Annotated in this window: 64 protein-coding genes and 3 pseudogenes (2 of these 67 only partly in view); 10 read left to right on the forward strand and 57 right to left on the reverse strand. The window is 49.4% G+C overall.

What is annotated here, in order from left to right:
* The 4 genes from mnmA to AC4IBF_RS13015 form a co-directional block, all read left to right on the forward strand.
* Window positions 1-886, forward strand: the 3' portion of a protein-coding gene (mnmA, locus tag AC4IBF_RS13000) for a tRNA 2-thiouridine(34) synthase MnmA (protein WP_021241033.1). Its footprint begins 227 nt before the window's first position; the window shows 886 of its 1113 coding nt (coding positions 228-1113); its start codon lies beyond the left edge, outside the window; it ends in the stop codon at window positions 884-886.
* 27 nt (window positions 887-913) lie between these two features.
* On the forward strand, window positions 914-1543 hold the full coding sequence (gene hflD, locus AC4IBF_RS13005) for a high frequency lysogenization protein HflD (protein WP_013097081.1): 630 nt from the start codon (window positions 914-916) through the stop codon (window positions 1541-1543).
* 19 nt (window positions 1544-1562) lie between these two features.
* On the forward strand, window positions 1563-2933 hold the full coding sequence (purB, locus tag AC4IBF_RS13010) for an adenylosuccinate lyase (protein ID WP_008500757.1): 1371 nt from the start codon (window positions 1563-1565) through the stop codon (window positions 2931-2933).
* A gap of 411 nt (window positions 2934-3344) precedes the next feature.
* Window positions 3345-4016: an SOS response-associated peptidase gene (locus tag AC4IBF_RS13015; RefSeq protein ID WP_213373971.1), complete on the forward strand. Its 672-nt coding sequence runs from the start codon at window positions 3345-3347 to the stop codon at window positions 4014-4016.
* Window positions 4017-4085: 69 nt separating this feature from the next.
* Here the strand turns inward: AC4IBF_RS13015 and AC4IBF_RS13020 are convergent, their stop codons facing one another.
* From AC4IBF_RS13020 to AC4IBF_RS13040, 5 genes are all read right to left on the reverse strand, one after another.
* The gene (locus AC4IBF_RS13020; protein WP_213373969.1) at window positions 4086-5216 is read right to left on the reverse strand and encodes a macro domain-containing protein; all 1131 of its coding nucleotides are present in this window, start codon (window positions 5214-5216) and stop codon (window positions 4086-4088) included.
* Complete coding sequence (locus AC4IBF_RS13025; protein ID WP_213373967.1) at window positions 5210-6553, reverse strand: DarT ssDNA thymidine ADP-ribosyltransferase family protein; 1344 nt, start codon at window positions 6551-6553, stop codon at window positions 5210-5212. The genes AC4IBF_RS13020 and AC4IBF_RS13025 overlap by 7 nt, the downstream gene beginning before the upstream one ends.
* Window positions 6554-6768: 215 nt before the next feature.
* On the reverse strand, window positions 6769-8037 hold the full coding sequence (locus tag AC4IBF_RS13030) for a Y-family DNA polymerase (RefSeq protein WP_213373965.1): 1269 nt from the start codon (window positions 8035-8037) through the stop codon (window positions 6769-6771).
* A gap of 2 nt (window positions 8038-8039) precedes the next feature.
* Window positions 8040-8459, reverse strand: coding sequence for a translesion error-prone DNA polymerase V autoproteolytic subunit (locus tag AC4IBF_RS13035; protein ID WP_041162658.1), 420 nt, complete (start codon window positions 8457-8459; stop codon window positions 8040-8042).
* A 151-nt stretch (window positions 8460-8610) separates the two neighbouring features.
* Entirely contained in the window at window positions 8611-10008 is a 1398-nt protein-coding gene (locus AC4IBF_RS13040; RefSeq protein ID WP_491462874.1) for a phage tail fiber protein, read from the reverse strand.
* A 131-nt stretch (window positions 10009-10139) separates the two neighbouring features.
* Here AC4IBF_RS13040 and AC4IBF_RS13045 point away from each other — a divergent pair, with 131 nt between their 5' ends.
* Entirely contained in the window at window positions 10140-10508 is a 369-nt protein-coding gene (locus AC4IBF_RS13045) for a hypothetical protein (protein ID WP_213373963.1), read from the forward strand.
* Here AC4IBF_RS13045 and AC4IBF_RS13050 read toward each other — a convergent pair.
* From AC4IBF_RS13050 to AC4IBF_RS13150, 21 genes and pseudogenes are all read right to left on the reverse strand, one after another.
* Complete coding sequence (locus AC4IBF_RS13050; protein ID WP_156731040.1) at window positions 10473-11114, reverse strand: hypothetical protein; 642 nt, start codon at window positions 11112-11114, stop codon at window positions 10473-10475. The genes AC4IBF_RS13045 and AC4IBF_RS13050 overlap by 36 nt on opposite strands.
* A 292-nt stretch (window positions 11115-11406) precedes the next feature.
* Window positions 11407-14580, reverse strand: coding sequence for a TipJ family phage tail tip protein (locus tag AC4IBF_RS13055; protein WP_491462875.1), 3174 nt, complete (start codon window positions 14578-14580; stop codon window positions 11407-11409).
* Window positions 14581-14632: 52 nt separating this feature from the next.
* A complete protein-coding gene (locus AC4IBF_RS13060) occupies window positions 14633-15223 on the reverse strand; it encodes a tail assembly protein (RefSeq protein ID WP_325849076.1) in 591 nt (196 codons plus the stop codon).
* A gap of 57 nt (window positions 15224-15280) precedes the next feature.
* The gene (locus AC4IBF_RS13065) at window positions 15281-15691 is read right to left on the reverse strand and encodes a hypothetical protein (protein WP_325849077.1); all 411 of its coding nucleotides are present in this window, start codon (window positions 15689-15691) and stop codon (window positions 15281-15283) included.
* A gap of 29 nt (window positions 15692-15720) precedes the next feature.
* Window positions 15721-16431 (reverse strand): C40 family peptidase, encoded by a 711-nt coding sequence (locus AC4IBF_RS13070; protein ID WP_491462876.1) that lies wholly within the window; start codon window positions 16429-16431, stop codon window positions 15721-15723.
* 1 nt (window position 16432) lies between these two features.
* Entirely contained in the window at window positions 16433-17188 is a 756-nt protein-coding gene (locus AC4IBF_RS13075; protein ID WP_325849079.1) for a phage minor tail protein L, read from the reverse strand.
* Window positions 17185-17532: a phage tail protein gene (locus tag AC4IBF_RS13080; protein ID WP_023343873.1), complete on the reverse strand. Its 348-nt coding sequence runs from the start codon at window positions 17530-17532 to the stop codon at window positions 17185-17187. Before AC4IBF_RS13080 ends, AC4IBF_RS13075 begins: the two co-directional genes overlap by 4 nt.
* A gap of 3 nt (window positions 17533-17535) precedes the next feature.
* Window positions 17536-20676 (reverse strand): phage tail tape measure protein, encoded by a 3141-nt coding sequence (locus AC4IBF_RS13085; RefSeq protein ID WP_491462877.1) that lies wholly within the window; start codon window positions 20674-20676, stop codon window positions 17536-17538.
* The gene (locus AC4IBF_RS13090; protein WP_023292728.1) at window positions 20660-20932 is read right to left on the reverse strand and encodes a phage tail assembly protein T; all 273 of its coding nucleotides are present in this window, start codon (window positions 20930-20932) and stop codon (window positions 20660-20662) included. The genes AC4IBF_RS13085 and AC4IBF_RS13090 overlap by 17 nt, the downstream gene beginning before the upstream one ends.
* A gap of 50 nt (window positions 20933-20982) precedes the next feature.
* Entirely contained in the window at window positions 20983-21414 is a 432-nt protein-coding gene (gene gpG, locus AC4IBF_RS13095; protein WP_032623281.1) for a phage tail assembly chaperone G, read from the reverse strand.
* A 10-nt stretch (window positions 21415-21424) separates the two neighbouring features.
* Window positions 21425-22168: a phage tail protein gene (locus tag AC4IBF_RS13100; protein WP_023292730.1), complete on the reverse strand. Its 744-nt coding sequence runs from the start codon at window positions 22166-22168 to the stop codon at window positions 21425-21427.
* Between the two features lie 9 nt (window positions 22169-22177).
* Window positions 22178-22579: a phage minor tail U family protein gene (locus AC4IBF_RS13105; RefSeq protein ID WP_001704117.1), complete on the reverse strand. Its 402-nt coding sequence runs from the start codon at window positions 22577-22579 to the stop codon at window positions 22178-22180.
* The gene (locus tag AC4IBF_RS13110; RefSeq protein ID WP_032623278.1) at window positions 22576-23154 is read right to left on the reverse strand and encodes a phage tail protein; all 579 of its coding nucleotides are present in this window, start codon (window positions 23152-23154) and stop codon (window positions 22576-22578) included. Before AC4IBF_RS13110 ends, AC4IBF_RS13105 begins: the two co-directional genes overlap by 4 nt.
* A gap of 9 nt (window positions 23155-23163) precedes the next feature.
* Complete coding sequence (locus AC4IBF_RS13115; RefSeq protein ID WP_491463322.1) at window positions 23164-23406, reverse strand: DNA breaking-rejoining protein; 243 nt, start codon at window positions 23404-23406, stop codon at window positions 23164-23166.
* A gap of 25 nt (window positions 23407-23431) precedes the next feature.
* Window positions 23432-23758: a DUF2190 family protein gene (locus tag AC4IBF_RS13120; protein WP_491462878.1), complete on the reverse strand. Its 327-nt coding sequence runs from the start codon at window positions 23756-23758 to the stop codon at window positions 23432-23434.
* A gap of 82 nt (window positions 23759-23840) precedes the next feature.
* A pseudogene (locus AC4IBF_RS13125) lies at window positions 23841-25496 on the reverse strand (ClpP-like prohead protease/major capsid protein fusion protein); the annotation flags it as partial.
* A 155-nt stretch (window positions 25497-25651) separates the two neighbouring features.
* Window positions 25652-26251 (reverse strand): HEPN domain-containing protein, encoded by a 600-nt coding sequence (locus AC4IBF_RS13130; protein ID WP_163329216.1) that lies wholly within the window; start codon window positions 26249-26251, stop codon window positions 25652-25654.
* A 100-nt stretch (window positions 26252-26351) separates the two neighbouring features.
* Window positions 26352-26945 carry a tail assembly protein gene (locus AC4IBF_RS13135; RefSeq protein WP_491462879.1) on the reverse strand — a complete coding sequence of 198 codons (594 nt, stop codon included), beginning with the start codon at window positions 26943-26945 and terminating at the stop codon, window positions 26352-26354.
* Window positions 26932-27183, reverse strand: a complete 252-nt coding sequence (locus tag AC4IBF_RS13140) for a DUF1441 family protein (RefSeq protein ID WP_491462880.1) — start codon at window positions 27181-27183, stop codon at window positions 26932-26934. Before AC4IBF_RS13140 ends, AC4IBF_RS13135 begins: the two co-directional genes overlap by 14 nt.
* A gap of 152 nt (window positions 27184-27335) precedes the next feature.
* Window positions 27336-29252, reverse strand: a complete 1917-nt coding sequence (locus tag AC4IBF_RS13145; protein WP_491462881.1) for a ClpP-like prohead protease/major capsid protein fusion protein — start codon at window positions 29250-29252, stop codon at window positions 27336-27338.
* Window positions 29249-29443, reverse strand: a complete 195-nt coding sequence (locus tag AC4IBF_RS13150; RefSeq protein ID WP_491462882.1) for a hypothetical protein — start codon at window positions 29441-29443, stop codon at window positions 29249-29251. The genes AC4IBF_RS13145 and AC4IBF_RS13150 overlap by 4 nt, the downstream gene beginning before the upstream one ends.
* 177 nt (window positions 29444-29620) lie before the next feature.
* Here AC4IBF_RS13150 and AC4IBF_RS13155 point away from each other — a divergent pair, with 177 nt between their 5' ends.
* Window positions 29621-30151, forward strand: coding sequence for a hypothetical protein (locus AC4IBF_RS13155; protein WP_491462883.1), 531 nt, complete (start codon window positions 29621-29623; stop codon window positions 30149-30151).
* Window positions 30152-30393: 242 nt separating this feature from the next.
* Here the strand turns inward: AC4IBF_RS13155 and AC4IBF_RS13160 are convergent, their stop codons facing one another.
* Genes AC4IBF_RS13160 through AC4IBF_RS13175 form a run of 4 tightly spaced genes read right to left on the reverse strand, consistent with a single transcriptional unit; the run spans window position 30394 to window position 32677 of the window.
* Complete coding sequence (locus tag AC4IBF_RS13160) at window positions 30394-31815, reverse strand: helicase RepA family protein (RefSeq protein WP_491462884.1); 1422 nt, start codon at window positions 31813-31815, stop codon at window positions 30394-30396.
* Entirely contained in the window at window positions 31812-32135 is a 324-nt protein-coding gene (locus AC4IBF_RS13165; RefSeq protein ID WP_491462885.1) for a DUF4222 domain-containing protein, read from the reverse strand. Before AC4IBF_RS13165 ends, AC4IBF_RS13160 begins: the two co-directional genes overlap by 4 nt.
* Window positions 32136-32139: 4 nt before the next feature.
* Complete coding sequence (locus AC4IBF_RS13170; protein ID WP_032638524.1) at window positions 32140-32319, reverse strand: hypothetical protein; 180 nt, start codon at window positions 32317-32319, stop codon at window positions 32140-32142.
* On the reverse strand, window positions 32312-32677 hold the full coding sequence (locus AC4IBF_RS13175; protein ID WP_491462886.1) for a host cell division inhibitor Icd-like protein: 366 nt from the start codon (window positions 32675-32677) through the stop codon (window positions 32312-32314). The genes AC4IBF_RS13170 and AC4IBF_RS13175 overlap by 8 nt, the downstream gene beginning before the upstream one ends.
* A gap of 99 nt (window positions 32678-32776) precedes the next feature.
* Between AC4IBF_RS13175 and AC4IBF_RS13180 the strand changes: the two genes are divergently transcribed.
* The 3 genes from AC4IBF_RS13180 to AC4IBF_RS13190 are packed head-to-tail and all read left to right on the forward strand — an operon-like array spanning window position 32777 to window position 34395.
* Window positions 32777-32968: a YlcI/YnfO family protein gene (locus tag AC4IBF_RS13180; RefSeq protein WP_096928059.1), complete on the forward strand. Its 192-nt coding sequence runs from the start codon at window positions 32777-32779 to the stop codon at window positions 32966-32968.
* Complete coding sequence (locus AC4IBF_RS13185) at window positions 32958-33497, forward strand: hypothetical protein (protein WP_141396824.1); 540 nt, start codon at window positions 32958-32960, stop codon at window positions 33495-33497. The genes AC4IBF_RS13180 and AC4IBF_RS13185 overlap by 11 nt, the downstream gene beginning before the upstream one ends.
* A 10-nt stretch (window positions 33498-33507) precedes the next feature.
* Window positions 33508-34395 (forward strand): restriction endonuclease, encoded by an 888-nt coding sequence (locus AC4IBF_RS13190; protein WP_096928061.1) that lies wholly within the window; start codon window positions 33508-33510, stop codon window positions 34393-34395.
* A 31-nt stretch (window positions 34396-34426) separates the two neighbouring features.
* On the opposite strand, the gene AC4IBF_RS13195 is transcribed toward AC4IBF_RS13190, so the two are convergent.
* From AC4IBF_RS13195 to AC4IBF_RS13285, 19 genes and pseudogenes are all read right to left on the reverse strand, one after another.
* The gene (locus AC4IBF_RS13195; RefSeq protein WP_096928062.1) at window positions 34427-34657 is read right to left on the reverse strand and encodes a helix-turn-helix transcriptional regulator; all 231 of its coding nucleotides are present in this window, start codon (window positions 34655-34657) and stop codon (window positions 34427-34429) included.
* Window position 34658: 1 nt separating this feature from the next.
* Window positions 34659-35894, reverse strand: coding sequence for a tyrosine-type recombinase/integrase (locus tag AC4IBF_RS13200; protein ID WP_491462887.1), 1236 nt, complete (start codon window positions 35892-35894; stop codon window positions 34659-34661).
* A 127-nt stretch (window positions 35895-36021) separates the two neighbouring features.
* Window positions 36022-36447 (reverse strand): annotated as a pseudogene (locus AC4IBF_RS13205) (head maturation protease, ClpP-related); the annotation flags it as partial.
* The gene (locus AC4IBF_RS13210) at window positions 36374-37873 is read right to left on the reverse strand and encodes a phage portal protein (RefSeq protein WP_010429887.1); all 1500 of its coding nucleotides are present in this window, start codon (window positions 37871-37873) and stop codon (window positions 36374-36376) included. The pseudogene AC4IBF_RS13205 and the gene AC4IBF_RS13210, both read right to left, overlap by 74 nt.
* On the reverse strand, window positions 37870-38085 hold the full coding sequence (locus tag AC4IBF_RS13215; protein WP_001704123.1) for a DUF6148 family protein: 216 nt from the start codon (window positions 38083-38085) through the stop codon (window positions 37870-37872). The genes AC4IBF_RS13210 and AC4IBF_RS13215 overlap by 4 nt, the downstream gene beginning before the upstream one ends.
* Window positions 38082-40184, reverse strand: a complete 2103-nt coding sequence (locus AC4IBF_RS13220) for a phage terminase large subunit family protein (RefSeq protein ID WP_193939972.1) — start codon at window positions 40182-40184, stop codon at window positions 38082-38084. The genes AC4IBF_RS13215 and AC4IBF_RS13220 overlap by 4 nt, the downstream gene beginning before the upstream one ends.
* Window positions 40184-40672, reverse strand: coding sequence for a DUF1441 family protein (locus tag AC4IBF_RS13225; protein ID WP_020884621.1), 489 nt, complete (start codon window positions 40670-40672; stop codon window positions 40184-40186). The genes AC4IBF_RS13220 and AC4IBF_RS13225 overlap by 1 nt, the downstream gene beginning before the upstream one ends.
* A gap of 328 nt (window positions 40673-41000) precedes the next feature.
* Window positions 41001-41777, reverse strand: a complete 777-nt coding sequence (locus AC4IBF_RS13230; RefSeq protein WP_491462888.1) for a hypothetical protein — start codon at window positions 41775-41777, stop codon at window positions 41001-41003.
* Window positions 41778-41908: 131 nt separating this feature from the next.
* Window positions 41909-42430, reverse strand: a complete 522-nt coding sequence (locus AC4IBF_RS13235) for a hypothetical protein (protein ID WP_491462889.1) — start codon at window positions 42428-42430, stop codon at window positions 41909-41911.
* Window positions 42427-42963 carry a lysozyme gene (locus tag AC4IBF_RS13240; protein ID WP_491463323.1) on the reverse strand — a complete coding sequence of 179 codons (537 nt, stop codon included), beginning with the start codon at window positions 42961-42963 and terminating at the stop codon, window positions 42427-42429. Before AC4IBF_RS13240 ends, AC4IBF_RS13235 begins: the two co-directional genes overlap by 4 nt.
* Complete coding sequence (locus AC4IBF_RS13245; RefSeq protein ID WP_491462890.1) at window positions 42963-43265, reverse strand: hypothetical protein; 303 nt, start codon at window positions 43263-43265, stop codon at window positions 42963-42965. Before AC4IBF_RS13245 ends, AC4IBF_RS13240 begins: the two co-directional genes overlap by 1 nt.
* A gap of 217 nt (window positions 43266-43482) precedes the next feature.
* Window positions 43483-44127: a hypothetical protein gene (locus AC4IBF_RS13250; RefSeq protein ID WP_491462891.1), complete on the reverse strand. Its 645-nt coding sequence runs from the start codon at window positions 44125-44127 to the stop codon at window positions 43483-43485.
* A 2-nt stretch (window positions 44128-44129) separates the two neighbouring features.
* Window positions 44130-45116 (reverse strand): DUF4747 family protein, encoded by a 987-nt coding sequence (locus AC4IBF_RS13255; RefSeq protein ID WP_491462892.1) that lies wholly within the window; start codon window positions 45114-45116, stop codon window positions 44130-44132.
* A gap of 206 nt (window positions 45117-45322) precedes the next feature.
* A complete protein-coding gene (locus AC4IBF_RS13260; protein ID WP_491462893.1) occupies window positions 45323-46126 on the reverse strand; it encodes an antitermination protein in 804 nt (267 codons plus the stop codon).
* Window positions 46123-46479, reverse strand: coding sequence for a RusA family crossover junction endodeoxyribonuclease (locus AC4IBF_RS13265; protein ID WP_491462894.1), 357 nt, complete (start codon window positions 46477-46479; stop codon window positions 46123-46125). Before AC4IBF_RS13265 ends, AC4IBF_RS13260 begins: the two co-directional genes overlap by 4 nt.
* A 1-nt stretch (window position 46480) precedes the next feature.
* A pseudogene (locus AC4IBF_RS13270) lies at window positions 46481-48004 on the reverse strand (DNA cytosine methyltransferase); the annotation flags it as partial.
* Complete coding sequence (locus AC4IBF_RS13275; RefSeq protein WP_491462895.1) at window positions 47997-48293, reverse strand: Ref family recombination enhancement nuclease; 297 nt, start codon at window positions 48291-48293, stop codon at window positions 47997-47999. The gene AC4IBF_RS13275 and the pseudogene AC4IBF_RS13270, both read right to left, overlap by 8 nt.
* Before the next feature lie 144 nt (window positions 48294-48437).
* Window positions 48438-48656, reverse strand: a complete 219-nt coding sequence (locus tag AC4IBF_RS13280) for a hypothetical protein (protein ID WP_149366350.1) — start codon at window positions 48654-48656, stop codon at window positions 48438-48440.
* Window positions 48657-48830: 174 nt separating this feature from the next.
* Entirely contained in the window at window positions 48831-49154 is a 324-nt protein-coding gene (locus tag AC4IBF_RS13285) for a hypothetical protein (protein ID WP_491462896.1), read from the reverse strand.
* 568 nt (window positions 49155-49722) lie between these two features.
* Between AC4IBF_RS13285 and AC4IBF_RS13290 the strand changes: the two genes are divergently transcribed.
* On the forward strand, window positions 49723-51048 hold the full coding sequence (locus AC4IBF_RS13290; RefSeq protein WP_491462897.1) for a colicin-like pore-forming protein: 1326 nt from the start codon (window positions 49723-49725) through the stop codon (window positions 51046-51048).
* Window positions 51049-51112: 64 nt separating this feature from the next.
* On the opposite strand, the gene cui is transcribed toward AC4IBF_RS13290, so the two are convergent.
* The 8 genes from cui to AC4IBF_RS13330 all read right to left on the reverse strand — a co-directional run.
* Entirely contained in the window at window positions 51113-51682 is a 570-nt protein-coding gene (gene cui, locus AC4IBF_RS13295; protein WP_491462898.1) for a colicin immunity protein Cui, read from the reverse strand.
* 367 nt (window positions 51683-52049) lie between these two features.
* Window positions 52050-52310 (reverse strand): DUF977 family protein, encoded by a 261-nt coding sequence (locus AC4IBF_RS13300; RefSeq protein ID WP_257246975.1) that lies wholly within the window; start codon window positions 52308-52310, stop codon window positions 52050-52052.
* Window positions 52288-52518, reverse strand: a complete 231-nt coding sequence (locus tag AC4IBF_RS13305; RefSeq protein ID WP_491462899.1) for a hypothetical protein — start codon at window positions 52516-52518, stop codon at window positions 52288-52290. Before AC4IBF_RS13305 ends, AC4IBF_RS13300 begins: the two co-directional genes overlap by 23 nt.
* Window positions 52511-53185 carry a DUF1627 domain-containing protein gene (locus AC4IBF_RS13310; RefSeq protein ID WP_491462900.1) on the reverse strand — a complete coding sequence of 225 codons (675 nt, stop codon included), beginning with the start codon at window positions 53183-53185 and terminating at the stop codon, window positions 52511-52513. Before AC4IBF_RS13310 ends, AC4IBF_RS13305 begins: the two co-directional genes overlap by 8 nt.
* 29 nt (window positions 53186-53214) lie before the next feature.
* Window positions 53215-54168, reverse strand: coding sequence for a helix-turn-helix domain-containing protein (locus AC4IBF_RS13315; RefSeq protein ID WP_491462901.1), 954 nt, complete (start codon window positions 54166-54168; stop codon window positions 53215-53217).
* The gene (locus AC4IBF_RS13320) at window positions 54165-54422 is read right to left on the reverse strand and encodes a DUF4222 domain-containing protein (protein ID WP_059310208.1); all 258 of its coding nucleotides are present in this window, start codon (window positions 54420-54422) and stop codon (window positions 54165-54167) included. Before AC4IBF_RS13320 ends, AC4IBF_RS13315 begins: the two co-directional genes overlap by 4 nt.
* A gap of 16 nt (window positions 54423-54438) precedes the next feature.
* Window positions 54439-54888: a toxin YdaT family protein gene (locus AC4IBF_RS13325; protein ID WP_491462902.1), complete on the reverse strand. Its 450-nt coding sequence runs from the start codon at window positions 54886-54888 to the stop codon at window positions 54439-54441.
* A gap of 14 nt (window positions 54889-54902) precedes the next feature.
* On the reverse strand, window positions 54903-55127 hold the 3' portion of the coding sequence (locus AC4IBF_RS13330) for a transcriptional regulator (RefSeq protein ID WP_491462903.1). It continues 18 nt past the right edge of the window; the window shows 225 of its 243 coding nt (coding positions 19-243); the start codon falls outside the window, past its right edge; its stop codon occupies window positions 54903-54905.

Raw genomic sequence — 55127 nt, forward strand, 5'->3', positions numbered from 1 at the left:
TGCAGAATATTGGGACAACGTTTTTGAACTGTTCCTGGAAGAGTACAAAGCGGGCCGCACGCCGAACCCGGATATTCTGTGCAACAAAGAGATCAAATTTAAGGCCTTCCTGGAATTCGCCGCGGAAGATTTGGGCGCTGACTACATCGCGACCGGCCACTATGTGCGTCGTGCAGACGTGAATGGTAAAAGCCAGCTGCTGCGCGGTCTGGACGGCAACAAAGATCAAAGCTATTTCCTCTATACGCTGAGCCACGAGCAGATCGCCCAGAGCCTGTTCCCGGTCGGCGAGCTGGAAAAGCCGCAGGTGCGTAAAATCGCCGAAGAGCTGGACCTGATCACCGCGAAGAAAAAAGACTCTACCGGCATCTGCTTCATTGGCGAGCGTAAATTCCGCGATTTCCTGGGGCGCTACCTGCCCGCACAGCCGGGTAAGATCGTCACCGTCGACGGTGAAGAGATTGGCCAGCATCAGGGGCTGATGTACCACACGCTCGGCCAGCGTAAAGGCCTGGGTATCGGCGGAACGAAAGAAGGTAGCGAAGATCCGTGGTACGTAGTCGACAAAGATGTCGAAAACAATATTCTGGTTGTTGCTCAGGGTCACGACCATCCGCGTCTGATGTCCGTTGGCCTGATCGCGCAACAGCTGCACTGGGTCGATCGTGAGCCGCTGAAAGGCACGCTGCGCTGCACGGTGAAAACACGCTACCGTCAGACCGATATTCCTTGCACCGTTACCGCGCTCGATGACGATCGCATTGACGTGCGCTTCGACGAGCCGGTTGCCGCCGTCACCCCAGGTCAGTCTGCTGTCTTCTACAGCGGTGAGATCTGCCTGGGCGGCGGGATCATTGAACAGCGCCTGCCGCTGCCTGCTGTTTAATACGATTTCACACATAAAGGAGACCGTGTGGCGAAGAACTATTATGACATCACCCTGGCGCTGGCGGGAATTTGCCAGTCAGCCCGTCTGGTGCAACAGCTCGCGCATCAGGGTCATTGCGACGCTGATGCCCTGCACGTTTCACTGAACAGCGTTATCGATCTTAACCCCGGCTCGACCCTGGGTGTGTTCGGCGGCAGTGAAACCAATCTTCGTCTCGGTCTTGAAACCCTGCTTGGCGTGCTTAACGCCAGCAGCCGTCAGGGATTAAACGCAGAGCTGACCCGCTACACGTTGAGCCTGATGGTGCTGGAGCGTAAGCTGAGCGCAGCAAAAGGCGCGCTTAATACCCTGGGCGATCGCATTGCCGGGTTACAGCGTCAGCTCGACCATTTTGATCTGCAGTCCGAAACGCTGCTCAGCGCGATGGCCGGCATTTATGTTGACGTCATCAGCCCGCTGGGCCCGCGTATTCAGGTCACCGGGTCTCCTGCCGTGCTGCAAAGCCCGCAGGTACAGGCAAAAGTGCGCGCGTCCCTGCTGGCAGGTATCCGCGCTGCAGTGCTGTGGCACCAGGTCGGTGGTGGCCGCCTGCAGTTAATGTTTTCTCGTAATCGCCTGACCACTCAGGCAAAACAAATTCTTGCTCATTGTTAACCTCCCGGAGTTGCGAATTATGGAATTATCCTCACTGACCGCCGTATCCCCTGTCGATGGACGCTACGGCGATAAAGTCAGCGCGCTGCGCGGGATCTTCAGCGAATATGGTTTGCTGAAGTTCCGTGTTCAGGTTGAAGTACGCTGGCTGCAAAAGCTGGCCGCCCAGGCAGCAATCAAGGAAGTTCCTGCTTTTGACGAAAAGGCAAACGATTACCTTGATAAAATCGTTGCTGAGTTTAGCGAACAAGACGCCGCGCGCATTAAAACCATTGAACGCACTACCAACCACGACGTGAAGGCGGTTGAGTACTTCCTGAAAGAGAAAGTGGAAAGCGTTCCTGCGCTGCACGCCGTGTCTGAGTTCATCCACTTCGCCTGTACCTCTGAAGACATCAACAACCTGTCCCATGCGCTTATGCTCTCCACCGCGCGCAAAGAGGTGGTGCTGCCTTACTGGCGTAAAATCATCGACGCGGTGAAAGCGCTGTCCGTGGAATACCGCGACATTCCGCTGCTCTCCCGTACCCACGGCCAGCCAGCCACCCCGTCCACGATGGGTAAAGAGATGGCCAACGTAGCGTATCGTATGGAACGCCAGTATCGTCAGTTGGAACAGGTTGAAATCCTCGGCAAAATCAACGGCGCGGTCGGTAACTATAACGCCCACATCGCCGCTTATCCGGAAGTGGACTGGCACCAGTTCAGCGAAGAGTTCGTGACCTCTCTGGGCATTCAGTGGAACCCGTACACCACCCAGATTGAGCCGCACGACTATATCGCCGAACTGTTTGACTGCATCGCGCGCTTCAACACCATCCTGATCGACTTCGATCGTGACGTGTGGGGCTACATCGCCCTGAACCACTTCAAGCAGAAAACCATCGCCGGTGAAATCGGCTCTTCCACCATGCCGCACAAAGTAAACCCTATCGACTTCGAAAACTCAGAAGGCAACCTGGGCCTGGCGAACGCCGTGCTGCAGCATATGGCGAGCAAACTGCCGGTATCCCGCTGGCAGCGCGACCTGACCGACTCCACCGTACTGCGTAACCTGGGCGTGGGTATTGGCTATGCGCTGATCGCGTATCAGTCCACCCTGAAAGGCGTGAGCAAGCTGGAAGTGAACCGTGACCGTCTGCTGGACGAGCTGGATCACAACTGGGAAGTTCTGGCGGAGCCAATCCAGACCGTGATGCGCCGTTACGGTATCGAAAAACCGTATGAGAAGCTGAAAGAGCTGACCCGCGGCAAACGCGTTGACGCCGAAGGCATGAAGCAGTTTATCGACGGTCTGGCGCTGCCGGAAGAAGAGAAAACGCGCCTGAAGGCGATGACCCCTGCGAACTACATTGGCCGCGCCATCACCATGGTTGACGAGCTAAAGTAACGCCCCTCTCCCCCTTTTCGCCCGAAAAGGGGGATGCTTTTCCCCGGTTTACTCAATGTTTATCCCCAAAACAACATAATCAGCGTTAGACTGTTTAGCGAAAAATACAACCAACATTAAAACAACATCTTATATAGTTTTCAGTAGCTTATAACAATTACAGTGCAGACATTATCGGACAATAATGGTCATTTTATCGCCCCAAATCATGCCCCCAGCACGATTTTGCCCCCAAATTTGCCCCAAAATTCACACTTTTGCGTAGCTCCTTCCAGTTTCGTAACACACCGCTTTACGGCTCTCTACCTGATCAGCATAATCGCCACGAATCCGTTTGTAAGACTTAAACTGCGCACGCTACTTTTTCTTCCTGCCCTATACTTTCAGTCTGAAATCAGACTGGAGGTTTCTATGTGTGGACGTTTTGCACAAGCCCAAACCCGTGAAGAATATCTTGCTTACCTGGCCGATGAAGCCGATCGTGATATCGCATATGACCCAGAGCCTATTGGACGGTACAACGTCGCGCCAGGTACCAAAGTTCTGCTGCTGAGCGAACGCGACGAGCAGCTGCATCTCGATCCAGTGTTCTGGGGCTATGCGCCCGGGTGGTGGGATAAGCCGCCACTGATTAACGCGCGCGTCGAAACTGCGGCTACCAGTCGAATGTTTAAACCTTTGTGGCAGCATGGCCGCGCGATCTGCTTTGCAGATGGATGGTTCGAATGGAAGAAGGAAGGCGAAAAGAAACAGCCCTACTTCATTCACCGTGCCGACGGCCAGCCGATATTCATGGCGGCGATTGGTAGCACACCATTTGATCGCGGCGATGAAGCAGAAGGTTTTCTCATCGTGACGTCTGCAGCTGACAAAGGGCTGGTGGACATTCACGACCGTAGGCCGCTTGTTCTGTCTCCTGAATCGGCCCGCAAGTGGATGCGACAAGAGGTAGGAGGAAATGAGGCTGAAGATATAGCTGCCGACGGTACAGTGCCCGCCGATAAGTTTATCTGGTATGCTGTGTCGCGCGCTGTAGGGAACGTGAAAAACCAAGGGCCAGAGTTAATCGAGGTGGCCCGTTAAATAAACAAAAGAAACGCACCTATAATGCGCGAACAATGAACATCATCGTATCGTTTCCTGTAACCCATATCAAAAGGAGATTTCCAGCATTTGTTCACAATCGAACGGTTTTAAGGGTTTTGCGTTTATATTAATAGCAGCTAAATAATCCTCATTTTGAAGATTGTCGTATTTCATAAAATATGAATTCAACCTACCATTTATTATGGTATCCGCCTGTTTTTCAAGCCATTTCAGCCTTTCTGTAGTAAAAATAATCCTCTTGCAAATAAACATACGACCCATAACAGAAGGTATATATTCTTTTTTATCAAATGATTTAAAAGGATCACCTATTGAAAGAATAGATATATTACCCGTAACGCCTTTGCCTCGCACTTTCTCTGCTGAATACGAAATTCCGCTTGGCAAAAAAATCCCTGATTTCACACCTTGTTTAATAGAATGCAAAGCCATTTTTTTATCAAACGCAGAACCACCAAACAAAATACTCAGGCTATTAGCCTTACAATACTCAATTAATTTAAGGATAACAACTTTTTCCTGATCATTAGGTTTAGTACTGGCGATTAAAGAAATATCAAACTCTTTAATTTCGTTGCCTAGCGCCCAAAGATCTTTTTCCGTATAGCGCATCAATCCAAAAGGATAGAAATCATCTTTAACCGATATTAAATTCACTCCTAAATTTTTAAGTTCTGCAATTTTACTAGGTGTAATAATCGTCGATTTACCTGCGTTTTTTGAAGATTCCGGCTCAAAAACTAAAATATTGTTTTTATCTTCAGAAAGATATTTAAGTATTAGTTTTTTAACGTTACTCCAATCCAATCCACCATGTCCACAACCGAGAGCTGGTAGTGTTATCGTTAAACCTTCCTTATCACTTAAATATTCGGAAAGCCAGGCAAGACCGTTTTCAATATATTCGTATTCAGAAGGGTTACGCCAATGGTCCTTAGTAGGGAAATTTATAATTTCAATCCCTTTAGAGAACATATCTTCCTTTTTCCACACGCTAGGTTTTCCTGGTGCTATTTCTCTAGCCTTACATTGACGGACATACTCCTTGAACATCTCAGGATATTTATTTTTAAATGCTAAAGCGACACCAGTCCCCATGACACCTACACAGTTAACTGTGTTAATTCTTATATCAGCATCATAATCAAAGAAGTTGCCTTTAACAAAATTTAACATTGACTATTACTCCTAATCCCGCGCCTAAATCTTTCTTCTAAGCCCTCTATTGATTTACTGTGGATAGTAACCCATTCTGGATTGATTGCATACATATCTGCTTTTGATAGAGCAATTAACATTTGCAAATCATTTTGATTATTAATTATGTCAAACAATTGCTCCTCATTACGATCTTTTGCAACAATGTCACCGATCAAGTCATCATAAGTAACCAAGGTTACTATCTTTCTCACGGATTGTTCACTAAGCCCGCCTATATCTTCAGTAAGAATTCGTTTCAGCATAGGCAAGGACTTTGCGGCATGGTCATTATCAGCTTTAGTCATTCCATCCTCTCCCCAGCGAGACTTCGGCCCTTTTCCTATGTCATGCAAATATGCGGATAAAAGAACAATATATTTATCTTCATCAGACAAACTAGTATATTCAACGAACTGATTTAGAGCACTAGCTACCTTTCTGCTATGTGTGCCTACATCATCAGTATGCGGCCAATAACTTGCCTTTAAACCGTCTATATCGCCAAGCTCTTTTATAGATGAAAAGTTGTTTTCTATTGCCTTTAATGCATCACGAATACTACTAAACTTTTTAAAACCTTTACAATCTTCACATATTTTTGTAATCGTCGACTCCATGGCGCGCTTTAGATGAAAGGGTCCTGTTACAATTGATGCTCTTCCACCAGCATAAAAGTTAATATAATAGTGATCTTCATCATACCGGATTGGAGGCGCTTGTATTCCTTTGGATTTGAATACTTCTAAAACTTTGTTCTTGACCCATTCATTCCAAACAACTATATAAGCCACATCTGAAATATTGATACTATCTGGGACAAGTAACTCAGCCATCTTCTGGTGACGAGCTTCCTCTGACGGGCAAGCCCATTTTTTGCTATCAATAATATCCCAGTTTAAAGAATGAAGCATGTTTAATGATGAAGCGTTATAAAAATTTGGTGGTATATCAGTGTTTGCCGAAGCGTCAGAAAAAACAACTCCAACTTTTTCTTCAATGATTTTTATGGGAATAGCGAAGTAAATAAGAAACATTTGATCAATATTTTTTTTGTTAATCACACCCAGTTGCATTGAGTTTCTTTTAGAGAAATAAAAAGGGACATAGTCATGGACAAACTTGCCGTCAGAACACGGTACCGACATCGTACTTCTTCTTCCTTGTATCCCAAGTTCGGCAATATTCTGATGAGAAATATTTTGTTCATTTTTTAAGTTGGTACATAACAGCCCGTTTTCGATTATAGAATTAAGATTGTCAATCGAAGTAAAATGATATGCGTATCTTCCTTTGAGGCTATCTGGGAGTGCCATAAGTTAATCCTTAGTTTAATCGTTATCCAACATCATTAATCATCCATAGTTCAGAAAATTATTGCATTAGCCTTTAACGCAGGAAAGCGAAAAAAAGTGATATGATGCACAATTCCCCAAAATTAGTAGTGTGGCTGTTCTGGATCTAGGTGGTTCTTCTGCCAAATGCACAAGTCCGCTTCTAGCACATAGCGGATTAGAACTACCAGTATATTTTATTTTACTCTCAATAGATCAGAATATCTTGTTGTATAACGGGGAGAAAGCATTTCACGCTTCATCTTCCACTGCGGCTGAATGCCCTGGCCGGCAAAGTAGAGCGTTCCTTTTCCGTCTTTTGCGTTCAGGTGATCGAGCACTTCCATCAACCTTTCGCTACCTGCCCGTGGCGCGTTCTCGTCGAACAGGTTGAGCTGAGCCACACCCTGGCTGAAAAAATCCCCGAGCATGATTCCTGCCTTCTGGTACCGGTGACCATCCTTCCAGATTTTGTCCAGGCACTTTATCGCGGCGTTGATGATGTCTCGGGAATCCTGTGTAGGGGTAAGAAGCTTCATTGACGCGCTATTACCATAATATGGCTCGTTAAGTGCAAAGGGAGAGGTTTTCACGAACGCAGAGATAAAGCGGCAGTATTGATGCTCACCCCGAAGTTTTTCAGCACCTCGGGCGGCATAGCTGCAGATAGCCTGGCGCATCTGTTCATACTCAGTAACGCGTTCGCCGAATGACCGACTGCAGACGATTTCCTGCTTAGCTGGTGCAAACTCCTCCAGATCCAGACATGGTTCGCCGCGCAGCTCCCGGACAGTTCGTTCCAGGACGACATTGAAGTGCTTTCGGATAATCCACGTACTCTGCTCAGAGAGGTCCAGAGCTGTTTTGATGCCCATGGCATTAAGCTTCTTACTGATTCTGCGACCAACGCCCCAAACATCCTCTACAGGCACGATAGCCAATAGCCGACGCTGGCGATCGATATTGGACAAATCAACAACTCCGCCCGTCTGACGCTGCCATTTCTTGGCGGCGTGATTTGCCAGCTTGGCGAGGGTTTTCGTCTGCGCGATGCCAACCCCGACAGTCAGGTGCGTACGCTTCAGAACCGTAGCGCGGATCTCTTTGCCGAACTCCGTCAGGTCCCGGCAGTTCCTAACGCCCGTCAGGTCACAAAAAGCTTCATCGATACTGTAAATTTCAACGCGGGGGCTCATTTCTTCAAGCGTTGTCATTACCCGGTTTGACATATCAGCATAAAGCTCATAGTTGCTGCTGAAGCAAACAACGCCAGCCCGCCGGAAAAGCTCTTTTTGCTTGAAGAACGGCTCTCCCATAGTAATTCCAGCGGCTTTGGCCTCGACGCTGCGTGCTATTACACAGCCGTCATTGTTCGAGAGAACAACCACTGGCCGCCCTTTCAAATCGGGCCGAAACACTGTTTCGCATGATGCGTAGAACGAATTCACATCACAGAGCGCAAACATATTCAGCTCGCAGATTTAACGATGAAAGTCACGACGCCGAAAACGTCCAGAGTGTCTTCGCTGCCAACAACAATCGGACTGTAGGCGCTGTTCATAGGATTGAGCTGCACTGTTGGGCGCAGCTGCAGGCGTTTAACAGTGAATTCCCCTTCCACCGCGGCGATGACAATGTCACCATGTTCAGCTGTGCGCGAACTGTCCACCACCAGCAGATCACCGTCGCTAATCCCGGCTTCGATCATTGAATCACCCGCGGCTTTGACGAAGTATGTTGAGCTCGGGTGGGAAACCAGTAACTCATTGAGATCGATACGCTGTTCAACGTAATCAGCAGCGGGGCTTGGAAAACCACACTGTACTAAGTCACTGAAAAGCGGGAGAGCGATAATTTCTCGCAGTTCTGTTGGCCTGATGAATTCCATTGCACACACCTCAAAGACTGTTTTTATATACAGTAGTTTTATTTGTAAGTGTCCGCAAGATGCAGGCCCAGCAGCGGCTGCTTAAAGCTTCGCCGTTTCGTTTCTAAGTTTCTCACGCGCTTCGAATTATGCCGTTTGTAAATTTCTCAACTTAAGTCGGGGCTGTCTCAGCAACTTTAATTTTTTGGTTGAATAAACAATCAGTCGGCATTTCTACCCGAACGCAGACGAACTGATCAGCAGGGATATCAATAGGATCTCCATCGTTTATACCGTCCTGTTCGTTCCTGCCGAATGCTGGTGCATCAGAGTGTGTACGATGATAGGTTTTGACCAACACAGAACCATCGGCATTAACCTCATAATCCAGCCAAATCAGCGGTTGTTTATTCCGGTCTGTGGGAATCTCAAACCCTCCGTCGATACCGCCCCAGGCAGCGTCTGAACTGAGTGATTCACACCCATCAATGAGATATTGGCCTACATCCAGACGAGTGACCGTAACACCTTCTGATTCATCGTTAGTTTCATATCGTCCGTCACCGTAAATCTTCACAATTGGTGACGCGATTTTGATAAACCCGTTGCTATCTACGGTTGTGTTGCTTGTATCACGCGCTACGGCGAGATTGTACCAGGACTGAGAGTTGGGGTTATAAACCTTATAACCGAACCCACGTTTACCATTATTGTCGCCATAAAAACCTATTAGCTGCATTCGGGCGGCTTCATCGGCAGAGGTAATATCAATCCATGCCCCTACGGCTCCACCTTCAACCTGGCCAGTAATGAAGCCGGTACTGTTTTTCCAGTAAATGTTCGTCGGTGTATCACCAGGCGCAAACCGTGCTGTCTTTTGTCTTATGGCTCCAATGTTAGTACAGGCTCCCCAGTAATCTCCGGTGGTTGCCCCCGTTCCGCCATAACGGGTTCCGAGTGGTACCGGATTACCATTATCCGAAACAACGACGCCCCATTCGTCTTTTCGTACGACAAGCGCATGATCCTGCGACGGGCCATAGACGATGCTCTGATCTTCCTGGGTAACGAATGTGCCTAAACCGAGGTTTGTGCGAGCGCCTGATGCGGTTGTCGATCCGGTACCACCCTGGTTAACAGGTACGGCCCCACCGCTCTTAGTCGCCATATTGTCAGACAGATATTTCCATGACGGGCCGGTGAAGGTAGTGCCGTCTGGCAGCTTCACTGTGATGTTTCCGGCGGCGCTGTAAACCTGCTGCCAGTTCTGTTTGTCGTAATTCAGTCCACGCAGCGCTTCAGCACTTTGCGCCACCAACGCGGCAGTTACCATGTTCAGAGCAACGCGGGGGACGGCTGACCAGGCTGCGCCGGATTGTGTTGGCCCGGTGAAGTTGCTGACAAGCGTGAGCTGCGTGCCACTGTCGACTGTTTTCACTGGCAGCGTATACGGAACCCCGCCCACAGTTGAGACAATAAAGTCACCTGCGGCGAGTTCGGTTGTGAATGAGGTTCCTGAACCGCCAACAATAGCGGACCCGTTTGTCAGGGTGATAGTTCCTGCAGACATATGCGCTCCTTTCGGGCAATAAAAAACCCCGCCGGAGCGAGGTCAAATTTTTGAGGATAAAAACCCTTTTGTGTTTGAGAAAAAGCACATCATTAGATTAAAATTCACCCATAACAACAAAAGGGAATTACATGAAAACTCGTTTTTTACTCACAGCCATTACATTTTTTATGTTTGGCTGCTCTGGCCATAAAAAAGAGTATAATTTCAAAATGGATTACCCAGTAGATGCAGCGCGCTTATCACTTGGTGGTGATATTCACGTCAACATCGACTGTGTAAAAAGGAAAGTTAACGTTATTTCAGATAGCAGCAATGGTATTTTTAGCCGTCATGTTAATAAGCGACTGAGTAATATTTGCTATAAGAAAGCAGATAATTTTGATGTTGTGTACAGGTTCGAGCCAGCAAAGGGGGTTAGGCAAAACATGATCGCTACGCATTATCCCCGCGTTCCACCTGCATCAAATGCCGACAAACTGAGCGATGGGGATTCGTAACCCACGCCCCTGGAGTGTCTGGCTCCAGCTACGCTGATTTTTTGAGATGTATCGGCCCTGCAGCTGCGAGCCAGTCCACTTCAGAGCAATGCCTGAGTAACCCGTTACCCCTCCATCATCACTGAGGTTTCCGGGGCAGTTATTCACCAGAATCCACGGGGTAAAGCTGAGGTTTAACACAAAGGTATTGTTCTGCAGGTCATAGTTCGCCGGCACGTCAAAGAAGCCAACAACCCTTGGCATTTTCGATGCTGATGCAGCACTCCAGATAAGGTTTCCGGCACTATCGAAAACATCCAGGTAACCGCTCTGCATTCCGATGTTTCTCGTCGTGCGGATCATGCTGCCTGCATTGTCTTCAAGAAGCTCAGCTCCGGGTAAACCATACTTGTTTACGTCCAGTTTAAGCCACCGCAAGGTTCCGTCATTCCAGAATTGTTGCTGGGTGAAACCCAGCGTACTTCCGTCACCGAACGGGCTATCCACGCGGTAAAACCCTTTATCGGTAACAGCACCCAGCGAGCGTTGATCATAAAAAAGGGTGGACCTGTTTTGAGAGTCAACAAGCAACTTTCCGTCACTGTTGTAAACTTCGAAACCGCTCATTGAAAGTTATAAACCTCAACTGTGAAAGTGAATGCAGGACTGCCAGTGATCGGTAAATAGAATGCAGTGAAGCCGCCATTAAAAGCGCGGCAGTAATATTCATTCGCAGTTACCCCCGACGTTACAATCGTTATAAATGAGCCATCCTGAGTTATACCCGAAAAATAAACGTCTTTTACCGTTTCTCCGGCAGCAAACGTTACAGATGTGCTCCCTATATATCTGATTGCATAATCAGTTAGATCTACAGCAATACGCCCTGCACTATCCCAGCATTGTAAACCCTGCGGCATTACCATAACCCCATTCTGACGCGCAGCACGTTGTTGCTGTCGTAAATCTGAATAAGAGTGCTGGTTATCAGCATTCTCCCCCCTCCAGCTACGCCGTTAATTTCGAACGTCCCGTTTTTATCAATTCGCCATCCCTGCGACCCTGCAACATAATTATTTGACTGGATGAAATTGCCGATTTTGGCATTGGTGATCGTGCCATCCTGAATAAACGCTGAGCTGATAAATACCTGGCCATTTATCACCGCGAATGGTGAATACTGGGTATCACCACTGCCACTCATCAGCACGAACTGGTTAGCGTTGAAACCAACGCGGGTAACGATCGGCTGCCCTGCCTGCGCCAGAACGGCAATCGACATCCCGGCGTTATACATGATGCCGTTTATCCTGACGCCTGCTTTGAGGGTATAGATCGCCGAAGCGCCGGAGGCATCGACGACGGCGGTAAGCTTATCCTCCAGTGCTGCAGTTACGTCCTCTATCTGCGCCTGTACCTGCGTTGATAGTTCGGCCATTGCCTTATCCACCTCAGCAATCGTCGTTTTAACAACAAGGATATCGGCACGCACTTCCCCGTATTGTGCCCACTGATGCTCGACTGTTCCGTGGTTCGCGAGGGCGTTCTGAAGAATTCCTTCAATGTTGGTATCGATGTCACCAGTGAGGCGCTCCCCATCAGCAGAGGTAAGGAAATCGCCTGCGATATCACCCAGATAATCATCGGCGTTATCGTTAGACATCCCCCTGATCCAGTCGGTATAACCAGACTCGTTACCCGTTCTGTCTACCAGTTGCGCGCGGTACCAGAATTCCTGCCCTGCTTTAAGGCCGAGCTGGGTGTATTCCGCAGATGGATAAGGCACATCTGAGAGCAAGAGTGGATCTGAAAAGTCACTGTTGGCAGTGTACTGAATTTCCGTTTTTAGCGTATCGCCGGTGTTTGTCGGAAAACCCCAGTTCAGACGGATCCCCCAGTTAATGCCCGTGGCCGTGAATCCTACTGGCTTAGGCGGATTACCTACTTTGCCGGTCAGGGTCTTCTCTTCTGAATATCCCCATCCTGAGGAAATTTCAGCGGCATTAATTGCGCGCACGCGCACCAGGTAGCGCCCGGAATAAATCCCCGGGACGTCAAATGACGTGGTGGAGCTGCGCGGCATGTTCACCCAGTTTCCGTCATTGCGGCGCCACTGCCCCTCATAGGCGATAGCGTTCTGCGCCTGGTCCCAGCTGACGCGCATCGTTTCGACGCTGATATTCTGCTGAACCACAGAAAACGAGCTGATCACGATGTTAGCTGGCGGTGACTGATTACCAGGAGGTATTACACTTATTGGCCGCTGGTCGATAATTGCGCCAGTATCGATACGGGCATATTTATCCGGATCGTGCCATGCAGCGGTGATCGAGAAGGTGCCATTATCGTTATCGCTTACGCTGACAACGCGGTACTGCTGAGCGTAAAGCTCGTCAGATTCCACCACCCAAACAGCTTCGGCCTGCGGCGTCTCACTGTATGCCGTGGTGACTGTGACTGATTCACCGTTCACGGTCTGAATGGTCCTGCTCTGCGACGCTCCGGAAGGTAGGTTGAGAATAAGGCGATCACCTGCGGCCGCATCTGCCACGCGGTCAAGTTTGATAACGCGACCGTTAACGGCGCTGATGCGGCCGCCCATAACCTTTCCGGAAATCAGTTCGTCTGCCACGGCGATGATGTAGCCCGGCTGTGGTATGTTTCCATCCAGGCCGACATCGAACGAAACAACACGGTCTTTATTGTTGGTGAGGATGCCCCAGCGGCCTTTTCGGTTTGCTTCTGATTGCCGGGTGCATCCGATAGCCGTCATCTCCAGTTGATTAAAGCCGTAACGTGCCACCAGCGCCTGCTCAAATACGGGCTCCATCGCGTCAGCGTAGGCGTTATCCGGATCGGACCAGGATACCAGCGCTGTGGTGTATCGGGTTTTCGTGGTGCTGCTCGAATAGGTGAAGCGACCGTCAATAACGTTCGCGCGCGTATAGCTGTAATCAACATCACGTGGCATGTCAGCCAGGGCAACGATCTGATCCCCGCCCCAGTAAGTCATGCCGCGGAAGATAGCGGCAAAATCACGCAACACAGTGTAAGCGTCGTTACGGTCCTGGATATAGACGTTGCAGGTATACCGTGGTTCGGTACCGCTTCCGCCTTTGCCGTCCGGTACCTGCTGATCGCAATACTGAGCCACCTGATACAACGTCCATTTATCGATGTTAGCCGCAGTAAGCCGGTTACCAAGACCGAAACGATCGGTAACCACCAGATCGTAAAAAATCCACGCCGGGTTATCCGTCCATGCCCATTTAAACGCCCCGGTCCATGTACCGCTATAGGTTCGGGTTTCAGGGTCATAAGTATCAGGAACACGGATAACACGTCCGCGGGGCTCACAGGAGATCTGCGGGATTGAGCCGTTAAACTGGCTGGAGTCGAATTCAATATACAGCAGCGCGGTGTTCGGATAGCGCAACTTGGCGTCGATCACCTCAGTGAAGCTCTGCAGTGTCATCGTGTCGCCAATCTTCGCGCTGTTAGCATCGGCTGTAATTTTACGCAGTCTGATGGTCCAGGTACTGCCAGCCTGAGGTAAATCAATTCGGTGGCTACGCTCGTAACCAGAGGTTGTTTTCCCGGTAACGCTGGTATTGAGTACCGTCTGCCATGTTCCGCCGTCAGTCTGCAGGTCAATCGCATAGTTGATCGAATAGCCGACCAAATCCCCGTCATCTTCCTGTTTAAACAGAGACGGCCATTTCAGACGCAGGCGTACTGCCGATAGCTGGGTGTTAGTGAAAGTGCGTGTCCATGCGGTAACACTGGAAACTTCAGTACCCACGCTGATTTCGTTTTCGGTACCGGGAATGCCCTGAATGTAATTTTGTGCCTGCGTTCCCGCGCGAAACTCCCACGTCACGCCGCTGAAGTTTTGTGAGCCGTCGGAGTTCTCCAGCGCCGTTCCGTCCAGGTAGATATCTTTGCCGGTTAGCTGCCCTGCAAACTCCCCTTCCCCAAGCGCAACGAGGATTTTAGCCTTCGCTACAGATTGAAGATCATCTGGCTGTTCAGTAGGGGTTCGGGAACTGGAACTGCCGCCCTTGCGGCCCTTTAACACTTTTTCTGTAGCCATATTGCGCCCATAAAAAAGCCACCCGAAGGTGGCCTGAAAAAAGGTTTGTTATCTACTGCTGATCTTCGACATAAATTCCGGCTGAAATAATCGCTCCGCCGATTCGCCGGCGACCATAAAGTAGCGGTACCGGGTAGCCCTGAGCGGCGGTGTTTGTCACTCCACCGAATGCGTATGAGGCGCGGTTGTCTGCGCTTTGTTTGCTGGCTAATCCGGTTGGTTGAGGTGATAGCATTTGGACAACACCACCAAGGATCAAAGCGCCACCAGCTTGATAGAAAAATGGTGATGCTCCTGCAAATGGTGTGAAATTCAATACCACCCCTACTGCTACTAATACCGCACCTAAAATAGTTTGTAATACACCTGCTTTTTTACTTCCAATCGGCACTGGTACTATTCTTATAACCTCACCCTTAACAGGAAAACCTAATTCATCAATGCCTATATTTTTCTTCCCACGAAAAACCGCATAAGAAAGCCCTCTTTGCTTACTCGTATTCATGAATTTTTCGAAACCATTAATCGTAGCAGATAAGGCTTTGCAGGCTTCTTGGGTTGTGCTTATCGAGCGATAATGTGTTTTACCAAAAGTCTTTCCTAGAACGCCACCAAGTTCAATGCGTGTCATTACTTCTGACATGAATCACCCCGATAAAAAAACCACCCAAAGGTGGCCTTTTAGTATTAAAAATAGACTCTAGTTTATCGACATCGGGAGTATGTCCACATTCCCACTTTGGTCGATAAATATTCTTAAAGCTCGAGGAGCATTTTCTTTTATTGAAAACTCCCGTTCTTTTTTAGGTGCGCCATTACATAGGCCTTTCCCAGCAAACCCTGCTCCAACCAATACATCGCCAGGGTTTAAGAAAGCAGTGACTTTTTCCCCAGTATCAAGTTCAGCCAAATACTTACCATTGATATAGGTTGTAATAGCGCACCCACCAGCAACGAAACCTTTATCGCGAATGATAGTCACGGCAGTTGTGTTTGTTTTCTGTTGAAATTCTTTTGGTGCTGCCACTTCTTTTGCATTCTGCGGTAGAACTGGCTCTGTCGAACAACCAGCCATAATTAACAATGAAAATGCCAATAATGTTTTTTTCATATCCCTAACCCCTTTGGTTTTGCAAAAGGTTAGCACAGAGATTTGTAACGTAAAATCTTCATCGTCCGTTCCTGCCAGTAACCACCATACGGCACGCGCTGGCTAAGATGTCCGTACAGATGATGCAGTAGCATATTGCCCTCAAGCAGGATCCCCGCGTGATTCCATTTATCGGCCTGGACCTGCATGATAACCATATCGCCGGGCCTTGGTGGTCCGTCGAATTCCCGGAAGCCGCACTCGTACCAGCAATCCTGATAGAAGTTGTCCGGATAGCCCTTTTCCCACCAGGGATAGTCAACCCGATAGTCGTGTAGCTCGATACCGTGGGTTTGCCGGAAATAGCTCATGACCAGACCCCAGCAGTCAAAGTGACCAAGCACAAACGGACGCTCCAGCAGCGGCAGTTCTCCGCGCGGCTGGATGGTACGTAAATCCCCCTCAGGCCAGCTCACGATGTGCCAGGGTAGAAGCGTTGCATCGCATTGCGCTTTATCCAGTTCGCTTGGTTGCGTCGTGGCATCAGGATGACTGTGAACGATGGCGATCACAGTTCCCCAGTCTTCAGCTGATGCGTAATCTTCCGGACAAAGGACAAAATTGTCCTCTGGCGCCGCTGCAAGATTACGGCACGGGAAATAACGTTCAACACGGCTTTTCTGCGCCACCACGCCACAGCACTCGCGAGGATACTCAGCTGTAGCATGAGCCATAATCGCATCGATGGTTTTCTGACGCATATCAGCTCCTGATCAAAGACGTGCCAGGGAACCCACCGAACGGCAGTTCGTTGCCGTCTCCATGCCGGAGCTTACAGGCCGTAAGCGTGCCGGGGCATTCATCTAACGACGGATCGCTTACCGGGTTGTTGTTTTTATCGAAATAGCGGGTACCGGCATAGTCGCAGCCGTCGCCAGTGCGATACTTGTTCCGGATGCACCAGGTACAGAGCGAATGCAGCTGGCGCGTCGGAATCATCAATCCTTGCAGGTCCATCGGACTGGAAAGTGTGAACTCCACGGCCTCGTTTGTCTCTGCGCTTTTGGCATCGATGTAAAATACCTTCACCTTTTCCTGCGTAGGGTCTGCCGTGGCGTTCCCGCCTGGAAAATTTCGGGCATCAAGGTAGTTAGCCAACGTATCATGGATCGTGACCTTCGCCTGCAGCAGATCATCATAGGCAAGACAAAGCGCAGTGATAGAGCTGTCGAGGTTAGCTACCGATAATTTGGGCTGCGCACTGCTCCCACTGGTGGAAGCCTCTATCCCCTCAATCTGGCAGGGCCACGCTTTGTATTCCTGCCCCTGCCACCAGATGGATTTCGCAGGCAGTTTACTTTGATCCCCATCAGCAGCATCAATCTCCTCTGGTGTATGCGCGATATTATGCGCATGGAAGCAAAGCACATCTGGCATACCGAAGTCGGTGCCATCCATAGTAAAAAGCCGGACAGAATTCCCCGGCTCGAGTTTTTGATAATCAGCATGAAGGCTCATGGTGCAAATGCCTGTTCAAAAGTTGCGGTTACGGTTTCCACTTTTTTATTCAGGGTGACTCGCTGAAGGCTATCTGCCTCAACACGCCAGAGGGCTAAATCACCACCAGGTGGAGTGAATGTGAAAGACTTTGTTTTATGCCTCCGCAGAAATGAATGAATCTCCCTGGCAATTACCGGATCGCCAGTAAAAGAAAAGGCATAATTAAGAACCTCATCGTTCAGGCCAGAACCACTTACCTGCTTGTATCCATCACCAAACTGCGCCGTTCTGACTGTATCTTTGCTGCTCAGAGTGGGCTGGCTTGCTGCCTGAATCTTCCATGCAAAATGCTCTATGGCCATCAGTTACCTCTGTTTATTAGCATTCCAGATAATCCCACCAGGCCGTATTTCACGGGCTATCCCCTCCCGCACAGAGCGATCGACCACTTTCTGGTAGGCCTGAGCGAGTGCACCACTATTTTGTTGCTGCGTCTGATCGCCGGCTTGCCCGGTTGTAACTGAAACAGGGGCATAAACACTAACGCCACCCATACCAGCAGCAGCGGCATTACCACCACCAACCAGTCCGCCCGTTGCATAACCGCGCATCAGGCGATAAAGGTTTGCCACACCAATACGGCTGGTCGACTCTTTGGTGAAGACGAACTCTCCCCGGTGGACAACACCTGCAGGCTCATGCTTACCGCCATGCCCTGTGTAACCACCCACGTCGTAGCCCGTGGGCCGGAAAGACGGTACCGCGAATGACTGGCCTGCAGAGGCAGTATTAGTTCCGCTACTTATCCAGCCCATTGCACTCTGGATGGTGTAAGCCACCAGAAGCTGGTTAATAACGTTCACTATCATTTTGAGGATCGAGGTGGTGAAGTCCCTGAAGCTGGCTTTGCCGGTTGTCACAAGGCTGGTGAGCTGGCCCGCCAGCCCGGTGAATGTGGCCTGTGAAATCTGCTGAACGGAGCTGAAAACGTTTGTCGCTGAATCCTGATATTCAGCCCAGCCCTGCTTAGCACCGGCCAGCCAGTTTGCGCGCAGGGCATCTTCAGCCTCGAACGTAGCCCTTTGCTCTTCCAGAACCTTTTGCTGCGCCTGAGGGTTGTACGAATAGCTCTCACTGAGACGCTGCAGGGTGGTTTGTCGTCCGGCCTCGCGGGTGGATACCCCCTCAGACTGAGCCTGCAGGCCTGCCCTGGCGGCTTTTTGCTGCTGCTCAAACTTCACGGCCTGATCGGCCAGTTGGTTGAGCTTTTGCTGGCTGGCAACCTTATCGCCCAGGTCGGCCAGCTGCCGCTTGTACTCGAGCGTTTCTTCCTTGTGCGCCAGCAGGGATTTTTCCTGCGCCGTAAGCTGACGACGCCCAGCGGCCTCCTGCAGAACGGTGAACTGATTTTCAGTCTGCCAGAGATCCTGACGCTGTTTACTTATGACGTCGTTCACGCTGGTATGCTGCTCAAGCGTTTTAAGCTGGGCCTGAAGGGTGAGAAGTTCTGCCTGCGCCTTATCCTCGGCTTTGTCCCCGGCGGGCGTTGAGTAGCTTTTGCCTTTCGGCGTTTTTGGATCCTTCCACTGCTTTTCAATCCCTGCACGGGCCGCGGCAATGTCCTTTTCAGTCCACAGCGTGGCGACACCGTCTTTCGCATCCTGGCGGTTTTTCTCAATAAGCTGACTGAGCTTTTTCTCTGCTGAAGCCCGCTTTTCTGCCGCCGTCGCGCCGGACTCCACCAGCTGGTTAAACTGCTGCTGGTTGCGGATTGCCTGAGCCTGCTGGTCCGTCCGCATTTTTTCCCGCGCGGCTGCCAGCCCTTCCAGGGCGTATTGCTGATCGGCAAGATCGTAAGCCTGCTTTTTCAGCTCCACCTGCTGGCGCGCGTTTCTCAGCCTTTCCGCATCCGCTTTCTGCAGAACGTTGTTACCGGCATAATCCGGGTCGACCTTAAGATTGCTGGACAGCGCGCGATACTCTTTCTCTGCTGCCTGCCATTCAGCAAAAGAGTCCTGGCGCTTCATCGCTGAGTCAGGATTACGCCCTATGCCAAGCATCGCATCCCATGCGCCAGAGGCGGCATTGTTCACCCAGTTCCAGGCTTTTTCGAGGGAGCCAAGATTATCCTCGACCGCCCCGGCGCGCTGAATGACCGCGTCGGAATATGCCCGCATGGCCAGCTCGGCAGCTTTCTGCGAATCCCCCAGCGCCTGAGCAGAAGCTATCTGTTCAAACTGGGTGGCCGTCAGAAAATGAAGGGAATCGTTGAGCGTCGCGACCGCGTTAACCGGATCATCCTTCAGGCGTTTAAACTGATTTATGGTTTCGTCGACGGCCTGCCCGGTAGCCTGCTGCAGCCTGGCGGCAACATTGCTGACCATGCTGACGTCATTACCGCTGAACGCGCCGCTTCCAACTACCTGCGCCAGCACACCTGCAGCGGCATGCTGCGTGATGCCATTACCGGCCAGCGAGCGCGCCAGCGCCTGAAGCTGCCCTGACGTTTTCCCCGCGTAGTTCCCGGTCAGGATCAGCTGCCTGTTAAATCCCTCAGACTCTTTGCTGCCGTCATACCAGGCCTTACCCAGCCCGAATACCGCCGCGGCAATCCCACCAACCAGGCCGGCGATCCCCAGGCCGCGCAGCGACAGCAGCTGGTCTATCCATCCTGCCCGGTTCGCCAGCGTGATCCCGGAGCCGCGCAGCGCACCGAAGTTACCGCGCATGACCTCGCCGATAAGTACCCCCAGCTCCTGCCGGGCAGCAGCACTTTGCAGCCCCAGACCGTGCGTGGCCACTTTGGCAGCTTCAAGCTTGCGGATATAGATCTCAGCCGCATCGCTGGCACCGACCTGCGCCGCCTTCATGCGCAGCAGCTCGGTACCGGAGAGCTTTTGCTCTGCAACCTGTTGCTTCAGCTGGCTGAGGAATCGCGTGCGCGCTGCGGCCGATTTTTCCTCCACGATCTGCAGTTCTTTTTGCCGGGCCGTGGTGCGGGAAATAAGGGCGAGATAATCCTGCTGGGTGATGTTGCCCTGTGCCCTGGCTGCGCGAAAGCGCGCCTGCACGTTCGCAAGCGACTGTGTTTCACCATTGAGCTGGCGAACGCCGTCAATCTGGCGGAAAAATGATGCCGCCAGTTCATCCTGTCGGCGGGCAAGCGCTGCGGCCTGCCCGTCATTCTCACGCATGCGTTGGTTAAGTTCGGTCACGCGGCGATGAGTTTCATCAACGGACTTTGAAACGTTCTGCCAGTCTTTGGTCAGCCCTTCCGTTGCGGCCGACTGGCGGGATTTCATATCTGCGGCAGCCGCCGCGCCAGCGTCGCCCACAGTTTTAAACGCAGCCGCCTGCCGCTCGGAAGCGCGCTGCATTCGCGTCTGGACTTTTTCAGAGTCCTCAGCCATCCCAGTGAGCTGGCCCTTTATGCGGGCAACCTGCTCACTAAACGTGGCGCTGTCGACGTCAAGGTTGATGACCAGATCGCTAATCTGCTGGGCCATATCGGATACCTCCTGTGATCCCCTCAGCGGCGGTCATCAGCGTGTCATCATCCGGCTCGTCATCGCTGATGACGACATCCGAAGGAGAAAGCAGGCTGAAATGTGCGGGGGTAAGTTCCGGGTCGCGGAAGAAAAGAGTGGAGATGGAATAAAGCAGCTCTGAGAAATGCGCATCGAGCTGCGCGTCCTGAAAATAATGCTCCCGGTAGAACTGGTGCCAGTCGCCCAGCTCACTGGAAGTCATTCCAGCCAGCATGGCACGCCAGTCGGGTCGCCCGAACTCGCGCGCCAGATTCAGGACAAACTTCAGCTCGCTGGCAAGGGCTTTTCCGCCGTAACGGGTTCAGCGCTTTCGGCCTCCGCGGAGGCATCCGGATCGGCAACGTTGTCATCATCAACCGGAACGAGCATGCCGGAGAGCAGCTTTATTTCCATTTCTGCTTTACCGATCGCCTCCGGCGGCCAGCCGCTAAGCACCTGCTGATAAAGCGTTTCCACATCCGTGCCAGCCGGATCGTTATGCCACAAAGACATCGCGATCAAACGCGCACCGCAGCGAATATTTGAGCCAATCAGCCTGGCCGTCATTTCCTGATCGCTGATGCCGTCGCTATCAGCGCTGACGGCCTTTTCCTCTGCGGCCATAAACGTGATGTACTCAATACGCTGCAGCGCCGACAGCTCGAAGATGGTCAGGGATTCTGTTTGCCAGGTGAACTTCTCTTTTTTCAGAAACATGCGTCCTTCCTTACGCTGCAGTTACGGTGACTTTGCAGACCGCTACGAAATTACCATCGCTGGTCATAACAATAACGTCAGCGGTACCTGCCGCCACGCCGGTGACGGTGATCGCGTTGCCGCTAACGGTGACCGTTGCTTTTGCCCCGTCGGAGGTTGCCACGCGGAACGAGGTATCTGAGGCACTGGCAGGGTTAACCGTCACATTGAGCGTTGTGGTTGCGCCCACGACCACGCTTGCCGTGGCTTTATCGAGCGTAACGCCGGTCACGGGGATATTCGGGGTCCCGCTTTCTTCAGCCAGCTCCGGCTTGCCGGTATTGGTGATTTTCGCTGTACGGGTAATGACCTCTTTTGCCGGAATGGCTTTACCCAGGCTGCTGCACCAGCCGCGGAAAACGTCGACGGTACCGTTCGGGTATTTGATTTTGTAATAGCGTACTGAGCCATCAATAAACCATGCGACAAGGTCTTTTTGGCCTTCTTCGCCCGGCTTCCAGGCGAGGGTGAACGAGGTATCGCCAGCAGATTTTGCCCCCTGGGCGGTCGCGTTCCAGTCGGCATCCTCGTCGTCGAGGTAAGTGTCGTCATACGATTCGGCGGTCATTTCGCCCGGCGTCAGCTCTTTGATTTTCGCCAGGCGGTTCCAGTCGATATCCGAGAGTGGGTTAGCGAAAGCGTTGCCCGTTCCGGTGTAAAGCCAGAGCGTGGTACCGGCACCTTTCACGGGGGCCAGCGGGTTTGGAGTAGGCATAAGTACCTCTTAAATTGAATAGGTGATTAAGTACGTGAAATCGACCGAACCCCAGGTGGCCATTTCATCATCCCGCTGATAGTCATAACCCTGCGGGGTGAACGTCTCGACCAGTTCGGTCAGACCGGGGATGAAGGCCATTGCCGGATACACTTTCTCTTCCATCCAGGAATCAAGCGCGCTGTCGGGGCTGGAGGCTTTAAGAAATACCTCGATGTGAACAACCGCCTGCCACGAATCTTCATCAAGCGAATCGCCGGTGTACTCCGCGTCAGAAAGGTATACAGCCACGGCAGGGAGATCCTGCTCTTCAAGAAAAACAGGGCGCCCGTCAAACCAGGTGACCGTGTCGGTAATCTCGGCTTTCAGTTTTGCCAGAATGGCTGCACGAATTGCGCTGTGTCTGTTCATCGCTTCAGGTGGATCCTCAGTTGGTTTTTCAGGGCTGCGGAAAGTTCTTTGGGCATATCGCTTTCAATAAGGCGCTTTGAAATAGCGGTGAAGGCCACGGTGAGCGGTGTCTCAAGAGGAACTTTGACCACATCAATCGGATAACGGGCCTGACCTACGCGCCGCATGACCTGCCAGCGCCCGTTCGAGAGCTGTTGGATAAAAGCGTTACGAAAGGTATAGGGCCCGATTTTAAGGACGCTGCCCGCTCCGTTTCTGGCCCCTTTTTTACGCGAGAGCCGGACGCGCGCCGTGCCGAGCTTTATCGCAGGAAGATTACCGCGGTTGATTTTTATCGACGCGACCGGGCGATCGTGACGGGCCTTGCGCAGACGGGAACGCTGGCGGACCAGACGAACCGGAAGCCCCTTTTTCCGGTTATCATCAACTGTTGCTTCTTTCGCTACAGCTTTGCTCCCCTGGCTTATCGTTCTGCTGGCCACCCGGTTAAGTGCTTTTGCGGTTGCCTCAGGAACGATTAACCGGCTGAGGCTGTTTAGGTTCTGAATAGCCCTTTCCAGTCCTTTCACAGACATAGCGACTCCTCATTCGAGATAGATGCGGGGTTTTCCGTTGAACATGTCATAGCGGGTAACGGTCAGGTTCTTACCGTCGTAATCGACACTGTCGTTTCGGCGTGGCTGGTAAAGCTCAGAGAAAACCACCAGCGAAGTACCCGTTCCCGACAATGGCCCCATTTCCTCGAACTGCTCGGCGGGAACAACGTCATAGCTGCTGCCATTTATGATCGCTGTCTTTCCCATCTTTTTTATGGTGGCCGCGTCCATGCGCGCCGCCATCCGGTCAAAGGGGTTAGGCATTGATCTTAACTTCAACAACGGTGGTGTTTGCCCCTGCATCTTCCCAGGCGATGCCCGCGGCAACGGCGTCCGTTTCTTCGATCGTGATTTTGTCGTCCTTCAGATACACCTGCACCCCGGCAGTAACCGCATCTGCGGAAACTTTTGGCAGGAGGAAAACCCCCTCAGTAAAACCGTCCCCGGTATCGCCAGCCGGGATATCGGTAATTGCCACCGCGATAAGTTTTCCAACAACAACCGGGTCGCCGCTGTGAACATCGGTTGCACCACCGTTTACCAGAGGGATCGTCTTCCCGTCCTGCGCATAGTTCTTAGCCATAATTTCTCCATTCAGCCCCTTGCGGGGCTGGTTTCAGGTATAAAAAAAGCCCTTACGGGCGTCTGTTTGTCAGGACTGTTTTTTACTGACCAGTGGATTTGGTCATGCCGCGATAGTCCAGCGGTGCAACACCGGCATCAATGCGCACTTTCGTGGCGATACCATCAGTGGTGAAGCCTTCCTGCTGATCGATGTACGGCGTGTCGACGCCGTTGAGATAAGCGACTTCAATAGTGTCGGTGCCCTTCGCGGCAGCCAGATACCAGGCTTTCGCATCAGCTTCATCCAGGCGTGGTTCGGCAATGACCTCTGCAAAGTTCTGGATAGGGTTAACGATCCCGGCATTGATGTCTGCACCTTTAACACTGGCCGACTTGATAGTCTGATTTGCCAGAGTTTCCAGGGCGACGGGCACCAGCATGTAGGCCGGACGGATATTCAGGGTTCGCTCCCCCTCCTTCTGCAGACGCATCAGCTTGCGCGATTCGTCCAGGCTGGCCACAGAAATTGCGCCCGCGCTCAGGTTCTTGTGATCGGCATGGAACAGCGCCTTTCCGTCTGAGAGTTTCGGGTTTTTGGTCAGAATGGCGTAAACCAGATCGCCAATCGTTGCTTTCGCCGCGCGCCCCATCTTCATCGGTACGTCGGTAAGCTGGTTCAGATCGTCGTTAATGATCGCTTGGCGGGTTACTGAGAAGATTTCACCATACGTGGCAAGCGCGATGGTTTCGCCTTTGTCACTGGTAGTAATATACTTGTACTCAGCCCCTTCGCGAACCTGTCGCAGAGAAGGAAAGCCACCCATACCGACACGATGCGCCGTTTTGAAGTCTGACAGCTGGCCTTTTTTGGTCCACTGCTCGAAGGTTTCCTGCGCCTCGTCCCAGCCCTGAATCAGCGCTTTGTTCGCAACATCGAGCAGAATGTTGCCAAAGTCAGAGGTGCTGTGGGTCAGCGCCAGGCCAACCATCTGCATCGGGTTGTAGCTGGCCACGCCGATACCTTTTTCTGTCAGGGCCATACGCGCATACTCGCGCAGCGTCATACCGTTATAAACGTTATCCCGCTCCTGACCTTCGAACCCGGCACGCGCCATCAGTGCCTGGCGAATACCATCCGCGACGAAGTTACCGTTGCCCGCATGAATATGCGGCTGGGTGGATTTATTGGACGGCGTGGCCGTTTTACCGAGTTCTGCCAGCAGCAAATCTTTCGCCTTATCGACGGAGCAATCAGGGTCGGCCACACACTGATTCTGCAGTTCCATGTGCTTATTGCCGAACATGGCAAAGAGATCGCCGATAGCGTTAACACGGGCTTTCTGCTCAGCCAACACCTGCGTGCGGATCGCATTTTCATCCGGTGCCGGGTCTGTTTTTGCCTGCAGTGCCTGAGGCTGGGTAATAACCGGGTCACGCTGGGTAGTGTTGCGCGGCGGGGTGATCATGTTGCGAATGCTTTTTGGCATTTTTTCAAATTCCTCAATACGTTTTGAATGAATACAGGCCATCGCCTGAAGGGATGGTGTCACCTGGTCGGCAAAACCCAGTTCAAGGCACTCGCTGCCGTTCATCCAGGTTTCGTCCTCCAGCATTGCCGCAATTTCTTCGGTGGATTTTCCGGTTTTCTGCGCATAAGCCGGGATAAGAACGGATTCAACCTTGTCGAGAAGATCCGCATAGTCGCGCATATCGCTCGCGTCACCACCAGCAACCCCCCAGGGCTTATGGATCATCATGCAACGTATTGAAAATAGAATATTGATTTTATTGTTAATTATTAAGACACTTAAGCCCTGTCAAATCATTTGCAATACACATTGCAATACACAGCTTCAATACATAAAAAAGGCCGCAGTTGCGGCCATGGAATAACGAATCTGTTTAAGATAATTTATGTCGGTGATAGATCCCCAAACTTGAAATGTTCACTAATTAAACACCAAAGCGCATCAAAATTATCCCAATCAGTCGCACCATTGCGCTCATAGACTTTCAATTTTGAATTTTTGAATTTGGTAGAAGGTCTCATAGTTACTGCATTGGCCAGATCCCAAAAACCGGTCAAATCCTCATCCTTACCGCTTGTTGGCACAGGATAACGACCAGACCATTCAATGTAATGCTTATAATATTTTAGTAATTCTTTTGTCTTATGATCTACGGCAATACCGACATCACTTGCAAGCATATTTAAATCATGAGTTCTCTTTACTGGAATTTTCTTTTGGGAAATTACAGCTTTCATAATTAACTCTAAGGATAACCCACATAGCATATGGTAAACTGGATAACATGCTACCGGGAGAGAGAAACCACCTCCATAGCCTAAATCGCCTTGTATTTTCTTTGACTCCATAACCAACCAAAGAACATGCGCTGAAGCTCTAAGATCTGATGCCCTATTAAACCAATGATTGGGATGGCTTTTTTCTTCAGTTAAAGTTGGCCTATTTTTTGCCCATTCTTCATAGTCAAAATCATACTCACTCATAGCCGCCTATCCTTATTGGGAAAGTAATACAACCTATTATATACATAATCAGTCATTACTATTTAAGACAGCATACTGTAAACCGGGCGATTAGTAACAGTCACATCTTATCTTCGACGTAAATTCCCGCAGAAATAATGGCTCCACCGATGCGGCGCTTGCCGTAACACAAGGGTACGGGATTCCCTTGGGCAGTTGTATTCGTTACACCACCAAAAGCATATGAAGCCTTATTATCAGCATCCTGCTTACTTGATAGCCCCCCCGGTTGTGGCGAAAGCATTTGTGCAACCCCACCCATTGTCATTGCGGCCCCTGCAGCAAACATCATGTTACTGGCAGCAATACCAACTCCAGGCATCCAGATAGATGCAACGACTAATACCGCACCCAAAATGGTCTGCAGCACGCCAGCTCGCTTACTGCCGATAATGACAGGTACAATCCGAATTTCCTGACCTACATTGGGAAAATCCAGATCACTCTCAGAGATATTTCTCTTACCCACCATAACGGCATACGTTAGGCCACGGGCCTTGCTTGTGTTTAGGTACTTTTCGAATCCCGGAATTGTAACCGACAGCGCCCGAAATACTTCTCGTGGTGTGCTTATCAGTCGCTGATGAGCACGACCGAACGTCTTAGCCAGCGATCCGCTCAGTTTAATGGTCGTCATTACTTCAGTATTCTGCATTCTGGCTTCCCCCGGTGGAATAGATTGCCGATAAGGCTGATTTAAGGTCGTACAGTTTTCTCTTACAGCTGCTGCCTGGTGCGGGTGGGATCCCCTGCAGGCGCTTTGATACAGTCTGCCGGTGCATCCCCGTCGCGCCAGCCAATTCAGTAATCGTTAATCGTACTTGTTTCATCATTACCCCCAAAGATGATGAACAAAAAATATACAATTCATCATCTTTCCTGTTCCTATCCATTTTGATGCGTTTAAAATCAAACAGTTATCACATGATGATGATGACCATAGAATTCAAAAACGAGCCGTTTCCCGCGATGCCGCCGCCCCGTGGCAGGCATCCCCGCCGGGAGTACCTTTTAAAAAAGGGCAGCATCTGCCGCCCTCCTGTCGTCATGCCGCCCCGATCGACTTCACCATGCCCCGATAATCCAGCGCCGCCACGCCAGCATCGATACGCACCTTCCATGCAATACCGTCCACGGTGAAGCCCTCCAGCAGCTCCAGATATGGCACGTCCATTCCATCCAGATAAGCCACCTCGATGGTGTCGGTTCCTTGCGCTGCAGTGACGTACCACTCCTTGTTGTTGGCCTTGTCCAGACGCGGCTCAACCACTACCTGCGCCATATCCTTCACGACGTTAATAATGCCGGGGTTTTGATTCAGCGTGCCACTCTGGTCTACAGGGAACAGTGAGGAGGAAGACAGCACGGCGCGATTTGCCAGCCCTTCCAGCGCGGCCGGTACAAGAATATAGGCAGGAATGACGTTGATAGGATCGCCGTTCGCATCCTGCTGCAGGCGCATGGCCTTACGGGCTTCATTGAGTCCGTCTGTATCCATCCCTTTCGCGATGAGGTTTTTATGATCGGCATGGAACAGCGCTTTGCCATCTGTGAATTTACTGTTGGCAGTCAGCTGCAGATAGACCAGATTGCCGACCGTACGCGCGGCAGCACGCCCCATCGCCTGTGGGATAGTTGAAAGTTGGCTCAAATCATCGTTGATGATTGCCTGACGAGTAATGGAGAAGATATTGCCATAGGTAGCCAGGGCGATCGGCACACCACTGTCGCTGGTTGTGACGTATTTATACTCTGCACCTTCCGGAACCTTAGCAAGTTCAGAGAAGCCGTTCAGTCCCACACGCTTGGCTTCATGGAAGTTGGATAGAGAACCGGTTTTCGTCCACTGCTGGAAAGTTTCACCGCTGTTCTGCCAGCCAGTCAGCACAGATTTTTCAGCGCCACCAGCAAGGATATGAGAGAAATCACTGGTGCTGTGCGTGAAGGCCAGATTCACAATCTGCGAGCGGTTACCGAAACCACTGACGCTGATACCTCGATCCACCAGCGATGCCTGCGCCATTTCAAACAGGCTCATCATGGCATAAGGGTTTCCCCGTTCGGCGCGTTCGTGACCCAGACGGGCAAAAAGTCCCTGGCGGATAGCATCACCGGTAATGTTGCCATTACCTGCATAAATGTGCGCATCCGTGGTTTTGTTCGACGGTGTCGCAATCTTACCCAAAGATGCCAGGAGCATGTCTTTCGCTTTTTCCGGTGTGCAGTCCACATCCTCCAGACACTGCATTTTCAGGGCATCATGTTTTCCGCCGAACATAGCAAACAAGTCTTTAATTCCATTGATGCGATTTTGTTCCGGTACCGCGTTATTTGTGGAGCCTTTGGGAGTGGTGATCATCCCTTTAATATCTTTTGGCATATGCTCAAAATCCTCAATTCGTTTTGACTCAATACTGGCCATTGCACTGACGGCGGGTAACAATTCGTCAGCAAAACCCTGCGCCACACATTCACGGCCATCCATCCATGTTTCATCCTCCAGCATTTCCGCCAGTGATTCGGCTGATTTACCCGTTTTGCGTGCATATGCCGGGATCAAGACACTTTCGACTTTATCCAGCAGTTCGGCATAGTCGCGCATGTCGTTGGCGTTCCCACCAGAGATTCCCCACGGTTTGTGAATCATCATGAGCGCGTTTTCGGGCATAACGATACGGTCGCCAGCCATTGCAATAACTGACGCCATAGAAGCGGCCAGACCGTCGATCTGCACGGTGACTTTTGCCGGGTGTTTATTCAGGAGGTTATAGATAGCGATGCCGTCGAAAACATCACCACCGGGTGAGTGAATGTGCAGGTTGATATTGGAAATATCGCCTAGGGCTTTCAGGTCTTCAGAGAACTGCTGGGCAGTGATACCCCAGCCGCCGATCTCCTCGTAAATGCTGATTTCAGCACTGTTACCGCTGCTAGCGGCTTTAATGGTGTACCAGCCTTTCATACCCATCCCCCCAGCGTCTGGTGATGCCAATAATTCACGCTGCTACGGACAATCTGCCCTTTGGTAGGGACAGGCATTTCCGGGTGTTTTTTACGTATGAATGACTGATACTCCTCGATTTTCTTCATGGTTTCAGCATCGATATGAACCGTACCGCCTTTATCGTGCTGCTTATTGTTTCGTTCTTCCATCCTCTTACCCTTATCGTGATTGATGGTACATATACAATCATTGATCACCAAAAGTGGTAAGTAAAATCATTTTTATCAGAAAAACAGGTTTATAAAAACCACTGGGAAATGAGATAACAACCCATGTGTAACACAATGTAAAAAACATCGCTGTATAATCCTTAAAAGAGGTCAAAAATGGCTTTAAATTATTTGGATTTAGACCAACAGACACGTATTCATATGGCTGAAGAAATTCAGTTTGATAAGGATCACAACAACTTTTATTTGAGTAATTACCTATCTCCTGAGGGAAAGGCGCAGTGGCCTGCGTTACTAGAAGAGTCTGTGCAGCACGATGATCATTGGTTAGAAAGAGAAATAATTAATCGGCGATTACTTGCTGATTTTTACCCAAAAAGAAAACCCAACAGCATGGAGATGACACAAGCAAGAGTCCCTCGCACAGCAGCACAAACACTAGCGGAAGGTGAGTTTAACAGGCTGTATGCAAGGGGCTTGTGTGCCAGAGTTATCTCTGAAGGGGGACATACTGTAGAGGCATACCGAGCGAGACATTCAGAAAATCCCCGACCAGAGTCAGAACGTATAATCGGTCATAAATTTATCCCACAGGATATTATTCAAGATTTACGCTCAAACCCTGGCGTTGATACGGCGATTGGTGTCCCTCCGGGACCCAACTCGGGAATTTCGATAAAAAAATAACGAAAAAATCACATTTTTTTCTTAGTCCATCACAGCACAACATTTAAACCATGTGGGGATAATTCCCCACATCCTCCCCATTTTGCTAGCTTCCCACTTACTACCCACCAGCATTTTTGTTGAACAACCACAATCTCCATATTGACGAGGGTTAGAGCGTTTTTACCCACTTTGTCCAAGTATATAAGCGCAAAGTGGGGAAAACGGAGGATCTCCCCCCTCCCTCCCCGCTTACTACCCACTTACATGCCCACTTCCCTTAATGACTGTATAGTTAACAGATCACCATTCTGAATAATCAAACCATCGTCTACTAACTTTTGAACCCAGCGGCTAAAGTGCTTGGTATCTGTACCTGTTGCTTTCAAATCATCGCGGATAAGAGCCCTGGTACATGGTTCACCTTGTGCCGTTCTGCTTCTAATCGCCTGCCACAGAGCCATATGGTTACCTGTTAATTTAGCTATCCCTACCAACTCTGGATCTACACCTTTTGCCTCTCGTGGAACATCATTAACCACCAGCGAAGATATCAGTTCGCCATCGCGATCGGTAAACAGTTCCACCGTGCGCAAATCGAATGCTGCCTGTTTTGGCTCCTCCGCATCTTTCATCTTCGTGCAGGTCAGGATTATCGCACCACCATCCCCCTCGCGCCGGACATTGAACTCAGCATCGAGCGCAGCCCTGAAAGCACTGGAACCACGTGCGCCTTTGGTATCGTCTTTTCCTGAATGATGCACCACCAGCAACGTGGCGCCAGTCTCACGTTTGATGACGTCGCAGCCTTCAATAAACGCCCCCATGTCACGAGCATCGTTTTCATCGTTACCACCGAAGCACCGCGCTAGAGTATCTATGACAATCAGGCGAACCGGCTGCCCCGTTCTGGACTTAACGTCACGCGCAGCTTTGATCATCTCCTGCATTTCCTCACGGCGAACCGGGAAAACCGGACGGTTTACCAGATATAGATTATTTAGTTTCACACCGTGTTTTTTCTCCCACGCCTTTATTCGCCGCGGAACGCCAATACCACCTTCACCTACTACGTACATCACAGCGCCGGCTGATACCGACTTCCCCGCCCACTTCATCCCGGCTGCAACGTGGCACGCCCAGGACACCGCCAGAAAACTTTTATACGAACCGCTCGGGCCGTAGATACTGCTCAGGCTGTTAGCGGGAAGATAACTTTTTAACGTGTAATCTTGCTCCTGATCGTACCCATCAGAGCCCACGCTTAAGGGAAGGCTGTGCCGCAATGACTCCTCTCGCACAGAGACTTCAACCTGTTCACGCAGACGAGAAAGATATTCCCTCCAGTTCTCAGGCTCATGGTCGGGGATGCCTTTATACAATTTGGCATCCTGCACGCCAGCCAGCGCCAGCTTTTCAGCAATGTTATTAATCTGGGTAGGCTTTATATTCCCTGCCAGGTAAATCCGCACGGCACGACGGCCATCATCCACAATGTGCAGGTTATCCAGCTCTGCCAGTTGTTTTGGCCCAAGGTAAACAGGAGGAGTCGTATCTTCGGCAATCTGTTTACCAAGCCCCTCTTCCCAACCCTTCGCATGGGCGTATGCTTCTGACCCGGCAAAAATAACTGCCTCCGTGAATTTTTCTTTTGGCAGGTGTTTCAGATTCGGTGCGTTTTTCATTTCAGCCCCTTATCCCATCCGTCAGATCCAACACTCAGCGGCAGAGAAGAGCGCAGAGCAGCGATTTTTTTACGCACGTTTTCTTTTACGGTCTCCTGCCACTCCCGGCTTTTCTCAGGGAGATAAATAAATTCTTTTCGGAACCGGTACTCAGAAAAAATACACTCATGTGAATACCCATCCCGGACATACGTAATACGGCTATCCGTTACGCATGTGACTGTAATTTTTTCTCCGCGAGAATCTTTCCAGCGACTGTTAAGCTCGATTTTTGGTTGAGCGATGCCCTCAGGCTGAACCTGATTGAATTTTTTAATCATGAATTTATTCCTTGTCGGTAGCCGTTAAACCGTATGCATCAGCAGCCTGACGAACTGCCTGGATAAAACCTTCCGGTGTGGCCACGATTTCATTCGAACGAAGGCGGCGCTCTGTAACCTGACCGTTTTTAACCGTCACCAGTACGCGGATCTCGTAATCTGCGGGTAAGTCGGACTTATGCATGGCCCACCTCCGTTGATACAGTTTCTGCACCGTAAGAATCGCTACCCAGAATGCTCCATAGGGTACGATTCTCAGGATCCATAAACGACACTGAGAGCGGGCTTTCGGTCCGGATTTTGGCGGCAAAGGTTAAGTCCCAGCCGCAGAACTTTGCACGAGCAGTGTCTTCAGTGTCTGCAACGGTGCGAAGAACTACCGGGAGACAGGAATTACCTCGCGGCGTGCCAAGGAATAGCCATGTAAATTTAGGGTGAGTTTGGGTATGCTGTGTTACAGCCATAGTCGTTACTCCTGTTAACGGTTGGTGGTTAGATGTTCCTAGGTGGTTGCAAGCACCTAGGAACATCGTCAATAGCATTGGTGTGACACACCATATACCCCAGGTGTGTCACACGTCAATATTTACTTTCCCTGATTATGCTGTATTGTGTGTCACACTTAGGTGGGAGATAATTACATGGCTACAGCAGATAAAAATGCCAAATCACAGTTACTGAAAGCACGTGTTCCGCACGAAATTGTAAATATGATGAATGCACTTAAACATCCAGATGAATCAACATCGCAATTTATAACTACCTCAATTATCTCTGAGATTGAAAGACGCAAGCTATCGATAAATCCCAATGGTGAATCAAGTGACGAATAATAAAATAAACTCGATAAGCGAGAAATTAATAGCTTCTTATTGGCAGAATAATTCCACTCATAAAGGGAATCTCGGAGAAATGATTGCAATTCATCATTTCGAAATCACAGGACAAGCTTTTATTCATGTAAACCAAGATTCATGGTCTTATCCTCCTGCAATGGAAAAACTTGGTGCTAAAAGACCAGACTTTTTCTTGCTAAATAAATTCAACATTTGCAAGATCATGGATGTTAAAATGCATGCTTTAGATGAGAGTTTTAATTTCACTCTACATAACGATGAAATAGTGCAATATGTAAGACTCCACGAACATCTGATGTCGGTTTTGAACTGTAAGTATGCAGACATTAATTTTGAATTTTTTGTAATACCTTTAAACTCTCAGGAAGAAAGTTTTGCAACAGTATCCTTTCAAGAAATGATTGATTCAGAGAAAGAAGTCACCTTATCATCAGGTCAAGGTAAAGTAAGGTCATTCAATTATTCCGTATCAATTCAAAATCGTTTAAAACCACTTTTTAAATAGAGGGTATGATGTGTTAGATTTTAAAGAACTATCTAAAGACGGCCAAGATTTAGAGTTACTTACCCGAGAAATATTGTTTAGTCTAGGTCACAGAGTTTATTGGAGTGGAAGAGGCCCTGACAGTGGGAAGGACTTAGTTTTTATAGAAGAATATAAAAGCATTTTTGCCCCATCAACAAAAAAATGGTTAGTTCAGTGCAAACATAAAGCTGAGAGTTCTAATGCTGTAGGTACTGGTGAGTTAGATGGGATTTTAGACAGTTGCGCTCAACATGAATGTGAAGGATACTTGCTCGTGACATCAACGTACCCTTCATCAACTGTTGCGGGTCGACTGGAAGATATTACTAATTCTCCAAATAATCGTATTACCGCTACCTATTGGGACTCTGTAAAAATTGAACAAATATTATCAACACCGGACTTATGGGTGATTGCACAGCGTTTCTTCCCAATCAGCACACAAGGTTGGAAAATTTATGCGACAGAACGTCCGAACCATTGGATAGCTAACTATAAAGGGTTCTACTTCCATATTAGCAATCGCATTGGTTCGGATCACATGTATCAACTAGAATATATAGAAGAAAAGGTTGAAGAAATTATAAATTCATCAAACACATTACCAGATAAACACTTTTTTAGATTAAGAAGCGTTTACTTTGATGATAAACATGGAACATATACTTGGTACATTGATTACATGCATCCACATGGAACTCCACCTGTAAAACCACCAACAGGAGATTTTGATTTCTTCTTCTCCGAAGAATGGAATGAAAATTATGACTTCAAGACAACAACTTATTTAGAGCATAGTGATCATTATGATAAAGATCATTATGATTATTATGATCCACACGTTGGTCAATTCATTCTTGGCATGAAAAGATTTTGAAGAAACAGGGGGCGTATATATGCCCCTTTTTTCACAAAGATTCCCATTCCCCACGAATCCAAGCTTGTACCTCAGAAAGCCGATATGCAACGGCTGATGGCCCAATTTTGATGCGCTTCGGAAATTTTCCTTCCTGTTCCATGCGCCAGCGCGTTGAGTTAGACAACGTAGTCATTGCCCGGCATTCAGGTTCCCGAATCATTCGGTCAAGCTCAGGCATGTACTGGAGATCTTCTTTTTTCACAACGGATAACATAGCCATATCAGGCACTCCTTTTCTTAATTACTTTTACTGTATTTTCTTCACCCACCAGCCCATCAAGGTAGTCAACCCATCGGTCCAGTGCTTCTTGTTTCTGGGGGATATACTTGCTGCGGTTATAGATTCCGGCCACGCCCTTTATGGTATGCCCCAGCAGCTGCTCTACGACCATAAAATCAACGCCCATATCGTTAAGACTTGTCGAGAACGTTCGTCTCAAATCATGTAATGACCAGCGTTTTTCATGTTTCAGAGAGATAAAGTTTGTGCATCCCATCGTACTGACGGTTGAATCAGATTTCAGTTCGCCAAGTATGTAGCCTCTCCTTTTAGTCTCTTCGTGCAGGTTTACGATCCACTGGCGCATTTTTTGAGGAACGGGGCGAATAATTTCTTCGCCGTTTTTACTGTGCTCTTTAGGTACTATCCAAATCCACTTATCGAAATCCCACTCATCCCATGTAGATAAACGCACCTCACTCAGCCTGCAACCAAACACGAGACACAAAATCGCCATCCTTTTTTTGTAATTCATAACTCGGGTTTTGCCTTTACCATGAAAGTACACTCCCCACAGATCGGCGACGTAGCTTTCCTCAAGTATCCGCTCTCTCTTGTTCTGATACTTACCGATATCACTAGGGCTCAAATCATCCAGCACATTGCACCGTACATACTGGCGCACCCGGCAGTATTTGAAGATCTGCTTTAACTCAATCAGCATTGCAGCAGACTGAACCGGCGCGATTTTCTTTATGCGGTCGAAGCACTTGATCCAGTCAGACAGGCCGCATTTCTCGACAGGAAACCCGCCGATGTAAGGAAAAATGTATTTCTCATAACGGCGGTAGAGACGCACAGTCTCTTTGCGTTTTTCTCTGGCATAGTTATCAAACCAGTAATCGATAGCGTTCTTAACTGTCACAGGAATGAAGAGGCTCTCTTTGGTGAGTTTGTTCTCTATCCGTGGATCAAGTCCCTGAGATAGCCATGCCCGGCACTCGTCCCTTTTCTCTCTGGCCTGTTTAAGGGTCATATCTGGATACTTGCCTAACGTCATCCAGACGGGAGCGCTTTGTCGGCCGGAATGTCTGAAGAAATAAACAAAACTCACTGTGCCACTCATGCTCACTCTGACAGACAGTCCGCGACCATCAGCCACCATCTTTTGACGCGGCTGCGGTTTACCATGTAAGGCTTTTAACGCCTTGTCGCTTAACTTGTTCTCGCCCGCCATAAAACCTCATTCTGCAATACACATTGCAATACACACTTAACTGCAACGCCGAAAAACAGTAGAAAAGCAATGCAAACAACATTTCTTTTTTCTTCATAATTAACAATGAGTTAATTAATGAATCTGGTTCTTCATGCGTACCCATGAGGTAGTGTGATGGATAATGGATCATCATCATCGTGTTTTCAGGCATGATGACCGGATTGCCTACCATCGCAATCACCGAGGCCATGGAGGCCGCCAGACCGTCGATATGCACGGTAATCGCCGCGCCGTGGTGCTTCAGCGCGTTATAAATAGCAATACCGTCGAAGACATCACCACCGGGCGAGTTGATATAAAGGTTGATGTGGGTGACATCCCCAAGTGACCGGAGATCATTGACGAACTGTTTCGCCGTTACGCCCCAGTACCCGATTTCGTCATAAATAAAAATGTCGGCCTCGCTGTTATTGCTGGCCTGCATGCGGAACCACGAATTACTTTTTGCGCTGGCTTTCGGACGGTGGCGCGCCCGGTTCTTTGGCTTCGGCACTGGTGCCTCCTTTATCATTGGCGGGGTCGGTGTCAAACACCAGGCCCTGTTCACGGTTCTCGTCAACCTCCGCTTTACGGCGTGACTTAACATCATCCGGGTTGCGACCGCTGGCACGTATCCAGTCGGATTCAGTAGCAGCACCGCCGCGGATCTGGGTTTTCCAGGCATTCGCTTCTTTAACGGGATCAATCCACGGCATAACGGGCCCCGAATAAACCGCGTTATAAAGCGAGTCCATATCGATACCTCTCGGCAGCTTGATTTCTCCGGCAGCAATAGCCATCTTCAGCCAGGCCCGGTACATGGGCCGGGTCACTGAACCGATGAACCAGTCCTGAAGAATCAGATATCCGTCGGTTGACTCGACAAGCTCCTGCCGCTGGGCACTGTACGTTCCGTTGTAGTTTCTGGATGTGCTGGAAAAGCTGAGGCGACTGCCGGCGGACACGGCACGGAGCTGTCCGTTACGAAACGACTCGAGGTTAGGGTTCGGGCGATCGGATTTAATCATCCCGATTTCTTCCCCTGCCTGCAGCTCGTCATAGAGCATACCGGGCTGAATCATCAGCTCGCGGTCATCGCTGCTGGAGTCAGACTCGAAGCTCTGTCCGTCGCCTTTTTTGATATACATGCCGAGTGCAGCAGCAATTCTGGCAGCGGTAAGCTCCGAGTCCTCGTACTCTTTCAGCGCGCTCAGACGCATCAAAACACCTGACAAAAGAGACGTTCCGCGGGTCTGGTGCAGGCGTCGCGTGAATTTGAGATGAAGCATGTTTTCTGCATCTATCTCTTTGGTATCGAACTGACGCCCGGATACTGGCAGGCTTTTATAGACCTGATATTTTTTTGGGCGCCCCCAGTTATCGACAAAAACGCCCTGATTGAGCTGGGTGGCGGCATCGCTGTTCATCGGCACGAAGTCCGGCTCCAGCGCTTCCAGCCAGAACGGCACGCCAGCAACCGGCTGAAGACCATTTCCGGTACCGCGAACCAGCTGAGCAAATACCTCACCGTCCCGGAGCCACGTTCGCAGCATCAGCCGCTCCAGCATGGGGCGGGTAAACTGGGTTGTAACATCGGGTCTTACGGACCATTCGCCCCACTTTCTGCGGATATCAGTGGCCAGCTTTTTAGCGATCTTCCCGTTAGTCAGCATCGGATGCGGTTCAACTATGATGCCCTTCGCACCCACCACCCTTTCTTCCAGCTTGTCGAAAACGCCAATCACCAGATCGTGGTTGTTGTCCAGCCAGCGCGCCTGCTGCCTCAGTGAAACCGCCCCCATCTGGCTGAGCTGATCGGCTGAACGATTTTCCTTCTGGGCTTTGTGGGTACGCGTTTGCTTTACCGCCTCATACGCCTTAATAACCGCGCGGGCACGCAGGCGTGAGGCTTTCCAGCCTGGTGAAAACAGGCCAATCGCATCATCTAAAAAACTCATCCAAACCTCGCCAGCCTGTAGCCGGGTCGCCCGCGGCGTTTGTTATTGAGCGTTGCCAGTCGTCGCTCCCATTCCTGACGGCCTTTTCTGATTTCCGACAGGTTTTCGAGCGTCATCTGCTGCCCGTTGAAAGTGATTGATTTCCCCTCCAGAACAGACAGCTCGGCTGCAGCGTAGCGGTCGATCATGTTTTGAATATCTGCTGGATTCACACCCAACCTCCTGACGAAGACCACGGATTAGCCTGCTCGGTTACGGGCTTCTCACGTTTTGGTTTTGATTTAGATTTCGGCGCAGGCGGCGGGGATGGCATTTCGCCAGCTTCCGTCTGCGTGTCCTCGATCCACGTTTCCCGCCGTGCCCACTCAGGAGCTGACGGCCATTTGATTTTTTCGTAACCACTAAGGATGGCGAGCGCGTCGGCATAAACGAGCAGGTCAAATGCTTCGTTTGCGCCCCGGCCGGGCTTACTCCATTTCCCTTCATTCGAGCGTTCCTCATACGTCAGTTCGTCATAGAACCAGCTGCCCAGCCAGGCGGGGAAATGCACATAGCCAGGGCCGGGTGAATCACGCCACAGCGCATTATTCACCCGGTCTTTAAGGGCATCGGTCTGGAGAAGATAAAGAGGCACATCACCCGTAGCCTGTGCGCGGCGCGTTGATCTGCCCGTGTTGTCGGGAAACGTTCGCTGGATAAGTTTGCTGCGCCTGACGCTGTCCCCCTTGAAGAGGTAGATACGCTTACCCAGCCCTTCACGACGACATCTGCGCCAGAATTTGTAGGCATTATCCGTCACGCCATCTTCACCCCCTGAGTCCACGGCCATAGACATCAGCCGCATGCCCTTTGACGGGTCAGCTGCAAGTGGCCACGTTTTATCAAAGACGTCGGTGAGTAAAAGATCCCAGTCCTCCGGGTAGCTCGCCGGATCCACCTGTAAGCTTTCCCCGTTGCCGTCGCAGCGCAGCGAATGCCGGATGTTGTAACGGTCAACTATCCAGCGCTCACCCATACTTCCATAACCTGTAATCTGCACAACAAAGCGCCGGTTGCGCCCGGCCTGAACGTCCACGGTCGCAGTGAGAAACTGCACGCCGTCCGGTACCGAACGTTTTGGGACTTCTTCGGCACGCTGCTCAAGCAATTCACTTTTACGCTGCTCCATGCTGGCCCGCGGCAAATAGGGCCTGCCGAAATCGGTGTTGATCACCGTCTTCAGCGTTTCTTCGCTGCGCGTGGATTCATATTCCTGCTCGGCGGTCAGGAACTTATAAATAAGCTGCGCCCAGGTCTGGTAAGCAGCTGCCGGACCTTCCATCCAGAAGGAGGCAATACGGGAACGACGGCCATCACCGCTAACCTGGCCTTTACTGTCGATGGTTTGCCCGTCCCGGAGCCAGACACATTTCATGTTCAGCGCACGCTTCATGTCAGGTGTGATTCTGCCTTTACAGGCAGGGCACTGAAGAAACGCCGCTTCGCTGGCAAGCACAGGATCGCTGCTGTCGCGGTATCCGGTCATATTGTCCATTTCCGGCTGGAAATATTCGCCGCAATGCGGGCATGGCCAGTAAAGACGACGGCGGTCACCACGGTTATAAAGCGATAAAATTCCGGTGGTCGGAGGGGCTTCATGGGGCGTGGAGCGCCGCCATTTTGTGTCTCTGATATCCCTCCCGGGCGAGCTCTCAACCAGCGTCATCCCGGAGGACATGAATGTCGTGGTACGCTTCGATGCCAGTGAAAAGGCATCCCCCTCCCCGTCGATGTCTTCCGGAAAGCGGTCATAATCCGTCAGCGCCACACTCTTATAGTCCGAGGACGACATGATATTGACGGATGGCCAGCCCAGCTTCAGATAGTTACCGGCGCGGAATGTACGGTCGTAGACGTTGTTATCGTTACGTCTTGGGCTTAGCCGGGTTTTAACTTCAGGGCTACAGCGAAAAGTACGGTCCAGGCGTTTTTTGGAATGCTCGCGTGCTTTTTCCTCAGATACCTGAATCACAAGCATATCTGCCGGATCGCAGACAATGTTATAAACAATCCAGCCGTCAATCAGCCCGATGGTTTTACCCGTTCGCGCCGGGCCCACAAACACCACCGCATCGTATTCACGCGATGCCAGGCAGTTCATCGGCTCAATCACATAGGGTGCCAGATCCGGATCCCATGGAACTGAGTTTCCCGCCCCCATTGGCACGCGCATATAAGTGCTGACCGCATCGGCCACCGGCATACGACGCGGGGCTCGTAAAATACCGGAAACATCGCGGCGGATGTCCCTGGCGGATGCCCGCTTTGCCATCAGTCCTCCTCAGGCTCTTCCTCCTCTTTTTCAGCGTCCTGCACCCTCTCCGCCATCTGGTCGCGTAGATCATCGATAACGCTTTGCACACGAACTACCGCAGCAGGCGTTAAAGCACAGTCGCGCTCGAGCACATCCGGGAGGGTTTCAAGTACCATGACGACGGCTTTCGCCATCAATGAGAATTCTCGCGCCACTTCATCTGCGGGTATTAACTGCCCCGTATCCTGTTCGAACTTCAGCCTCTCGTTCTCTGCTTTCCAGTGGGACAGCCTGTCTGATGGGGGCATATCATCGATATTGGCCGAAACGGTAGGGATCATCAGTTCGGTCAGAATGTCAGTCACCAGATAGAGCTTTAACTTGCTGTTGCTGCCCGGAGCAGGTTCGACATTTTTCAGTCTCGCAGCAACCGTCTGACGGTGTACGCCGGTTATCCCTGCCAGCTGGTTGATATTGAGTTTTAAAGTGGCAATTTCCTGGTCCATGATGGTGAGCACTTTTTGAACGATTCGACATCTTGCGAAAATGGCCTCTAATTAAATCAAAGACCTGCGCACATGATGATGATGACCCTGGATCCGAAAAACTAGCCTTTTCCCGCGAGCGCGCCGCCCCGTGGTTGGTCATGTGCTCGGAGGACCCTAAAAATATAAGTAGTCAGTTCCTTATCCCACTGACTCCATAATTTTATAAATGGCTAGTTATTCCTGTCTGTTAATAACCCATCATTTAAAAGCGACATTTATAAACCTATAATTAGCCCTTACCTTTACGTTATTAATTAATCAAAATAAAAAGGAGAGAAAAAAGAATTTATTTTACAACTTTTTTATTTTTTATAACCACATCAAGATTTACGATACCACTTCCACCAGCAGATGTAACCCAATAACTACCGGGAAGAGAAAAAACATATTTTCTTATCCTTTCGAGCGTCTCTGTATATTTATTCGTAACTACCTCGATAGCATGTTCAAATAGCTCATTCATATTACGCTCTGGCGTAATTATCATACTGAGCTGCCCACGAACTGACATTGGTTGGTAAACAAGACCTTTTGAGGGATGTGGAACTAAAATGAGTAAAGTTTTTGCATGTTCAAAGGAGTCGCTTCCACTATGAGCCGCAAAGTTATGCCTATAATCTATGATATCGTCATGCATTTCATGAAAACTTTGATCAAGCCATTTTTTTTCCATTTTTAGTTTTCTTCCCAACGCCTCTGTAAATGCTTTACCATAAAAAGTCAAACTTGCTACAAAGAAAGCACGGGCCTCGCTAGAAATAGTTAGATTTTCAATCTCAATATAGTCATGGTTCAATTCGTTCTTGATATTGCTCCCATCTACAATTTCAATTGCGCGCTTATACCAATCATAAGCACTCTCCAAATCCCTTAGAATAAGGGAAAGCGATGAAGCTCTAGTTGCGATACCGCCTTCAAGAATTACGGATTTTATTAAAGCATTATTATAAGTCGCTATTACATCAAACTTACCAGAAGTTGAGTTCATATAAAATTGAACATCCAAGCCTTTTATAGGCTCCCATTTTTCGTTACCAATCGTTTTAATCTTGGAAATACTCATTGAGAATTTGATCCCTATAAACACTTCTATTTAAAATCGTATCATAATACATAAATGGAACTGGTGCTAATGCTTTATCTTATTTACGAATTAGTCCGGCGTGAGGTATACAGTCATCTTAATGAGTTGATTTAGTTTTCACTCCTTAAATGTTCAATAGTTTTAATGCTCTTTAGTTGATTGTTTCCTTTTTCTATCGTGCCTAGCAAAGTATAGATCCAGAGCACGGCCTGACAGTAAGTCATTGTGCTGGAGGAAGCGGAACTAACATTGGCCGCGTTAGCTCTGTCGGAATCGGCGTACACGGCGCTGGCACGTAAACGGTGCGCGTATTCGAGCAGCCCACCAGCAATGTCAGCAGGAACAGGCAGATCACAGGTTTTTTCACGGCGGAGTATCTCTCGGTATTCGATTACGGTTTCTTCAGTGCTGGTATCGATCAGGGAGTTAAGCCTATTGGTATGTTCTGCAACCTGATTGAATCGATTGAAATTGAATGTCTGGGTGGCGATCACCTGTTCCTGCAAAGAGTTGTCACTTCGCAGAACGTCATTATCGCTTTGAAGGCTCCTGGCGTCTGAGCAACTCTTAACGAGAGCAACCGAAAGGCCAGCAATAAGGACAATGCCGATAAGACCCGGATTAATTTTCATTGGTCCAGCCCCCAGCACGCCAGCGCACTTTCCTGATCGCGCCGCTCGACCTGCCCATAACAGCCATTCTTCTGGCCTTTGGTCAGGCGGCAATCAAGACCACCATCTTTAATCCACCAGCGGATAGCCTCACAAGCCCCTTTTCGGTCACCGTCGTTGATGCGCTTGTAGAATGTCGAGGGGAAACATTTACCGGGGCCGATATTGTAGGGGCAGAACGAAGCAATACCCGCTTTCTGCGGTTCGGTCAGCGGCACCTTAATATTGCCATCAACCCACGCAAGAGCTCTTTCACGTTCGAGGGCATTTACCTGGTCGCATTTCGCCTGCGTCAGCTTCATGCCCTGCACCACCAATTTACCATCAACCATTGTGGCGCCTCGGCAAATAGTCCAGATACCACTGCCATCTTTGTACGCCGTGAGGCTGTTACCCTCCTTCTCATTCAGGAACTGATCGAGAATGACGGATGCTGGCGCACTAGCGAGTACCAGCCCCAGAACAGCAGCACTCAGTTTTGCTCTGGTCCCCATCATTCACCTTCCTTTTGTAATGCCTCAACAACGACGCTTGCTGCGGCCGGACGTTCATGAAGAGGTTTATCGCCAACCCCTTTCAGGTAGTCATTGACCATTTTCGTGCGCTTCTCGTCTTCTCTACGCCTACGGTGTGCATCCACCCGCCCGTTAACGTAGGAGGCAAGCGAGATAAGCAAACCGGCTGCGCCAAAGAACATGAACACCATATCCTGAGTGGTAAATCCAATGGCAGACGCAAGAGCTGCTACCCACGCGAAGAACTGCGTGAAGATGTTCCCTGAATCGTTCATTTTCATCGTCTCTCACCTCGCTGTGTGCGGGTGCTGTTTTAGGAATAAAAAAAGCCCGCTTTAGAAGGCGGGCTAATGAGTTGACTATTTGGCAATGACCACTAGGCTTTTCTTTGTCAGTAGATCTTGCAGTTATCAATGCGATTCTGGTTATACCTGCTCGGTCAATCTATAGTATCAAGTCAGTCATAAAATATAAAAATTCAATTAGTGATTAAGGAGACTATTTTCTTTTCCATCTATCAACTCTATTCACTTCCAGATCAGTATTTTTTTTCTTCAAATACTCTTCGTAAGATATTTTTTGAATTAATAACGAAGAGTTAAAGAGAAACGAAATCAATTCAAACGCCATCGCCATTCCATAAAAGAAAAAGAACATACTTATAAATGAGAAAAAATCATTAATGAAAGCTTTATTGATCACAGACCAACAAAGTGCAAGAGTAAAAACCACAAGCGGATAGGCTATATCAACTGGTACAATCTCTGGTCCAAATGTTAATCTTTCTCTGTTAGTGGACATAAAAACAAGAAAGCTTTCGGGCATAACGAAAAGAAGAGCAAAAACGCCAATTCCAAACCCTAGTACGCTTGGAAACACAGAAAGAATAGAATCATCCGCTTTCCATGGTACTTTAGAAACATCGCCACCATGATAAAGCACAATCAATTCTACTAAAAAAAAGACATATACAGCTTTCTTGAAAATTCTTTCCCACCACTTACGAAACGGGGCGATCTTCTCATTGCAGCTTTTATCGCCCTGATACGCATAAGCATTAACAATGCGGAAAACTGCTCCAATGATTGGGATATGTCTTATTCGACAATAGAGCAGTTTATTGAAGTCCGCATTGCTATCCATGATTAATCTCCAATTTCATCTAAGAATTTTTTATTACTTTTAATAGTCCCAGGCGTAACTTTGGTTTTTTCCAAAGCTTTTTTGATTAGATTTAATACTGCCAGAGCTTTCCCTTTTACTCCTTTATATTCCTTAGTTGTTAACTGCTCTCTTACCGGATAATCCTCCATTTGGTATTTTTGCCTGTCACCATGCTCATCTAGATATGAGACCTCCGCATTGCCATACTTTGTAGCCAATGCCATTTGAATTTTTGCATCATCCGGTAAGTCAGTCATAACCGCTTTATTAAAACTTTTATAACTAGCAGACCATTTAGAAACTCGTTTATCCTTCAACTCTTCCTCTCGGCGTTTCAGTTCCCCCTCCATCATCTGATCAAAAGCATCCGAATTGGAAAATGTAACAACTCCATCATATCTTTTGTAACCTTTTTTGGGTAACTCAAGAAATTCTGTTATTGAATCTGCCGATGTAAGTTCTTCTATTTCTAAACTGTGTTTTTTGAAAAGTCTTGTAGCTTGAATACCAAGAATATCATTTAAGGCATCGATGAGAGGAGTTCTAGCTGGTAAACCTTTTGTATCATGAATTGCAAGTGTATGTGTCTTGGGATCGAAAAAAAACTCTAAATCGTATCGTTTGCTACTGGTATTACCTTTCGATCTATATTCGGTTTCACCGCTGTTTGTGTCGACAAGAACATTGACATCATCAAACTTTAAAAAAGAACCATAAATAACACATTCGTTCTGAATCTTATCAAATTTATAAATAGTTACGGAAAAAGGAGCGAAATACATTTCGCCACGCATTTTCATTGCGATAGAACTGAGTTTCCTATTCTTCTGTTTACATTCATTAATGAGTGATTGCACCCCTTCGAAAAGGCGACAATAGCCATCTACCCCAACTTCACTAACACTCTTATCAATAGGTAGAAGTTGAACATTGTAAAATTTATAAATAGCCATAATTGCTTCTTCCATGCGATTTTTATGGCACCACTGTAATTTCTTGCAATGCTTTTTTCAACTTTGAAATAGGATAAGTCCACAAATATTAGCCTGTTCTTTCATACAGTTATGTATGTAAGAACAGGCCTGTTTAAACTATATCAGTAAGTACAATATCCCATTATTGGTTATGATACACGACAACCTCGGACAAAATCAAGTAAATTGAGGTTAAATACTCAAACTTTGCAGCCATCTTCATCAAAACCAGTTACGCGAGTGAATTCCCGATTTGCCAATTTTTCTTCCTGGATGCAGATATCAATCAACCCCTCCATAAATGGCTTCCAGTTTCTAGTCCATGTTCTAACATGAAGTTCTGGTACTCGCTTTTGAATCACTTTGTATACAACTGTTGAAGGGACAGACGAGAATCCATTGCCAGAACAACGCTCACATATTTTAAACACAGGTGAGCCTTGGAGTTTCGTTTCTTTCCGGTCCAAAACTTCACCTTTACCTCCACATCTGCACCGCGCTAGGATCGCTTTCTTTCCTTCACACGTAGAACAAACCCTTTTCACCAGTTCATTTTTAATCTTCGGAGCCACCACTTCGGCGCCCTCGGCGTCGAAAATACCAGGGTGTTTAATCACGTCCTCATTCACTGAGATAAAGCCGGTCCCACTGCAGCTGTGACAAGACATGCTGGTAGCCGCCGAACGGGAGTATTCAGCAAATGCAAATTGTGCCAGCATCTGCATGCACCATCTGAAATGTCCCCCAGCTGCTTTACGAATGTTCTTTGGTGCGGCGTCCATCGCATATCGCGCCAGCGCCTGAACTGCCAGCTGTTTATCCGTTTTGCTAATACCAGCCTTTCCGAAGAAAGCAGCCAAGCCGAAGCGCGCACGATTGCTGGTGGCTCCAATAGCCGCCATTACATCTGTACCGGTAAGGCGATCCGGAGATGTGCCTTGCACGTCGTCGTTGAGGCGCATTCCCTGAGGGCTGAAATGTTTGAGCGATGCTTCAAGATTCATTCTATGACCTCGATAATTATCATTCCGGTTTCGCCCCATATTTTTGATGTCCGGGCGTCCCAAATGTGGGAGTCATCCTCAAACAAGGCGTCCAACAGAGATTTTGTTAAGTTGTCCAGATCGGGCTTTTGCTGGTGTGGCTGGCCGTCCATAGACGCGCGCTTTTTCTTGCTCCAACTCTGCGGCATCGGCAAAACGAAGGTGATATGGGCGCCGTTCTCCGGCACCCGGATTCCATGCAGGCGGGCTTCATCACAAAACATGCGATAACGCATCACCGGCGGGCGCTGCTTCCACTTATCAGCGCGGGTCATGCGGGGTTTTCCCACTGGGGTGATGATGTATTTAGGCATGCAGCGCCTCCTGTATGCGGGAGCCGATCCAGCGCATCACCGGTACCGCCATTGAATTTCCGATCGCTTTATAGCGCGGTCCATCAGCGGCCAGGCGGTAAGCCTGCTCTGCAGTCAGTTCTGGCCGGTGGTGGCGCAGGTAGGCATATTCTTCAGCGGTGAGCTGCTTACGTTTTTGTGTGGGGATCAGGGTGTGGTTATCTGGGAAGCCCTGCAGGCGTTCGCACTCGACAGGAGTCAGACGGCGAACGGCCATGTTTTGCATGATTGTAGGAGCCTGATTGCTCCCACTATTTGCGCTGGTAAGCGTAGGTGCCTGTTCGCAGGCATAACCTATTCCTCCTGCTTTTGCGCCTTGCCCGGCTTTGAAAGCGTAAGCGACCGCAGGAGGAGATCCAGCATTTTGGTTTCCATGTACGCTGTTGCCGGCGCGAAGCGTTGGTGAAATTTCGCTGGAGCCATCGTGTCCACTATCCTTAGAGTTGAACGCGATAACCGCATTTTCCTGACCATGATTGCGCCCCAGCGTATGGGCCATATTTTTCAGTATGTCGGGGTCCTGAGTTCCGTGCACCGACATAACCACCAAATCGGTTGCGTCTTTATGGTCCCGGGCTTTGCAGGTTGATCCCGTCCCATCATTCACGTATTCGCCAAACGCCCTCATGCGGAAAGCTCCTACGGGGATGTAATGTCCAGCTGCGGCCCCTTCCGGTCTTCCACCCGCGCCGCCAGTAAATGAATGAGCGGCAATAGTGCCAACTACTGCCTGAAGATGGCCGGCTTGTGCCTGGTTGTCGTCTGCGCCACATGTTCCAACGCCTCGCGCAGTAAGGGCGGCAACGATTTCCGTCGTTTCTCTGCGCGGCGGAGAATTCCGGCGCAGGCCTTCGGACTCAAAAAGAATTTTTGCGGGATCGATATCCCCTCGAGCTGTTGCGACAACAAACACACGTCTGCGTCGTTGGGCCACTCCGAAAAATTGAGCGTCGAGCACTCGCCAGGCAATAGCTCTTTCTGGTCCCAGCACATAACCAGCGTTTGCCCATCGCTTCCCTGGTGATTCCAGCGCGCAGCTTTCGCCGGCAAGCCCTGCAAGAAAACATCCGAAAGCGTTATCTTTGCTGCTGAATACACCGGGGACGTTTTCCCAGACGACGATGACGGGAGGTTTTCCCTGTTCTCTGCGCTTTCCATCGATTGCATTAACCAGCTCCACAAAAGCCAAAGTTAACTGGCCGCGTTCGTCAGCCAGCCCATTACGTAAACCCGCAACGCTGAACGCCTGGCAAGGGGTTCCCCCCACCAGCAGATCGGGCGCTTCAATGTTTCCGGCACGAATTGCCGCGGCGATTTTTGTCATATCACCGAGATTGATGACGTCCTGCCAGCGGTAAGCCAGAACAGCAGAGGGGAATTTTTCTATCTCAGCGAACCATGCTGGCTGCCAGCCCAGGCAGTGCCATGCGACGCTGGCGGCCTCGATGCCGCTGCACACTGAGCCATAACTGACAGGCTTATTCATCGGTAGGCTCTCCCAGCAAATAGAGAACCTGCACCAGCAGCTCAGCTTCTGTGCCGTGCTTCATTTCCCAAGCGCGGCGGCCAGCATGAATCGCCACACCATAACCGCCGTTGCGATGATGCATATGGCACAGGGGAATTGATTTCCGATGGTCAGCGCGCTGGCTTGCGCCCTGCCCGGTTCGGATGTGGTGGATTTCCGCAGGCGTTTCGCCCAGGTTCTGATTTCTGCACACGATGCAGCCCAATGCGGCCACACGCGAAAGATGGAGGCTATCTGCTTTCTTCATGCTGGACCACCAGCATAAGCAGAAACACCGCACATAGACGGGCGGTGAGAGTTGTTTAGGGTAATGCTCTGCGCCATTTTGATTCCTCAGGTTGGCGCAGTAATCAGAGGGTGTTCAGCCCGTTTGATTATTATAAATCAACACCTACTGCTTGAGAACCTTAAGTGCTTCTGGCAGGGAGTTCAAGTTGATAATCCGATCTTCATCGTCCAGAATCTGGGCTGAAAGCCCGCCTCCTTCCCGGCGAATCAATGTGCGCAATGCCTTGCTGGTAACTAGGTAGTCTGTTATTTCACCATCAGTAAGACATAAAACAAGCATTCCGTCTTTGGTGAGACCGGCAGCAAATTCATTCAATTTCATGGGCAATTCCCTAAAAATGGATTTCCCCTTGCGGGGGCGGTCCTTTTCTCCCTGTGAACTGATTTCATTTAGGTTTCCGCTAACCAGATGACTAATAGGTTAGAAAGATCAATTAACCATAATTGACCTGTCTAACCGATCTGCTTTCAAAACACAGTACTCGGGTCCTGCTTTTTAAATCACAGGCCGATCATCGGTATCTGTCACTCGATTCAAAAAGTACGTCACAACTCCCATTATGGTCGCATCATCAAGTGAATCACCCTCTATAGCCTCGCCATCCTGAGTTATTAACGCCCTCCCCTGAACTTTTGCGAAGTCCAGACTACCGCAGAACGCAATTAAGATGGTGTCACCTTTCTTCGGCTCTATGGCAATGTTTATTATCACGTATCCAGCTGATGTTTCGATGGTTCGGCAGTTGTCGTCATTACCGTAAAGGTTGGTAATAGTGAGAATCTGCTCAACGAGGTCTAATGCTGGTGATTGAAATCCCATGATAACCCCCTTAGCACTTAACTGTATATTTATACAGTATCACTAAAAAAATGAGGGTCAAGAATTTGGGTCAAAAAAACCCGCACACGCGGGTAAGTGGTTAATAAATAAGCACTAAACACCATTCTCTAACTTAAGAGGAACCATACAAAATCATCTCTAACTAAAACTTTGCGTTAATGAACTACAACCAGGTGTGTTCGTGAATGTAATGCAGAAACTGGTACCGAAATGTTCTGTTATTACTACTCACATCCTTCCTTCATAGCCATCAATGTAAGTTTCAGAGATAGCCTCACTCATGGCGTTTGAGGTGTGTAAGTGACGTGCATCGGCAACATCGTTAACAAGGAAAACACAAACGTTAGTGAGGATTTTATATAAGCCATCTATTTTTATAAACTACATCCCTATCAGTAGCTTAGCAGAATATTTTCCTTCCAGTTACACCCAAAAATCTGCCATTGACACTTGAAAAACTGCGGCGTAGTATTCACGAACTGTATATATTTACATGTTTATATATACAGTTATTTTTTAAATTTTACCGTCAAAGAGGAATCAAATTATGCCTGGATTTAATTATGGTGGTTATGGTGATGGAACCAGCTGGAGCAAAGAAAGGGGAAGCACACCGCCTGGTGGGGGTTCAACCGGAAACTCGGGGAACCGTGATAACGGAGGCAGCAACAGTACCGGTAGCCAAGGGACGCCTGAGCAACAGCAGATTAATACAATTAGAAACAACCCGGCCATCCGTCAGAAGCTGGCAGATATGATCCTCGCCGCTCGCCGGATTAATCCCTATGCGAAACTCACGATTCAGAGCATTTCAAAATCCGGGGTCATGTCGATATCAGTCACTGAGTTAAATGCAGATCAAGCCAGAGCGATTGGTCTGAGCGGGCTGGTTATGGGCGTTGATGCTGCGGGTACTACACTGTCGATCGGGGATTTTCCAACTGGAGTCTACCGTGCTGACCAGAACAAGTTCTCTGGCCACCGGACTGCTCCTGCTCCGCTGGAAATTGCGACGACAGGCATCACCGATTTATTTACGTATGATCCTAAATCGGGTGCATACCGCTCCGGTTACGTTGAAAGCCTTAACATTACAGGGCCTTATACTTACCGGTTGTATCTTGATATGTACCCTAGCAAGCCCTTCGATATTACAGTAAATAATGGCGATCCCAATAATATCGACGTCCAGTTTAACAACTGGAAGGGGCCGAAGGATACCACCCGTAACCAAGTCAAAAAATTAATAAAAGATTTTATTAATTTTAAGCTTGACCAGGAAAGCAACTTACTGGCCCAGGCCAGCGATGTTATTGTGGCTGCAGGAAAGGATCTCAGTGAAACTCTGGGTAATAAATACCAGAGCCTGGCAAATGAAATCGCGGCGGACATTAAAAACTTCCAGGGGAAACGCATCAGGAATATTGACGCGGCAATGGCTACCTTAAACCGGGTTCTATCCAATCCGAAAATGAAGGTCAGTGCTGGTGACAAAACTGCTCTGGAGAATGCCTGGCGTTACCTGAATGCTCAGGATATGGCTTACAAATACGGTTTCCTCGGTAAAGCTTTTTCCTCTGCTGATATCATCATGAAGATCGAGAAACTCAGACAAAAATCTCTGGTAGCCGTTGATACCGGTGACTGGAAACCGGTACTGCTTGAAGTTGAGTCCTGGGTGCTGAGTGGCTTTGCCACCGGTTTTGCCCTGAGCATACTTGCGTCGCTGTCCATGCTCCTTGCCTCGGTACCAGGCTTGCCAGTCACCGCGATCACTGTACTGGGGATCATCGGGATTTCGCTGGCGGCATCACTGATTGATGACCAGTTTGCTGACAAGATCAATAACTGGCTGATTAGCCCGGCACATTAATGTAAAAAAAGCAGGCGTTTTCCGCCTGCTTTTTTAATTCCGGAATTCGGAGCTTCTATAACTATTACAATGAAGCTTTCCGTCCCTGACGGAATGACTTAAAGGTTGCCGCAAGGACAACTAAATAATAAGCGGTATAGGTATAGCAGACAGAGTATATTGCTATAAATAACGTCACCAGGAAGTAATCATTTTGCGACATGATCCTGTACAGCTTTCCGGATTCTGTCATTTCTGCAGAGTGGAGAAGTAACATGTACATGATGGGCAGATACAGGGCTGAAAACAGCACAACTATCCTGAGCATCACACCAATGGTCTGTTCCCTGTTAATCTTTATATGTTTATAAGTAATGATAAACGCAACAACACCCCAGAACGGTGCTGTTTTACACCAGGCATTCATAACCGAACTCAGAAGCGGATTATTTGCAGAGTGCAGCATGGGTAAGCCACGGGTTACTTCAGACAGGTAAATCAGTAAGGATGAATCCGGGTTCCCAGAGTACACGACAAAAAGAATGATAAAGGGGATTATGGTGATTATCCATAATGTAATCACTATCTTTGTCATGATGCTATTGTCGGGCTTTTCACGGTTTTCAATCCTGCGCATAGTCTTATCCTTAATCATAGGGTGCTCCTGCTTTCAGGATACATCATCCCTGCATGATAGTACGTATTTTTGAAGGTTGAGTGCTTCAATTTATATGCTTAATGGCCAAGAACATTAATCCATACCAAGAATATAGCGTGTTGGGCATCTACCAGCTGTGGATTTTCTCCCCCTGTCCGCAACTACTTTCTGGTTGCGAATTTCAGCCTCAACCACATGGAGCACATCTTTATCCACTTCAAGGCTTACCGCTGCTAACTCACGCGCAAAACTGTTCGGCGTTTTTGTTGCCCATATTTAACTCCAGGTTTCTAAGTTCCTTATTCCATGCTCTGACCATTAGCCCCATCATTGATTTAGACATCAGTGAGTTTAAGATATGCACTCATGCCACCACCTTACTATGCGAAAATCGCTTCAGGTCAAAATCGATGATTGCCCGCCCGTCACGGAATATACCGCAGCGACCGTAACGGATAAGCTCTCCACGCTGAACTGCGATCCGGATGTACTTCTCCGCCGTGGTTCGATGCAGGTCAAACATCGCGACGACGTCATTTGTTGTGATGCGCCCATGTTCTTTCACCAGTTCGATAATCCGGTTAATCATCACCGTTCGCTCTTCATGAGTTTTTGGTCGTGGCATCGTTGATTCCTCCCACAAGCTCTTTCCATTTTTCTTGAAGCAACAGCCGGGCCGCTGCCTCTCCATCAGGCGGGAACGAAAATCCAGCGCGGATGCCTGGGCAACCGTTCGAACAGCGGACCTCTGCCGAACCCCAGTTCATCCCGCGGCTGCGGACCTTCAGTGAAGGAGCCATGCCGCATTCAGGGCATTTCGGTAAATCAGTCATTTCCCAGCCCCTGCAGCAGATGTTTGTGGCGGCGCAGCTCGCGAGCGGCACCCTGCAGACGCTGCAGATTTGCCAGCTTCGCTTTCGTGCGGCGGATTTCAGTCGAGATATAACGCGATGACGGAATGATCAGATCATCCGGACGGCTGGCGAAAGCTGGGATATCCCCAATAATTTCTGCCGTTGTTTTTTTTGGCTGTGCAGCTTCGGCTGGAACACCTGCGGCCTCACCAGTTCCAGAAAGAGACCATGTCACGCCCTTCCCTTTCCCATTTTTGATAACCACGCCCTGGCGCTCAAAAGACTGCATTACTGAGACCATGCCGCGGGCATTACGATTTACAGCTGCAGCCAGCGCCGAGGTGGTCATAGCGCCGCTCTTTCCAAGCAACTGGCGGATAGCCACAGCATCAACCGGTGCTGGTTCATCACCTTTCAGGCGCGGAGCCTGATGTGCTGGCGCCGTTGCCTGCGGTTTGGTCGGCTGCTTGGCCTGCTCTTTCACGGTACCAAGAGACCATGCCCCATCATAAAAATCACATAAACCCTGTTCTTTCTGCTCACGCAGCATGTTCAGCGCTTCAACGGGCTCGATTTCCAGACGGGCAGCAACCTCGCGATATGTCGCTTTTTTCATGGCTTTCAGTGCATCAAGTACGGTTTCCATAAATATTCTCCTGATAAAATTCAGTTAGATCAGACCCTGAAGCCCGCTTTTGCCGCGGCCTCAATGTCGTTTTTGTAATATTCATCGTCAAAGGAACTGCGCATCACTCCACTGGGAGCGACAGGTGCCAGTTTCAGTACCAGGTCATCCCATTTTTCACGCAACTTCGCCGGGCTTAGCACGTTTCGGCACCAGAACGGGTCGCTCTGGACTCGCTTGAACATGTCGCAAATCTGGCGGTGTGTGCGCCCGTCGATAGTGCGCATCAGCCGGATCTCGTTTGCCCATGCGTTCCAGTTTGGTTCTCTGGGTCGAGCAACTTCACCATCGGTTTCGGCTGCTTGTTCATACAGAGTTCGGATCCTGGAAAATATCCAGCTTGCGCATTGATGATCTTCTGGTGTGCCCCATTTTTTCGCGGCCGGTATTTTTTTGGCTGAATCTTCGCCGTCTGGAGATTCGCCAGAATTTCCGGACGAAGAGATCTGTTTTAATGATGGATCTGTAGTTACTGACGGATCGTGTCCAGATTCTGAACCCTGAGAACCCTGTTTATTCGCGTTTTCTGAACGTTCGGGATTTGAACGTTCAGAACCTGAATGTTCAGAATCTGAATCATCAGGGTTGGCTAACCCCTTGTTTAATTGGTGTCCAGATTTTGAACGTTCAGAATCTGAACTCTGAAAATATGCTGCCGCCGTGCGTAATTTTTCAGCATTCAGCGTGTATAAATTAGTGCCGCTGCGCTGGCCGTTTCGACGTTCGGTACGGGTTAACCATCCGTCTGCCTCAAGCTGGGTTATCGCAGTTATCACAGTACTTCGCCCGGCCCCAAGCTGGCGGGAAATGGTGGCAACAGACGGCCAGCACACACCCTCATCCGAGCTAAAATCGGCCAGGCGAGCCATAACCAGCAGTTTTATGCCCTTGACACCATGTGCGGCACAACCGTCCCACACCCAAGAAGATAATTTCACGCTCACGACTTCACCTCAGTGAACTTAATTTCAAACTCTCGGCGCCCTGTTTCACTGACGCCGGTGTGCCCCTCCCGGCGATATGACACGCGGAGCTGGGATGCACGTAAAACAGTCACCATGCGCCCGCGTTCGTCGCGGTATCGCTTCCCTGAAATGATTTCACCGCGGCGATCCACTGGCTCCTGAGCGGGTCGGTTATTCATCGCGTTTTTCATGCGCTCTGCCAGTGCGCTCGCTAATTCCTGAGAAGTACGCATAGTTGCCTCCAGAACGTTATGCAGCCCGATGGCTGTTCATGATTTGAACCTTTACGCCCACCAACTGCGCCAGCGCGTCTATCGCTTCCAGAGTTTCTCGCCTGATTACCGGTTGCGGTTTGCCGGTGAAGACCGCGTTGGTGGCTTCGATACATTCTTTGTTAACCCTGGCAGCCCGGTAGAGCATGCAGTCTTTCTGCTCCAGTTCGTTATCAATGGCGGTGCGGATGGCATAGCTCAGGACTTCCGCCTGTTTCAGGTAGTTAGGCGTATCGTTGCGGAATGCACGCTGGATAATCTGCTTGTTGTTGTGCAGTCGGCGCGCGTACTCGTCTGAGTCCGTCACGTTATCCAGTGGCTGAAGCAGATCGCCAAAGTGATGCGGGGTTATCAGCTGTGTAACCGTCTTCCAGCCCTTTTCCTGTGCCCATGACTCCAGCTCACATGCCAGTTTTTTGATTTCCATCAGTCAGTATCCTCCTAAGCTGTTGTGTTATTTTTTGGCTTGTAATCAGGCCAAATTTCAGCCCAATCGCTTGGCCGCATGTCAGAACGAGAAACCTTTCCATCGGTAAAGGTTTCGATAACGATGCATCGACTTGGCGAAATAGCAGCCCTCCCCGTTGCAAGTTGGGAGAGGTAAGATTTCGATATCCCAAGGTGTTGCTCCAGCGCCTTGCGGATCTTTGGCCCACCGGCTTTCAA

The sequence above is a fragment of the Enterobacter sp. Taxon_8 genome (assembly GCF_058354585.1).

Excerpts from the sequence above, each read along its gene's own strand:
- purB (WP_008500757.1), top strand. The coding sequence starts at position 1,563 with ATGGAATTATCCTCACTGACCGCCGTATCCCCTGTCGATGGACGCTAC.
- AC4IBF_RS13015 (WP_213373971.1), top strand. The coding sequence starts at position 3,345 with ATGTGTGGACGTTTTGCACAAGCCCAAACCCGTGAAGAATATCTTGCT.
- AC4IBF_RS13020 (WP_213373969.1), bottom strand. The coding sequence starts at position 5,216 with ATGTTAAATTTTGTTAAAGGCAACTTCTTTGATTATGATGCTGATATA.
- AC4IBF_RS13025 (WP_213373967.1), bottom strand. The coding sequence starts at position 6,553 with ATGGCACTCCCAGATAGCCTCAAAGGAAGATACGCATATCATTTTACT.
- AC4IBF_RS13030 (WP_213373965.1), bottom strand. The coding sequence starts at position 8,037 with ATGTTTGCGCTCTGTGATGTGAATTCGTTCTACGCATCATGCGAAACA.
- AC4IBF_RS13035 (WP_041162658.1), bottom strand. The coding sequence starts at position 8,459 with ATGGAATTCATCAGGCCAACAGAACTGCGAGAAATTATCGCTCTCCCG.
- AC4IBF_RS13040 (WP_491462874.1), bottom strand. The coding sequence starts at position 10,008 with ATGTCTGCAGGAACTATCACCCTGACAAACGGGTCCGCTATTGTTGGC.
- AC4IBF_RS13045 (WP_213373963.1), top strand. The coding sequence starts at position 10,140 with ATGAAAACTCGTTTTTTACTCACAGCCATTACATTTTTTATGTTTGGC.
- AC4IBF_RS13050 (WP_156731040.1), bottom strand. The coding sequence starts at position 11,114 with ATGAGCGGTTTCGAAGTTTACAACAGTGACGGAAAGTTGCTTGTTGAC.
- AC4IBF_RS13055 (WP_491462875.1), bottom strand. The coding sequence starts at position 14,580 with ATGGCTACAGAAAAAGTGTTAAAGGGCCGCAAGGGCGGCAGTTCCAGT.
- AC4IBF_RS13060 (WP_325849076.1), bottom strand. The coding sequence starts at position 15,223 with ATGTCAGAAGTAATGACACGCATTGAACTTGGTGGCGTTCTAGGAAAG.
- AC4IBF_RS13065 (WP_325849077.1), bottom strand. The coding sequence starts at position 15,691 with ATGAAAAAAACATTATTGGCATTTTCATTGTTAATTATGGCTGGTTGT.
- AC4IBF_RS13070 (WP_491462876.1), bottom strand. The coding sequence starts at position 16,431 with ATGCGTCAGAAAACCATCGATGCGATTATGGCTCATGCTACAGCTGAG.
- AC4IBF_RS13075 (WP_325849079.1), bottom strand. The coding sequence starts at position 17,188 with ATGAGCCTTCATGCTGATTATCAAAAACTCGAGCCGGGGAATTCTGTC.
- AC4IBF_RS13080 (WP_023343873.1), bottom strand. The coding sequence starts at position 17,532 with ATGGCCATAGAGCATTTTGCATGGAAGATTCAGGCAGCAAGCCAGCCC.
- AC4IBF_RS13085 (WP_491462877.1), bottom strand. The coding sequence starts at position 20,676 with ATGGCCCAGCAGATTAGCGATCTGGTCATCAACCTTGACGTCGACAGC.
- AC4IBF_RS13090 (WP_023292728.1), bottom strand. The coding sequence starts at position 20,932 with ATGCTGGCTGGAATGACTTCCAGTGAGCTGGGCGACTGGCACCAGTTC.
- gpG (WP_032623281.1), bottom strand. The coding sequence starts at position 21,414 with ATGTTTCTGAAAAAAGAGAAGTTCACCTGGCAAACAGAATCCCTGACC.
- AC4IBF_RS13100 (WP_023292730.1), bottom strand. The coding sequence starts at position 22,168 with ATGCCTACTCCAAACCCGCTGGCCCCCGTGAAAGGTGCCGGTACCACG.
- AC4IBF_RS13105 (WP_001704117.1), bottom strand. The coding sequence starts at position 22,579 with ATGAACAGACACAGCGCAATTCGTGCAGCCATTCTGGCAAAACTGAAA.
- AC4IBF_RS13110 (WP_032623278.1), bottom strand. The coding sequence starts at position 23,154 with ATGTCTGTGAAAGGACTGGAAAGGGCTATTCAGAACCTAAACAGCCTC.
- AC4IBF_RS13115 (WP_491463322.1), bottom strand. The coding sequence starts at position 23,406 with ATGGACGCGGCCACCATAAAAAAGATGGGAAAGACAGCGATCATAAAT.
- AC4IBF_RS13120 (WP_491462878.1), bottom strand. The coding sequence starts at position 23,758 with ATGGCTAAGAACTATGCGCAGGACGGGAAGACGATCCCTCTGGTAAAC.
- AC4IBF_RS13130 (WP_163329216.1), bottom strand. The coding sequence starts at position 26,251 with ATGAGTGAGTATGATTTTGACTATGAAGAATGGGCAAAAAATAGGCCA.
- AC4IBF_RS13135 (WP_491462879.1), bottom strand. The coding sequence starts at position 26,945 with ATGCAGAATACTGAAGTAATGACGACCATTAAACTGAGCGGATCGCTG.
- AC4IBF_RS13140 (WP_491462880.1), bottom strand. The coding sequence starts at position 27,183 with ATGGATAGGAACAGGAAAGATGATGAATTGTATATTTTTTGTTCATCA.
- AC4IBF_RS13145 (WP_491462881.1), bottom strand. The coding sequence starts at position 29,252 with ATGAAAGGCTGGTACACCATTAAAGCCGCTAGCAGCGGTAACAGTGCT.
- AC4IBF_RS13150 (WP_491462882.1), bottom strand. The coding sequence starts at position 29,443 with ATGGAAGAACGAAACAATAAGCAGCACGATAAAGGCGGTACGGTTCAT.
- AC4IBF_RS13155 (WP_491462883.1), top strand. The coding sequence starts at position 29,621 with ATGGCTTTAAATTATTTGGATTTAGACCAACAGACACGTATTCATATG.
- AC4IBF_RS13160 (WP_491462884.1), bottom strand. The coding sequence starts at position 31,815 with ATGAAAAACGCACCGAATCTGAAACACCTGCCAAAAGAAAAATTCACG.
- AC4IBF_RS13165 (WP_491462885.1), bottom strand. The coding sequence starts at position 32,135 with ATGATTAAAAAATTCAATCAGGTTCAGCCTGAGGGCATCGCTCAACCA.
- AC4IBF_RS13170 (WP_032638524.1), bottom strand. The coding sequence starts at position 32,319 with ATGCATAAGTCCGACTTACCCGCAGATTACGAGATCCGCGTACTGGTG.
- AC4IBF_RS13175 (WP_491462886.1), bottom strand. The coding sequence starts at position 32,677 with ATGCTATTGACGATGTTCCTAGGTGCTTGCAACCACCTAGGAACATCT.
- AC4IBF_RS13180 (WP_096928059.1), top strand. The coding sequence starts at position 32,777 with ATGGCTACAGCAGATAAAAATGCCAAATCACAGTTACTGAAAGCACGT.
- AC4IBF_RS13195 (WP_096928062.1), bottom strand. The coding sequence starts at position 34,657 with ATGGCTATGTTATCCGTTGTGAAAAAAGAAGATCTCCAGTACATGCCT.
- AC4IBF_RS13200 (WP_491462887.1), bottom strand. The coding sequence starts at position 35,894 with ATGGCGGGCGAGAACAAGTTAAGCGACAAGGCGTTAAAAGCCTTACAT.
- AC4IBF_RS13210 (WP_010429887.1), bottom strand. The coding sequence starts at position 37,873 with ATGAGTTTTTTAGATGATGCGATTGGCCTGTTTTCACCAGGCTGGAAA.
- AC4IBF_RS13220 (WP_193939972.1), bottom strand. The coding sequence starts at position 40,184 with ATGGCAAAGCGGGCATCCGCCAGGGACATCCGCCGCGATGTTTCCGGT.
- AC4IBF_RS13225 (WP_020884621.1), bottom strand. The coding sequence starts at position 40,672 with ATGGACCAGGAAATTGCCACTTTAAAACTCAATATCAACCAGCTGGCA.
- AC4IBF_RS13230 (WP_491462888.1), bottom strand. The coding sequence starts at position 41,777 with ATGAGTATTTCCAAGATTAAAACGATTGGTAACGAAAAATGGGAGCCT.
- AC4IBF_RS13235 (WP_491462889.1), bottom strand. The coding sequence starts at position 42,430 with ATGAAAATTAATCCGGGTCTTATCGGCATTGTCCTTATTGCTGGCCTT.
- AC4IBF_RS13240 (WP_491463323.1), bottom strand. The coding sequence starts at position 42,963 with ATGGGGACCAGAGCAAAACTGAGTGCTGCTGTTCTGGGGCTGGTACTC.
- AC4IBF_RS13245 (WP_491462890.1), bottom strand. The coding sequence starts at position 43,265 with ATGAAAATGAACGATTCAGGGAACATCTTCACGCAGTTCTTCGCGTGG.
- AC4IBF_RS13250 (WP_491462891.1), bottom strand. The coding sequence starts at position 44,127 with ATGGATAGCAATGCGGACTTCAATAAACTGCTCTATTGTCGAATAAGA.
- AC4IBF_RS13255 (WP_491462892.1), bottom strand. The coding sequence starts at position 45,116 with ATGGAAGAAGCAATTATGGCTATTTATAAATTTTACAATGTTCAACTT.
- AC4IBF_RS13260 (WP_491462893.1), bottom strand. The coding sequence starts at position 46,126 with ATGAATCTTGAAGCATCGCTCAAACATTTCAGCCCTCAGGGAATGCGC.
- AC4IBF_RS13265 (WP_491462894.1), bottom strand. The coding sequence starts at position 46,479 with ATGCCTAAATACATCATCACCCCAGTGGGAAAACCCCGCATGACCCGC.
- AC4IBF_RS13275 (WP_491462895.1), bottom strand. The coding sequence starts at position 48,293 with ATGAAGAAAGCAGATAGCCTCCATCTTTCGCGTGTGGCCGCATTGGGC.
- AC4IBF_RS13280 (WP_149366350.1), bottom strand. The coding sequence starts at position 48,656 with ATGAAATTGAATGAATTTGCTGCCGGTCTCACCAAAGACGGAATGCTT.
- AC4IBF_RS13285 (WP_491462896.1), bottom strand. The coding sequence starts at position 49,154 with ATGGGATTTCAATCACCAGCATTAGACCTCGTTGAGCAGATTCTCACT.
- AC4IBF_RS13290 (WP_491462897.1), top strand. The coding sequence starts at position 49,723 with ATGCCTGGATTTAATTATGGTGGTTATGGTGATGGAACCAGCTGGAGC.
- cui (WP_491462898.1), bottom strand. The coding sequence starts at position 51,682 with ATGATTAAGGATAAGACTATGCGCAGGATTGAAAACCGTGAAAAGCCC.
- AC4IBF_RS13300 (WP_257246975.1), bottom strand. The coding sequence starts at position 52,310 with ATGCCACGACCAAAAACTCATGAAGAGCGAACGGTGATGATTAACCGG.
- AC4IBF_RS13305 (WP_491462899.1), bottom strand. The coding sequence starts at position 52,518 with ATGACTGATTTACCGAAATGCCCTGAATGCGGCATGGCTCCTTCACTG.
- AC4IBF_RS13310 (WP_491462900.1), bottom strand. The coding sequence starts at position 53,185 with ATGGAAACCGTACTTGATGCACTGAAAGCCATGAAAAAAGCGACATAT.
- AC4IBF_RS13320 (WP_059310208.1), bottom strand. The coding sequence starts at position 54,422 with ATGCGTACTTCTCAGGAATTAGCGAGCGCACTGGCAGAGCGCATGAAA.
- AC4IBF_RS13325 (WP_491462902.1), bottom strand. The coding sequence starts at position 54,888 with ATGGAAATCAAAAAACTGGCATGTGAGCTGGAGTCATGGGCACAGGAA.